Origin of the sequence: Bradyrhizobium sp. 22, from assembly GCF_000482425.1 — a bacterium.
Classification (GTDB): Bacteria; Pseudomonadota; Alphaproteobacteria; order Rhizobiales; family Xanthobacteraceae; genus Bradyrhizobium; species Bradyrhizobium japonicum_B.
On sequence record NZ_KI519399.1, the window covers coordinates 4909181 to 4949936 of the forward strand.

41 protein-coding genes (1 of these 41 only partly in view) are annotated in these 40756 nt (G+C 65.1%); 14 read left to right on the top strand and 27 right to left on the bottom strand.

All coding sequences use genetic code 11. The features are described from left to right. Window positions 1-467, bottom strand: the start of a protein-coding gene (locus tag K410_RS0125215; protein WP_028137443.1) for a fumarate hydratase. 1189 nt of this gene lie to the left of the window's left edge; only the first 467 of its 1656 coding nucleotides appear in the window; its start codon is at window positions 465-467; its stop codon lies off the left edge, out of view. 210 nt (window positions 468-677) lie between these two features. Between K410_RS0125215 and K410_RS0125220 the strand changes: the two genes are divergently transcribed. Next, complete coding sequence (locus K410_RS0125220) at window positions 678-1151, top strand: hypothetical protein (protein ID WP_028137444.1); 474 nt, start codon at window positions 678-680, stop codon at window positions 1149-1151. Between the two features lie 337 nt (window positions 1152-1488). Beyond that, window positions 1489-1662, top strand: coding sequence for a hypothetical protein (locus tag K410_RS40545; RefSeq protein WP_196236045.1), 174 nt, complete (start codon window positions 1489-1491; stop codon window positions 1660-1662). A 132-nt stretch (window positions 1663-1794) separates the two neighbouring features. Here the strand turns inward: K410_RS40545 and K410_RS0125230 are convergent, their stop codons facing one another. The 10 genes from K410_RS0125230 to flgB all read right to left on the bottom strand — a co-directional run bounded on the left by K410_RS0125230 (window position 1795) and on the right by flgB (window position 11056). Next, the gene (locus tag K410_RS0125230; protein ID WP_028137445.1) at window positions 1795-2502 is read right to left on the bottom strand and encodes a glutathione S-transferase; all 708 of its coding nucleotides are present in this window, start codon (window positions 2500-2502) and stop codon (window positions 1795-1797) included. A gap of 236 nt (window positions 2503-2738) precedes the next feature. Next, window positions 2739-3422 (bottom strand): hypothetical protein, encoded by a 684-nt coding sequence (locus tag K410_RS0125235; RefSeq protein ID WP_028137446.1) that lies wholly within the window; start codon window positions 3420-3422, stop codon window positions 2739-2741. 154 nt (window positions 3423-3576) lie between these two features. Next, window positions 3577-4608, bottom strand: a complete 1032-nt coding sequence (locus tag K410_RS0125240; RefSeq protein ID WP_028137447.1) for a Tim44 domain-containing protein — start codon at window positions 4606-4608, stop codon at window positions 3577-3579. Between the two features lie 245 nt (window positions 4609-4853). Then, a complete protein-coding gene (gene cckA, locus K410_RS0125245; RefSeq protein ID WP_028137448.1) occupies window positions 4854-7430 on the bottom strand; it encodes a cell cycle histidine kinase CckA in 2577 nt (858 codons plus the stop codon). Window positions 7431-7584: 154 nt separating this feature from the next. Further along, the gene (gene flhB, locus K410_RS0125250; protein ID WP_028137449.1) at window positions 7585-8664 is read right to left on the bottom strand and encodes a flagellar biosynthesis protein FlhB; all 1080 of its coding nucleotides are present in this window, start codon (window positions 8662-8664) and stop codon (window positions 7585-7587) included. 13 nt (window positions 8665-8677) lie between these two features. After that, window positions 8678-9448: a flagellar biosynthetic protein FliR gene (gene fliR, locus K410_RS0125255; protein WP_028137450.1), complete on the bottom strand. Its 771-nt coding sequence runs from the start codon at window positions 9446-9448 to the stop codon at window positions 8678-8680. Between the two features lie 17 nt (window positions 9449-9465). Next, window positions 9466-9729 carry a flagellar biosynthesis protein FliQ gene (gene fliQ, locus K410_RS0125260; RefSeq protein ID WP_007612284.1) on the bottom strand — a complete coding sequence of 88 codons (264 nt, stop codon included), beginning with the start codon at window positions 9727-9729 and terminating at the stop codon, window positions 9466-9468. 130 nt (window positions 9730-9859) lie between these two features. Then, window positions 9860-10168: a flagellar hook-basal body complex protein FliE gene (gene fliE / locus K410_RS0125265; protein WP_028137451.1), complete on the bottom strand. Its 309-nt coding sequence runs from the start codon at window positions 10166-10168 to the stop codon at window positions 9860-9862. A 16-nt stretch (window positions 10169-10184) separates the two neighbouring features. Next, window positions 10185-10610 carry a flagellar basal body rod protein FlgC gene (flgC, locus tag K410_RS0125270; RefSeq protein ID WP_028137452.1) on the bottom strand — a complete coding sequence of 142 codons (426 nt, stop codon included), beginning with the start codon at window positions 10608-10610 and terminating at the stop codon, window positions 10185-10187. A 41-nt stretch (window positions 10611-10651) separates the two neighbouring features. Next, window positions 10652-11056, bottom strand: coding sequence for a flagellar basal body rod protein FlgB (gene flgB, locus K410_RS0125275; protein ID WP_028137453.1), 405 nt, complete (start codon window positions 11054-11056; stop codon window positions 10652-10654). A gap of 347 nt (window positions 11057-11403) precedes the next feature. On the opposite strand from flgB, the gene K410_RS0125280 reads away from it, so the two are divergent. Continuing rightward, window positions 11404-12366 (top strand): flagellar biosynthetic protein FliO, encoded by a 963-nt coding sequence (locus K410_RS0125280; RefSeq protein WP_028137454.1) that lies wholly within the window; start codon window positions 11404-11406, stop codon window positions 12364-12366. Then, window positions 12363-13121 carry a flagellar type III secretion system pore protein FliP gene (fliP, locus tag K410_RS0125285; protein WP_028137455.1) on the top strand — a complete coding sequence of 253 codons (759 nt, stop codon included), beginning with the start codon at window positions 12363-12365 and terminating at the stop codon, window positions 13119-13121. Before K410_RS0125280 ends, fliP begins: the two co-directional genes overlap by 4 nt. Before the next feature lie 212 nt (window positions 13122-13333). On the opposite strand, the gene K410_RS0125290 is transcribed toward fliP, so the two are convergent. The 5 genes from K410_RS0125290 to fliL all read right to left on the bottom strand — a co-directional run bounded on the left by K410_RS0125290 (window position 13334) and on the right by fliL (window position 20118). Further along, entirely contained in the window at window positions 13334-17065 is a 3732-nt protein-coding gene (locus K410_RS0125290) for a hypothetical protein (RefSeq protein WP_049820203.1), read from the bottom strand. Window positions 17066-17167: 102 nt separating this feature from the next. Further along, window positions 17168-17932, bottom strand: coding sequence for a MotE family protein (locus tag K410_RS0125295; RefSeq protein WP_028137457.1), 765 nt, complete (start codon window positions 17930-17932; stop codon window positions 17168-17170). Between the two features lie 9 nt (window positions 17933-17941). Further along, window positions 17942-18388, bottom strand: coding sequence for a DUF6468 domain-containing protein (locus K410_RS0125300; protein ID WP_028137458.1), 447 nt, complete (start codon window positions 18386-18388; stop codon window positions 17942-17944). After that, on the bottom strand, window positions 18385-19587 hold the full coding sequence (gene fliM, locus K410_RS0125305) for a flagellar motor switch protein FliM (RefSeq protein ID WP_028137459.1): 1203 nt from the start codon (window positions 19585-19587) through the stop codon (window positions 18385-18387). The genes K410_RS0125300 and fliM overlap by 4 nt, the downstream gene beginning before the upstream one ends. A gap of 30 nt (window positions 19588-19617) precedes the next feature. Then, a complete protein-coding gene (gene fliL, locus K410_RS0125310; protein ID WP_028137460.1) occupies window positions 19618-20118 on the bottom strand; it encodes a flagellar basal body-associated protein FliL in 501 nt (166 codons plus the stop codon). A 377-nt stretch (window positions 20119-20495) separates the two neighbouring features. Here fliL and flgF point away from each other — a divergent pair, with 377 nt between their 5' ends. The 5 genes from flgF to K410_RS0125335 all read left to right on the top strand — a co-directional run bounded on the left by flgF (window position 20496) and on the right by K410_RS0125335 (window position 25546). Beyond that, complete coding sequence (gene flgF, locus K410_RS0125315) at window positions 20496-21257, top strand: flagellar basal-body rod protein FlgF (protein WP_028137461.1); 762 nt, start codon at window positions 20496-20498, stop codon at window positions 21255-21257. Between the two features lie 16 nt (window positions 21258-21273). Then, window positions 21274-22062 (top strand): flagellar basal-body rod protein FlgG, encoded by a 789-nt coding sequence (flgG, locus tag K410_RS0125320; RefSeq protein ID WP_028137462.1) that lies wholly within the window; start codon window positions 21274-21276, stop codon window positions 22060-22062. 20 nt (window positions 22063-22082) lie between these two features. Further along, the gene (gene flgA, locus K410_RS0125325; protein ID WP_028137463.1) at window positions 22083-23216 is read left to right on the top strand and encodes a flagellar basal body P-ring formation chaperone FlgA; all 1134 of its coding nucleotides are present in this window, start codon (window positions 22083-22085) and stop codon (window positions 23214-23216) included. 9 nt (window positions 23217-23225) lie between these two features. After that, the gene (flgH, locus tag K410_RS0125330; protein ID WP_028137464.1) at window positions 23226-23990 is read left to right on the top strand and encodes a flagellar basal body L-ring protein FlgH; all 765 of its coding nucleotides are present in this window, start codon (window positions 23226-23228) and stop codon (window positions 23988-23990) included. 503 nt (window positions 23991-24493) lie between these two features. After that, on the top strand, window positions 24494-25546 hold the full coding sequence (locus tag K410_RS0125335; protein ID WP_155253589.1) for a hypothetical protein: 1053 nt from the start codon (window positions 24494-24496) through the stop codon (window positions 25544-25546). Between the two features lie 137 nt (window positions 25547-25683). Here K410_RS0125335 and K410_RS0125340 read toward each other — a convergent pair whose 3' ends face one another. The 6 genes from K410_RS0125340 to K410_RS0125365 all read right to left on the bottom strand — a co-directional run bounded on the left by K410_RS0125340 (window position 25684) and on the right by K410_RS0125365 (window position 30651). After that, a complete protein-coding gene (locus tag K410_RS0125340) occupies window positions 25684-26010 on the bottom strand; it encodes a helix-turn-helix domain-containing transcriptional regulator (protein ID WP_028137466.1) in 327 nt (108 codons plus the stop codon). Window positions 26011-26014: 4 nt separating this feature from the next. Further along, entirely contained in the window at window positions 26015-26350 is a 336-nt protein-coding gene (locus K410_RS0125345) for a type II toxin-antitoxin system RelE/ParE family toxin (protein ID WP_028137467.1), read from the bottom strand. Window positions 26351-27126: 776 nt separating this feature from the next. Further along, a complete protein-coding gene (locus K410_RS0125350) occupies window positions 27127-27906 on the bottom strand; it encodes a 2-keto-4-pentenoate hydratase (protein ID WP_028137468.1) in 780 nt (259 codons plus the stop codon). 441 nt (window positions 27907-28347) lie between these two features. Continuing rightward, entirely contained in the window at window positions 28348-29148 is an 801-nt protein-coding gene (locus tag K410_RS0125355; protein WP_028137469.1) for a phytanoyl-CoA dioxygenase family protein, read from the bottom strand. Window positions 29149-29446: 298 nt separating this feature from the next. After that, window positions 29447-29812 carry an RNA polymerase-binding protein DksA gene (dksA, locus tag K410_RS0125360; RefSeq protein ID WP_085966600.1) on the bottom strand — a complete coding sequence of 122 codons (366 nt, stop codon included), beginning with the start codon at window positions 29810-29812 and terminating at the stop codon, window positions 29447-29449. A 227-nt stretch (window positions 29813-30039) separates the two neighbouring features. Next, window positions 30040-30651: an NAD(P)-dependent oxidoreductase gene (locus tag K410_RS0125365; protein WP_028137470.1), complete on the bottom strand. Its 612-nt coding sequence runs from the start codon at window positions 30649-30651 to the stop codon at window positions 30040-30042. 148 nt (window positions 30652-30799) lie between these two features. On the opposite strand from K410_RS0125365, the gene K410_RS0125370 reads away from it, so the two are divergent. Next, entirely contained in the window at window positions 30800-31171 is a 372-nt protein-coding gene (locus K410_RS0125370) for a winged helix-turn-helix transcriptional regulator (RefSeq protein WP_028137471.1), read from the top strand. A gap of 15 nt (window positions 31172-31186) precedes the next feature. Here the strand turns inward: K410_RS0125370 and K410_RS0125375 are convergent, their stop codons facing one another. Next, the gene (locus K410_RS0125375; protein WP_028137472.1) at window positions 31187-31600 is read right to left on the bottom strand and encodes a flagellar assembly protein FliX; all 414 of its coding nucleotides are present in this window, start codon (window positions 31598-31600) and stop codon (window positions 31187-31189) included. A gap of 285 nt (window positions 31601-31885) precedes the next feature. Between K410_RS0125375 and K410_RS0125380 the strand changes: the two genes are divergently transcribed. The 4 genes from K410_RS0125380 (at window position 31886) to K410_RS0125395 (ending at window position 34399) form a co-directional block, all read left to right on the top strand. After that, window positions 31886-33004 (top strand): flagellar basal body P-ring protein FlgI, encoded by a 1119-nt coding sequence (locus K410_RS0125380; RefSeq protein WP_028137473.1) that lies wholly within the window; start codon window positions 31886-31888, stop codon window positions 33002-33004. Beyond that, window positions 33004-33372: a flagellar assembly peptidoglycan hydrolase FlgJ gene (gene flgJ / locus K410_RS0125385; RefSeq protein ID WP_028137474.1), complete on the top strand. Its 369-nt coding sequence runs from the start codon at window positions 33004-33006 to the stop codon at window positions 33370-33372. Before K410_RS0125380 ends, flgJ begins: the two co-directional genes overlap by 1 nt. 11 nt (window positions 33373-33383) lie before the next feature. Beyond that, entirely contained in the window at window positions 33384-33881 is a 498-nt protein-coding gene (locus K410_RS0125390) for a hypothetical protein (protein ID WP_028137475.1), read from the top strand. A 158-nt stretch (window positions 33882-34039) separates the two neighbouring features. Then, window positions 34040-34399 carry a hypothetical protein gene (locus K410_RS0125395; RefSeq protein WP_028137476.1) on the top strand — a complete coding sequence of 120 codons (360 nt, stop codon included), beginning with the start codon at window positions 34040-34042 and terminating at the stop codon, window positions 34397-34399. Between the two features lie 233 nt (window positions 34400-34632). On the opposite strand, the gene flaF is transcribed toward K410_RS0125395, so the two are convergent. The 4 genes from flaF to K410_RS0125415 all read right to left on the bottom strand — a co-directional run. Further along, a complete protein-coding gene (flaF, locus tag K410_RS0125400) occupies window positions 34633-35001 on the bottom strand; it encodes a flagellar biosynthesis regulator FlaF (RefSeq protein ID WP_008554779.1) in 369 nt (122 codons plus the stop codon). Window positions 35002-35291: 290 nt separating this feature from the next. Further along, window positions 35292-37580, bottom strand: a complete 2289-nt coding sequence (locus K410_RS0125405; protein WP_028137477.1) for a DUF1522 domain-containing protein — start codon at window positions 37578-37580, stop codon at window positions 35292-35294. 221 nt (window positions 37581-37801) lie between these two features. Beyond that, window positions 37802-40081: a DUF1522 domain-containing protein gene (locus K410_RS0125410; RefSeq protein ID WP_028137478.1), complete on the bottom strand. Its 2280-nt coding sequence runs from the start codon at window positions 40079-40081 to the stop codon at window positions 37802-37804. A 327-nt stretch (window positions 40082-40408) separates the two neighbouring features. Then, window positions 40409-40756, bottom strand: a 348-nt coding sequence (locus tag K410_RS0125415; RefSeq protein WP_028137479.1) for a flagellin, incomplete at its 5' end; no start/stop codon positions are given.

The following is a 40756-nucleotide window of genomic DNA, read 5'->3' on the forward strand; positions in this document are numbered from 1 at the left end:
CGCAGATTGCGGCGCAGATACGCATCACGCGCGCCTTCCGACAGTGCCGCCTCGTCGTCGCCGTCGGTGATGACGTTGCAGCCCTTCTTGCCCATGATGATGGCGGTGCCGGTGTCCTGGCACATCGGCAGCACGCCGCCGGCCGCGATGTTGGCATTCTTCAGGAAGTCCAGCGCGACGAACTTGTCGTTGGGGCTGGCCTCATTGTCCTCCAGGATGGCACGGAGCTGCTTCAGATGGCCGGGGCGCAGGTAATGGTTGATGTCGCCGAAAGCCGCCTCCGACAGCGCCCGCAGCGCCTCGCGCGACACCACCAGCATGTCCTTGCCCAGGACCTTCTCGACCCTGACACCCTCGGACGAAATCTTCCTGTAGGGCGTTTCGTCCTTGCCCAGCGGGAACAGGGGGGTGTGCTTGTAGGGCGGAACGGGCTTGGACTGGTCGGGGAAGGCGGTCGGGGCGTTCATGGGCGAATCCAGGGTTTGGGGCCACGCGCGGGCCCTCGCATAGAAGCGTTCTAAGCCCATTTTGGACGGAAAAGGAAGGGACCGGGACGCATGGGAGCGGGCGGCGCCCGCTCTTGAGAAGGCGTGGCGCAGCACGTGGAAAGGCCAGACCTCACCCTTGCACTTGGCGTCCGCCGACGCTTGAATGCGCGCCGTAAGGGGCTTTTCATCATGACATTGAAACTGAACGTCCGCGGCGCGATCTTGGTCGCCGCCGCCATCACCGGCCTTGTGACCTTCACCTCGCCGGCCCGGGCCGACCGCTGCGATGACAGCGCCAAGGAGCTGGCAAACCAGGTCGACCGCCTGAAGGTGAATTTTCGTGCTGCAAACGTCGTCTACATGACGCATCCGGCGGCCAAGGAGCTGTCGGTCGCCTGCCGCGGCGACAAATATTCGATCGAGCTCTATGCCAAGGGTGATCGCAAGCCCAAGCCGGAGTTCTATACGCTGGTGGGATCGATGGCCGCGATCGTCTTCACCGTGACCAAGGACGACACCACGACGGGCGCGACACGTTGCCTGAAGCGCATGGGCCTGCTCCGCGGCGACAAGGTCAGCATGCGCTATCGCCGGCTCAACATGGAATGCATCCGCACCAAGACGGAGGCGTCGATCGCGATCACGCGCGGCAAGGACGAATAGGCGGCGGCTCTTCTTCGCGCTTGCTGCGAATATTGTGCAGGTGTAGCGCGACGCTGCTCACCACGGACCCCGTCATTGCGAGCGAAGCGACTTGTCCGCCAAAGCCTTGGCGAAGGCGGAAGCAATCCAGAAATTTCTCCGCGGAGACAGTCTGGATTGCTTCGTCGCGAGAGCTCCTCGCAATGACGGGGAGAGATTTTTCGTCGCCCTCATCCAGCGTCGATGAAGCGAGCAGCCCATTCCCCCGCGCAATCCCTCGCATTTTAACGATCGCCTTGAAGGAATCTTCGCTCCTCACAGCGCAGGCTGAATTGTTTCCATATGTGAGGATTTGCGGATGAAGGTTTCTACCGTAGCACCGCCGCCGATCGCGATCGTGGTTCCCAGCTACGACACGACCAAGCAGCAGGACGATCAGACCAAGACCAGGGACGCCGACCCGACCTACAAGCCGCAGCCGCCCGTGCCGCTGCCGCCGGGTCAGGGCACGCGGATCGATCAGCTGGCCTGATCAGGCTTGCCACCGCGCTGTTGCCCTCGGCGTTCGCTGCCCTGAGGCGGCCATATACCCTTCGCGCACCAGCGGCGCGGAAACCGCGCGTTTTCTTGACGCGAACCGGTATCCACTTCGCGTGAAAACGCTTTACCCGTCCAGCTCCTTGTAGCGGCGGAAGATGCCCTGCTCGTTGAAGGGAATGCGGCGCGGGCTTGCGAGATAGGCCTTGATGTTGGGCCGCGCGGCGATCCGATCGTGCAGGCCGGCGAGGCCCGGCACGTCCGTCTCGAACGCCTTCATGCGCTTGGGAAAGCCATAGCGCAGCCCCGCGACGATCTGGAACAGCGAGAGATCGACATAGGTGAGCCGGCGGCCCGTGACATAGATGCCGCCATTCGCGTCAAGCAGCTGCTCGAAATAGCCGAGATATTTCGGCACCCGCTCGTCCCAGAATGCGGCCGTGCGCTTCTTCGCCGGCGGCTTCTGGTCCTCGTAATAGAGCGAGGGCCCGAGCGGATGATGGGTGTCGTGAATCTCGACCACGAAGTCGGTGATGGTGAGCTGGAGCTGGTGCACCCAGAGCTTTCCCGCCTCCGTCTTCGGCGCAAGCCCGTGGCGGCTGCCGAGATAGAGCAGGATGTTGGCGGTCTGGCCGATGACGAGCTTGCCGGCCTTCAGGAACGGCGGCGCAAAGGGCGGCGTGCCCCTGCGCGCGTCCATCATCTTCATCATCGCCGCCGTCCCGCGCGCTCCGCGCGCGACATCGACGTAAGCCGCGCCTGCCTCCTCCAGCGCCAGCCGCACATATTCGCCGCGGCCCTGAATCTCGGGCCAGTAATAGAGTTCATATGTCATGGGAGGGGTCCGCGAACGTGAACACGTGCGGACTAATGTAACATGCCGTCGCAGGTTCCGTCAGGGTGAGACGGAGCACTCGCGCCACATGCGTTGTCATTACGGGGTGTAGCGACTTGGCCGCCGAAGCCTTGGCGAAGGCGGAAGCAATCCAGTCTGCCTCGGCGGAATAGTCTGGATTGCTTCGTCGCAAGAGCTCCTCGCAATGACGCGCGGAGAGAGTGTCGGGCCTCAGTTCAATTCGCAGCGAAACAATACAGCAGCCCGTCGCCGCCGGTGCTCCGCAGGTCGGCCTGCGAGCAGCCACCCTCGGAACCGCGCGAGGGATGCGAGCTGTTCCAGGACTTTGACGGTTCGTCGTCGCGCAGGCCCTGGCGATCGGCGTGGCCGACCACCGCCGCACCTTGCGTGCTCGACGTCCAGTTCTTGCACGTCTTGTCGTCACCGGCCGCGAACGCGGTGCCGTCGGGTTGGGTTCCCGTCAGGATATCGTGCCGGTTCGGCGTGTCGCCGCGGCCGTTGATGATTTCACCCTTCTCGCTGAGGGCCGTCTGCTTGGTCAGGTTGTTGGCGGGACCGTGCAGCTCGGCCACGTCCTTGGCAATCACCGCACCCTTGGCATTCTGCCACGGTCCCTTGCCGATGCGATCGCGCGCATTGACGGCCGGCTTGCCCTCGGCGGCCTGTGTCGAGAGATAGGCGCGCCAGGTCTTCGCGCCGGCGCCGGAGGCTTGAGCCAGCTTCTGGCACTGCGCATCGGCTCCCTCCAGGCCGCCGAGGTCGGCACCCTTGCCAGGGCCGCTGGAGGTCACGAAGAACGTCATGTCGGCCGACTGCGCCTGCGCCGACGGCGCCGCAAACCATGCAAGCGGAACCGCGGCCAGCGCGGAAATCGTCAGGGATCTCCTGATACGGATCATGTTGTCCTCCCGCTTTGTTTGTCGTCGGTTGTTTTTCGTTAGCCTTGATTTCAACCCGCTGCCCCCCGCTTATTCCGTTGCCGCGATGCAGGGGGCGCAAAAGAAAAGGCGCCGTGCGGGAAGCACGGCGCCCTTGTCTTCAATCGCTTTGCGATCAGTTGGTCTGCTGGATCGCCGACAATTCCCAGCCGCTGCCGGGCCGACGGGCGAACGTCCAGACCTCGGTGACTTCGCCCGGCTGCTCGCTACCGGCGACCAGCGTGCCGCTGTTGCGGTCCAGCGTCTTGTCGGTGAGCGCGAAGCGCAGCGCCACCGTGGCGTAGTCGGTTTCGCCTTCGCGCCAGGCTTCGGCGAGGTCACCCTGCAAGAGCTTGACGCCGGTCACCTTGTTGACGACGTTCCGCGCACGGTTCTGGGCGAGGTCCTGCTCGAAATAGGAGACCATCTCAGGCGTCGCGAGCGTGTGCAGCTTGGCCACGTCCTCGTTCGACCAGGCCGCCTGGACCTCGCCGAGCAGGCGCTCGAACGCCTCGTAATCGTCCGGCTTGATCTCGAGCGGCGCGTTGTTGGCATTGGCGCCGAAACCGAAGCCGCCAAGACCACCGCCAAGGCCACCGGCAAGACCGCCACCGAGACCGCTGCGCTGGTTCGCCTGCGGTCCGGGAGCTGCGCCCGCATCGGCATTGGCATAGGCCGCCTGCGGCGAGTGACGGCGCTGCCACCAGGACATCGCCAGCCGCACCACCAGCACCACGAGCACGATCTGGATGATCAGGCCCAGGATCGAGGACAGACCGCCGAGGCCGCCGAACAGGCCGCCGCCGAACAGCATGCCGAGCAGGCCGGCGCCGAGGAAGCCGGCCGCAAGGCCGCCCATGAAGCCGCCGGCGCGGCCGAACATGCCGCCGCGCGCAGGCGCGGCAGCAGCCGAGTTCATGCCTGCGCCCGGCTGGGTGTAGGTCCGGTTGAACTGCGAGGCCGAGCCCGGCGCCGTCGTGGTCGGGGGCGGAGCGGAATAGGTGCGCGAGCCGCGCGAACCGGACGAGCCGCCGCCGCCGACGCGCGCGTCGGCGGACGAGATGACGAGCGCTGTCGGCAGCGCAAGCGCCAGCATGACGGCGAGCGTCTTGAAGAGATTGCGGGAGCGTTGCGAGAAAGTCATGTGCGTTTCCCATATCCCCGGCATGGGGACGTGCCCCTAAGATGGGCAGACTTCCCGAAAAGTGAAGCCGGTTTCGGAACTTGTGGCTGCGGCCCTCAGTCGCGGGGCTGTGGCAAAAGCCCATATTTGACGGGGGTTTGTCCGGGGCGGGCGGGGAACCATGGTCGCGGGTTACCGGCCGTTTCGAGAACAGACTTCCGCTCTCTGCCCGTCATTGCGGCGGGGAAGCAGGTGAGCGCAATGACGGAGAATGGAGGCACGCCTGCCCCTCAGCCCTGCTTCGTCATCGTCTCCTTCACCGCCGCCACGAGCTGGCTGAGCGTGAACGGTTTTGGCAGGAAGTCGAACTGCTGCCCCTCGGGCAGGCTCTTCTCGAAGGCGTCCTCGGCATAGCCGGAGACGAAGATGAACTTGATGTCGGGGTTCTTCTCCCGCATCGCCTTCAGCAGCGTCGGGCCGTCCATCTCGGGCATGACCACGTCGGAGACGACGAGATCGATCGCCCCGCTCTGCTCCTCCAGCATCTCCATGGCTTCGACGCCGTTCTCGGCCTCCACCACGGTATAGCCGCGCGAGCGCAGGCCACGTGCGTTCAGCGCGCGCAGGCCCTCCTCGTCCTCGACCAGCAGGATGGTGCCCTGTCCCGTGAGATCGGTGCGCGGCTTGGCCTCGACGGCAGCGGCGTCCTTCGCGGCGCCATTGGTCGCGCTGGCGACAGCCGGCTGCTCGACCTGCACCTCCGGCTCGGCGTGATGGCGCGGCAGGAAGATGTGGAACGAGGTGCCCTGCCCCGGCTCGGAGTCCACGTAGATGAAGCCGCCGGTCTGCTTGACGATGCCGTAGACCGTGGAAAGGCCGAGGCCGGTGCCTTTGCCCACTTCCTTGGTCGAGAAGAACGGCTCGAAGATCTTGTCGCGGATGTCGGCGGGAATGCCGGTGCCGGTGTCGGCGACCTCGATCCGGACGTAATCCGCCGCCGGCATGCCCTTGTAGGCGAGCTTGCCGGCGTCCTCAGTGGAGACGTTGGCGGTGCGGATGATCAGCTTGCCGCCGTCGGGCATGGCGTCGCGCGCGTTCACCGCGAGGTTCACGATCACCTGCTCGAACTGGGAGACGTCGACCTTCACCGGCCAGAGATCGCGGCCGTGAACGAGGTCGAGCTTGACCTTCTCGCCGATCAGCCGGCGCAGCAGCATGGTGAGATCGGAAAGCGCGTCGCCGAGGTCGAGCACCTGCGGCCGCAGCGTCTGCCGCCGCGAGAACGCCAGCAGCTGACGCACCAGCGTCGCGGCGCGCGTGGCGTTCTGCTTGATCTGCATGATGTCCTGGAACGACGGATCGGTCGGCTTGTGCGCGTTCAGCAGGAAGTCGTTCGCCATCATGATGGCGGACAGCACGTTGTTGAAGTCGTGGGCGATGCCGCCGGCGAGCTGGCCGACCGTCTCCATCTTCTGCGACTGGTTGATCTGGTTCTCCAGCGCGCGCCGCTCGGTGGTCTCGAGCATGTGCACGATGGCGGCTTCCGCGTCGTTCTCGGCCGAATCGACCGGCGTGACGAAGAACTGGCCCCAGCGCTCCTTGGTTCCTTCCAGCGCCACCTCGACCGGCGCGATGTCGGCCTGGCCTTCGGCGGCCTGGTTGATGGCCGCGATCAGGAGGTGGCGGTCGCGCGCATTGACCGCGCGGAAGATCGACTTGGAGGCGCTGTCGAGCCCCAGCGCCTGGCCGAGCTTGGCATAGCGGGCATTGGCGCGCACGACGTTACCGGCGCGGTCGACGGTCGCGATCGCCATCGGCGTATGGTCGAAGAAGCGCATGAAGCGCACTTCGGCGGCACGATCAGGGTCGCTGCGCTCGTCGCGGGCGCGGCTGATGACGAGCGTGCGCGACGGCCCTGGCGCGCCATCGGCGCCGAAGGCGAGCTTGTGATAGAGCCGCACCGGCATGGTCTTGCCGGTGCGCATGCGCAGATCGATGTCGAAGACTTCCGTCTTCACCTCGCCCGGCACCGCCACGATCGACGTCAGCAGCGAGGCGCCGTCCCCGGAGACGATGTCGGTCAGCTTGAGGCCGCCCGAACCGATCTCGGCGAGGTCGTAGTCGAGCCAGTTCGCCAGCGTCGCGTTGACATAAGCGAGCTCGCCGGCCGGATTGACCGAGAAAAAGCCGCACGGCGCGTGATCGAGGTATTCGATGGCGTGCTGGAGCTCCTGGAACACGTCCTCCTGGCGCTCGCGGTCGCGGGTGATGTCGGCGATCGACCATACCGCGTATTTCGCCTCGCGCTTTTCAGTGCCGAGCGGGCGAACGCGCATGCGCAGCCAGCGGCCTTGGCTGCCGTCGTGGCCGGAGATGCGCACCTCCTCCTGCTGGCGCTTGCCCTCGCGCGCGGCCTTCAGCAGCCGAAACACGGCTTCGGAGACATCGGGGTTGCCGATGAAGACGCGTTCCACCGGGCGCACGTCCTGCGGACCGCTGGCGCCGGTCAGCGTCAGATAGGCGGCATTGGAATAGATCACGTGGCCGCGGGCATCGGTGACCGCGAGCCCGTCGAAGGCGTGATCGGAAATGCGGCGAATGATCGGATCGTCGAGATTGCGATCGGCAAAGCGGATGATGCCGGCGGCAAACGCGAACAGGTTGAACAGCCCCACCATCGCCAGCACGGCGAGGACACCGAGGATATAGGGCTGCGCCTGCACCCGCCCGAGCGTCATCAGTCCGACGGCGACGGCGACGAGGCCGGCGGCCACCAGCAGCACCAGCGCAATGCTGCCCGAGCGCGGCGACGGCTCGTGCGCCGCACCGGGCTCGCGTGTGAGGTCGTGGTCGGTCTCGGCGGTCATCTCAAGCTGGCGCGGCCTGTCGGCAGAGAATCAACGCGCCACGGGGCGCGGGGGGTCCTCCCTGCCTGAATCGGACCCTGAGGTGCAAGGGCAGCAGGGGCGAAAGGTACGCTGATTCCCAGATTACGGCCATTTCCGGTATTTTTCGGGTGCTTTATCCCCGCCCCGCGCCAAATCCGCGCTTCAGCCGCATGACGTAGCCGATCACCTCGGCGACCGCGTGGTAATGCTCTGTCGGGATTTCCTGGTCGATCTCGACGGTGGCATAGAGCGCGCGGGCCAGCGGCACGTTCTCCACGATCGGGATGTCGTGCTCGCGCGCGATCTCCCGGATCTTGAAAGCGAGGTTGTCGACGCCCTTGGCGACGCAAATCGGAGCCGTCATGCCGCGCTCGTAGGACAGCGCCACCGAATAGTGGGTCGGGTTGGTGATGATCACCGAAGCCTTGGGAACCGCCGCCATCATGCGCTTCTTGGCGCGCTGCTGCCGCAATTGCCGGATCTTGCCCTTGATGTGCGGATCGCCTTCGGACTGCTTGAACTCCTCCTTGATCTCCTGGAGCGACATCTTCTGCCGCTGGAACCAGCTGCGATACTGGAAGAAATAATCGGCGATGGCGACGATCGCGAGCGCTGCGACCACCGCGCCGAGCAGTTGGATGGTCATGCTGGTGCTGGCGCCCAGCATGGCGACCGGATCGAACCGGACCATCGCCTCCATGCGATGCCGCTCCGGCCACAGGATCATGGTCATGACCACGGCCAAAGCAACGAGCTTGCCGATGCCCTTGAGAAAATTGGCGGCCGCCTGCTTGCCGAAGATGCGCTTGAAGCCGGCGCCGGGCGAAATCTTGTTGAATTTGGGCTTGAGGGACTCGGCCGACCACACCAGACGGTGCTGGAGCATGTTGCCGGCGATGGCCGCCAGCACCAGCATCAACAGGGGCACGCCGAGCGCGGCGAGCACGGCGAGCTCGATCTGCTGCATCAGGGCGAGCAGAGCCTTGCCGTCGGTCTTGATCATCCAGGAGTTGGCGAGCAGGTTGCGCATCGGCGTCAGCAGCCCGCTGCCGACCGAGCCCGAGAAGGTTGCGACCACGAGCGTGCCGCCCGCCATCATGAACCAGGTGTTGATCTCCTGGCTCTTGGCGACGTCGCCGCGTTCGAGCGCATCGTCGAGGCGCTTTTGCGTCGGGTCTTCTGTTTGACTTTCGGGATCGTTGTCTTCCGCCATCGTTCGACCCCCGTCACTTGAGCGGCATCATCTGGTGCATGACACCGATGAAATAATCGAGAAAGGTGCCCATCATCGCGGTCAGCACCACGGCGAGCACCAGGAAGCCCGCGAAGATCGACAGCGGCACGCCGACGAAATAGACCTGCATCTGCGGCATCAGCCGCGCCAGTATCCCGAGCCCGATGTTGAAGACGAGGCCGAACACCAGGAACGGCCCGGATAGCTGCAAGCCGAGGCGGAACGCCGCCGCAAAGGCGCGCGTTGCCAGCGAGGCGACATCGCCGCTCGAGACGGTCTCGCCCGGCGAGAAGATCGTATAGCTGTCGTTCAGCGCCGCGATCACCAGATGATGGCTGTCGGTGGCAAACAGCAGCGTCACGCCGAGGATGGTCAGGAAGTTGCCGACCAGCACACCCTGCTGTCCCTGGGTCGGATCGACCGAGGTGACGAAACCGAGCCCCATCTGCTGCGCGATCACGGATCCGGCGACCTGGAGCGCCGACAGCGTCACGCGCGCGGTCGCGCCCAGCACGATGCCGATCGCAATCTCATGCAGCATCAGGACCAGGAGCGGCGCCAGCGACCCCATGTCGACCTGGTAGGCGTTGCGATGCAGCGGCAGGATGATCAGCGTGAGCAGCAGCGCGATCGACAGCTTGATCCGCGTCGGGATATTGGTCTCGCCCAGCCCCGGCAGCAGCATCACCATCGCGCCGACCCGGGCGAAGGCGAGCATGAAGGACGCGGCGAGCTCCGGCAGCAGCGAGACGTCGATGCGCATAATTGCTGCATCTTGCCTCAGCCGCCGATGATTCGCGACGAGATCCGCAGCATGTGGGAATGGAGCGCGTCGGCCATGAACGGCAGCGCCAGCAGCATCGTGGCAAAGATGGCCAGGATCTTCGGCACGTAGATCAGCGTCTGTTCCTGGATCTGCGTCAGCGCCTGGAACAGCGACACGACGACGCCGACCACCAGACCGACCACCATCAGCGGGGAGGACACGATCACGATCGTCCAGATGGCATCGCGCGCGACGTCGAGGGTCTCGGGGCCGGTCATTCGCAGAATTCCTACTGATTGTTTTTCGTCATTCCGGGGCTCGCGCAGCGAGAGCCCGGAATCCATACTCCCGATCGTGGTTATGGATTCCGGGCTCGCGACTTCGTCGCGCCCCGGAATGACAACCTCGTCAGATCGGCATCTTCATGATGTCTTCATAGGCCGCGATCACGCGGTCGCGGACCGACACCAGCGTGGACACCGCGACGTCGGTGTCGGCGACCGCGGTCACGACGTCCATCACATTGGCCTTGCCGGAGGCCATCGCGATCGTCTGCGCGTCCGCCTTGCGGCCGGATTCCATGACGCTGCCGACGGCGTCCTTCAGCATCGAGGCAAAGGATTGCCCGCTTGCCTCGGTGCTCTTGCCGGCACCGCCGGTCTCCAGCACCCGGGCAAGGCTCGCGTAAGCATTGGCTGCGATTGTCGGTGATGCCATGGCTCAATTGTCCTGTTCAGCTCTTGAGGATGTCGATCGTGCGCTGGATCATCCGGCGCGTCGCACTGATGATGTTGAGATTGGCCTCGTAGGACCGCTGCGCATCGCGCATGTCGGTCATCTCGACCACCGAGTTCACATTGGGGTATTTGACGTTGCCGCTGGCGTCCGCGACCGGATTGTTCGGCTCGTATTTGACGCGGAAGTTCGACTGGTCGGGCTTGATCCTGCCGAGGGTGACGACCTGCGCGTCCAGCGTGCGGTCGAGCGCGGAGGAGAAGGTCGGAACCTTGCGCCGGTAGGGGTCGCCGCCTGGGGTCTGCGCGGTCGAATCCGCGTTCGCGATGTTTTCCGAGATCACTCGCATGCGGCCGGCTTGCGCCCGCAGACCGGAGGTCGCGATCGCCATCGAGCGGGCGAAGTCGCTGCTGTCATTGGCCATGATGCGCCTCCTCTAGCTGTTCTGTTCCGAAGATCATGCGGCTAGGCCTTGCCGATCGCGGTCTTGAGCAGACGCAGGCTCTTCGAATAGAGCGAGGTCGCCGCCGCGTAGTCCATCTGGTTGCTGGCGGCCTTCATCATCTCCTCTTCGAGATTGACGGCGTTGCCGGCAGGCCGGGTTTCGAAGCCCGCGTTCTTGTTCTGGTCGAATACGGAAGCCGCGCCTGACGGCGTCATGTGCGAGCCGCTGGTGCGGGTCAGCGCCAGGGGGCCCATCGACCCCGTGACCGCCCCGCTCTTGTCGAGCTTCGGCTCGACCAGGTCGCGCGGCCGGAATTTGGGTGTGTCGGAATTGGAGACGTTCTCGGACAGGACGCGCTGGCGTTCCTGGTGCCACTGCATCTTGGTGCGAAGCGCCGACAGTTCCGGGATGTCGTTGATGGCCATCGTCGCGGCTCCTTCGTGTTACGCACCTCGAGGTCCGTAGCTAGGCAGAATTTGCCGCGTGTATGGTTAACAGCTGGTTAAGAAATCCCCGACGCATGTCCCCGAGCGGGACAGGATTTCCGCGCCCCGTGATTCTACGCCTCCGAAATCAGCATTAACCCAACCGTTTGGCGGCCGTGCACAGGCCAAGAAGTCGTTTTGGATCGAGCGATTCATGGGTTATTAAGAGTTGGGGACGGCAAAACTTGCCGTGGGACGTTAAGAAATCGCAGTTTGGGGCATCGTAGGCCGGTGGTTGGCGTATCCGACCATGGGCACGAGAGAAGCGCCATTTGTCGGGGACTAGTATGCAAGGCAGCCCTATCACCTTCATCGTCGCGTTCATCGTCGTTCTGGCGTTGATCGGCGTCGCTGCTTGGCTGGTTCGCCGATTCGCCACCAGCCGGCTCGGCGCCAACACCCAGCGCGGCAGGATGCCCCGCCTTGCCGTGATCGATGCCGCCGCGGTCGACGGCCGCCGCCGCCTGGTGCTGGTCCGGCGCGACAATGTCGAGCACCTCCTGATGATCGGCGGCCCCACCGACATCGTGGTCGAGCCCAACATCGTTCGCGCCGCGCATGGCCGCGATCAGCTTCCCCAGCGTCCCAACGCCGCCGAGCCGCCGCGCCTTGCTCCGATGCCGGACGCCGGCGGCTGGGCCGACGAGGCGCCGCGGCCCGAGATGCTCGATCATCCCGAGCCGCAGATGCCCGAGCCGCCGCCGCGGCCTTCGCGCCCGTCCTTCGCCGACGAGGTGCGCCGGCCCGCCCCCGCTCTGGCCGAACGCCGCAGCGATCCCCTGGCGGGCTTCACGGCCGATACGATCGCGCCGCGCCCCGAGCGCGAGCCGCGGCCAGAGCCGCTGCCGCCGCGCGTTCCGCGCAGCGAGCCGCCGCTGATGCCGAGGCCGCCGCGCCAGAGCGAGCCGATGAAGATGCCGCCCGTGCGGGCCGAGCGCGCCGCTGCCCCGCCGCCTCCTCCGCCGGCTCCGCCCGTTGCACCGCCGGCGCCCGCCGCGGGCCCGTCGAGCGCCGAGCAGAACCTCGCGGAAATGGCGCAGCGGCTGGAGGCAGCGCTTCGCCGCCCCGCCGGCGAAACGGTCGCCCCGCCCGTCGCGCCGGAGCCGCCGGTCGCTCCCCCGCGGGCGGCTCGCAGCGAGCCGACAGCGCCACCGGCCCCGCCGCAAAAGCCGGCCGCGGAAAAGACCAGCTTTGAAAATCTCGAAGACGAGATGGCCTCGCTGCTCGGCCGTCCGAAGCCGTCTTCGTGAGGCTGCCGTCCCTCCCGCGTAGAGTTCTTTTCCTTTCTGTCCTGTTGGTCGCGGCCTCGCTCGCAGGCCTTGCGCATGCGCAGGACATCAGCATCAACCTCGGCGGCGGCGCTGGCGGCGGCGGCGTCACCGAGCGCGCGATCCAGCTCATCGCGCTGCTCACTGTGCTGTCGATCGCACCGTCGATCCTGATCATGATGACGTCGTTCACGCGCATCGTGGTCGTGCTGTCGCTGCTGCGCACCGCGCTGGGCACGGCCACCGCGCCGCCGAACTCGGTGATCATCGCGCTGGCCATGTTCCTCACCTTCTTCGTGATGGGCCCGGTCCTGCAGAAATCCTACGACGACGGCATCCGGCCGCTCGTCGCCAACCAGATCGGCGTCGAGGATGCGCTGCAGCGCGCTTCCGTCCCGCTGCGCGGCTTCATGCAGAAGAACGTGCGCGAGAAGGACCTCAGGCTGTTTCTGGATCTGTCGGGCGAGCCGGCACCGGCCACCCCCGACGACCTCGCGCTGCGCATCCTCGTCCCCGCCTTCATGATCTCCGAGCTGAAGCGCGCCTTCGAGATCGGCTTCCTGTTGTTCCTGCCCTTCCTGATCATCGACCTCGTCGTCGCCTCGGTGCTGATGTCGATGGGCATGATGATGCTGCCGCCGGCGACGATCTCGTTGCCGTTCAAGCTGATCTTCTTCGTCCTGGTCGACGGCTGGTCGCTGGTGGCGGGCAGCCTGGTGCAGAGTTACGGGGGGTGACGGCGGGCTCCAGCTGCCGCGCCGCTGGCGCATCCTCTCCGCTCTCCCGCAATAGCCACCGCCCCCTCCCCGTCATTGCGAGGAGCCCTTGCGACGAAGCAATCCAGGACTGCCTCCGCAGAAAGATTCCTGGGTTGCTTCCGCCTTCGCCAAGGCTTCGGCGGACAAGTCGCTGCGCTCGCAATGACGGAGGATCGCGCGACTGATTGGCCCTACCGCGTCATCTTGATCTGCCGCACCACCGGGATCGTCGGCAGCGAGCCGGTGTGGTCGGCTTCTTCCTTGGCCTGCGGTGCACGGGCGGAGGCGTCGGGGAAGCGCTGCTTCATCTCGCGCAGGAAGCCGTCGAGCGTGTCGACGCTGGCGGCGAGCTTGGCGATCTCGGCGAATTCGGCGCTGGAGGCCGCGGCCGGCTTGCTGGCGATGTCGAAGGCGAGACGGTCGGCGCTCTCGCTCATCAGCGGCGCGTATTTCTCGCGGAAGCGCGACAGGCCGATGGAGTCGTCGGCGAGCGCATAGCCGACGGCGGCGCGGATGATGTCGCTCTTCTCCACCGCATTGAGCGGCTTGAAGTCGCGGAAGCGCTCGCCGTAATAGAGCTCGATCTGCTCGGCGGCCTCGCGCCAGCGCCGTGCCGCCCAGAAGATGTCGGAGCGCAGGCGGAGCACTTCGCGCCCGGCGACGTTGGAGACGATGTCGAGCGCGAGATCGTGACGGCCGACGTCGCTCTGCGCGCGCGCTTCCAGCAGCAGGCGCTGCTGCCTGAGCTCGCCGGAGAGATCGCTGATGCGGCTGGCACGCAGCGCGGTGATCGCCATGTCGGGCTTGCGGTTGGCGAGATAGATCATGGCGAGACGCGCGGCGACCTGGGCACGCGCGGCGCCTTCGAGGCGATGGTCGACCTGGTATTGCAGGAGCTCGGCGGCCTGGTCGAGCAGATCGATCGAGGCGAGACGGTCCGCGAGCCGGCGGATCAGCTCGTCGCCGCGGCGGCCGATTGGCGTCAGCTCGCGGAACTCGTAGAACATGCCGAGCGCTTCGACCGGCGGCAGGTCGTCACCTTTCGGTCCGAGGAAGATCTGCGTGAACAGCTCGGAGGCGAGGTCCTGCGCCTGACGGGAGGCTTCCGCGTTCGGCTGCAGCCTTGTCGCGGTGCGCGCCGCGGTGAGCGCGTCGCGGTAACGACCGCTCTCGGCATACATTTGCGACAGCATCTGCAGCGTCTTGACCTCGATCGAGTCGCCGCGCCAGGTCATGGAGAGGGTCTCGAGCTCGCGCAGCGCGTCGTCCTTGCCGATCTCGTCGCGCCTCTGCCGCAGCGCGATCTCGAGCTGCTTGGCCTCCGCCGCCGCCGGCCGGTCGGCCGAGGCGGCTGCGAACCTGTAGTCGTCGAGCGCGTCCTTGTCGTGGCCGAGCGCCTCGGCGAGCCGGCCGCGCAGCACGGCGAAGCCGGGCCCTGCCTCGGGCGAGACGCCGACCACTTCGAGCTCGCTGCGGCGCTTGGAGGCGCCGGCATAATCCTTCACCTCGAGCGAGGCGCGCATCGCATCCATCGTCACGATGCGCTGGATGTCGAGCGGCAGCGAGGCGATGGCGAATTCGACGTTCTTGAACTTCTCGCGCGCGTCCGCCCATTTGCCCTGCCGCGCAAAGGCGAGCGCCTTCCAGAGCTGGGAATCGTGGCTGTTGCCGATCACGGGATTGGCGAGGTCCTTCAGGCCCTGCGCCGGCCGGCCGATCAGGATGCTGGCGATCGCATGGATGATCAGCGCGCCGCTCTCCTCCTTGTTGAGGGGATCGGTCAGCATGACGTCGGTGACGGCCTTGGCCTCGTAATACATTGCGCGCGACATGTAGAACTGCGCGAGGTCGAGCCGCGGCAGCGAGCGCAGCGCCGGCTCGACCGCCGAGATCGCCGTCATCAGCTCGCTCTGGCGAGTCATGAAGTTTTCCGACTGGCCCTTGCGCCAGGCTTCAGGGCTGAACACCGGGCGCACCGCGGTCGGCGCCCGCTCGGCCGAGATGTCGACCGGCGACAGCGTCAATCCGCCCTTCTTGCCGAGGATCACCTTGTCGGCGCCGACCTCGACGCCGACCTCGTCGGAGTTCGGCCGGATCGCGATGCCGTGCGCGGATTCCAGCAGCGAGAGATCGACCAGGTCCTGCCGCTTGATGAAGCCGCGCACCGGCCGCTGCCCGGTGACGACATAGAGCGTGTCGCCGGCATCGGGGTCGGTGAGCTTGTGCAATTGGCCCGGGTTGGCGAAGGGGATCGCGATGTTGGCAAGCGCGGGGTCGGTGATGTTGCGCGACATCATCAGCGGCAGCGGCGTCGACTGGATCTTGTCGGCCAGCGTCAGGAGCCAGTTGGTTTCCTTGCCGACCTCCTCGCTCGCCAGCGAGTAGACCAGTGGGCGGGTGAGACGGATGCGCACCGCCTGCCCCTTGTCGAGGGGGATGCGGCCGACCTCGCCGATCATCGCGCCGCCCTTGGTGCGGATCGCCTCGACGTCGATCGGCTTCGGCGTATCGAACACCAGCCAGACGGTGTCGCCGCGGCGGAACGCGGCCGCGGCCGTTGCGACCTGAATCGGGAACGTCACGCGCAAGCCGTCGCTGTCGCGACGCGCATCGACGCCGGCGACCGTGGGCTGCGGCGCAGGCTTGACAATTTCCTTAGCCGTGTCCTTGGCGGCTTCCTTGACCGGCTCCTTCGCGGCCTCTTCGGCCGGCGCGGGCTTGGCCGGCACGGTCGCAGCTTCGGCAGCAGGGGGCGCCGGCTTCGCAACGTCCTTCGCGGCCTCCTTGGCCGCCTCCGGGGCGCGCGCCGCCTCAGTTGCTGGCGCCGGCACCGGTTTCGGCGCCTCGGCTGGCGGCATCGCCGCCGGCGCTTCCGGCTTCAGCTCGGGCTTGACGTCCGGCTTGACGTCGATCTTGGCTTCGCGCGCGATCGTCTCGGAGGTCGGCGGCACGATCTCGCGTTGGGCATCCTTCGGCTTCTCGGCCGCGGGCTTGTCGGGCGCAGGCCGAGGTCCGGAACCTCCGGGCTTCATCTGCGTGAGCGCCGCCTCTGGCGTCGCGGCAATCTTGCCCTTGTCGGGCTGGAAAGACACGTCGACGATGTAGTTCTTCTCGTCGCGGAACGAATGCACGTCGGAATCGCCGATCAGCGCGATCTCGACATTGGTCTGGTCGATGTCGGCCTTCTGCTTGATCGAGGCAACGTTTGGCGGCGCCGCGACGACCGCGTCCGCCAGGTCGAAGTTGAGGTTGGCATTGAAAGCCAGCGTGAGCTTCTGCTCGTTGAGCACGGAGGAGACGCCGACACCGTCGGGCATCTCGAACACGAAGCGCACGAAGGTCGGCTGCACCGACGCACGCACGCGGATCGGCGGACGCTTCCTGGTCTCGGCCGCGACGCGCTGGGCGCGCAGCGCGCGCTCGGCAATGCGCGCACGCTCGGCGAGCTCCTTGACGACGTCCATCGGCAGGCTCGGCGGCGGCCCCTTCCAGCCCTCGGGCAGAAGATCGATGAAGGTACGCTCGCCGGCGTTCATGGTGTTGACGGTGACGCGCCGCGCCAGCGACAGGCGGATGGCGCTGCCGTCGGGATCGCGGCGCGCGGAATTGATGTAATCGGGGGCGCCTTCCGGCACGCGGTCGACGGGAACGTCGACCGGCCGGTCGAAGCGGATGATGAGGATGGAGCCCGCGGTCGCCACCTCGGAGGGAACGTCCTCGCCGAGCTTGATGACGAGGCGGGCAAAGCCGCCGCCGGCCGAAAAAGTCGCCTCACCCCTGACGGGATCGGCTGCCCGGACCGGCGCACCGAAACCGATCAGCAGGCAGACCGCCAGCATGCCCGCCGCGCGGACATGACGCGACAGGCCCGGCGCGAAAGCGCGGGCTCGCGACACAAATCCAGCGGCAGCCTCTCGCGCCATTGGCGGCATTTCTTCCGTTTCGACGGTCGACGCCGGTCCTGATCCCGGCCCCAGCCTCGACTCTAAGGTTTTGCCAATTAAGGACTTCTTAAGTATGCGCCCTCAATTCGGCTTTTGCGTCGGCTTGCCGTCGATCTTGGGCAGCTCCGCGGCCGAGGCCGATTGGTCGCCGCCGCCATTGGCACGCCGCGCCATCTCGACCGTCAGCTTCTCGGCGGCCTCCGACGACATCAGCCCGAGGATGTCCGACATCTTCCGCGGCGCGATGGCCGAGGCGATCTCGATCAGCACGCCCATCTCCAGCCGGTCGAACACCCGTGCGGCGTCCTTCGGCTTCATGCCCTCGTACATGGTGACGAGGCCCTTCATGCGCTGGGCTTCGGCGGCCTTCTGCTCGGCCTGCGTCGCGGAGATGCGGGTTTCCACCGCCTTCATCTCCTCGACCTTGCCTTCGATGCGCTTCTCGGCCGACTTGAGCAGGCTTTCGCGGATGTCGATCTCGCGCTGGCGGGCCTCGATCTCCTGCCGGCGCGCCTGCAACCGCTCGAGGATCGCGCGCTCGGAGGCCGAGAGCTGCGGCTGGGTCTCGTCGATCTTGACCGGGGTGCCGCCCTCCATCTTGGTCTCGGGCGCGGCCGGCTTCGGCGGTTCCTTCGGCGCGCCATGGGTCGATCCCGTGATATCGGGATCGTCGCGGCCGGTCGGAAAATTCAGGTTCTCTTCCGCCCAGGACTTCTTGCCTTGGTTCGGCTTGTAGTCGAACACGTAGCCGCCGTTGATCGCGAGGCCCGCCACCTTCAGCGTGGCGAGACCCGCGACGGCGATCAGGACGACCGGGATGACGCGGATGTTACGAAAGGATTTCATGCCCTGACTTCATGCGGCAAGACCGTTGGAGCGTCGGCGCTCGGAGAAGGCTTCGGCCGCCGCCGCCACCGCCTTCGCGGTCGAGGGCTTGGGCGTGGGCGCGGAGACCGCTTCCGGATTGGTGACGGGGCGCGCGGCGATCGCGATCTTGGACAGGCGCCGCACCACGTTGTCGGCTTCGCCGAGCTGCTTGTAGAGCTGGTCCGACATCTGCGTCGCCGCGGCGAGCTGGCTGCCGAGATTCTCGTTGACGTCGCGCACCGCTAGCTTCAGCCCGCCGATCGCGCGCTCGGCGATCTCGGTCGCGGTGATCAGCTCGCCGATCACCGCCTTCAGCGAATGCTCGTCCGCCTTCAGCCGCGTCAGCCGCTTGTTGAGCATGACGCAGTAGACGATCGTCAGCATCAGCAGGATAGCCACCAGCGTCTCGATCGCCATTCCCAGGGAGTGGTTCATGGGGCCTCCATCATCTTGTTCTGCTCGTCCACCTTCTCGAACATCGCAAGTGTCGTGCTTGGCTTGCGCAAGGGTTTCGTCACGCGGATCGCGACGCGGTCGCCGACCCGGCCCATCCGCCCCTCGGTCAGCGTGACGTCGCCGCAGCGGACGGTGACGTTGGCATCGGCGCGCATGTCCAGCGGCAGCGTGTCGCCGACCTTGAGCCGCATCAGCTGCTTGAGCGGGATGTCGGCCTCGTAGAGCACGGCATCGACGGCGATCTCGGCCTGCACGATCTCGGTGGCGAAATGGCCTTCCCAGACCGGGTCGCGGCCGAATTTTTCGCCCATGAACATCTGGAGCAGGACGCCCCGGATCGGCTCGATGGTCGCATAGGGCAGCAGCAGCTCGATGTTGCCGCCGCGGTCTTCCATGTCGATGCGCAGGCGCACCAGGATCGCCGCATTGGCCGGACGGCTGATCGCGGCGAAACGCGGGTTGGTCTCGAGCCGGTCGATCGTGAAGGTCACCGGCGACAGCGGCCGGAACGCCTGCTCGGCGTCGGTCAGCACCACCTCGACCAGCCGCTTGACCAGCTCGGTCTCGATCGTGGTGTAGGGCCGGCCCTCGATGCGGAGCTGGCTGGTGCCGCGGCGCCCGCCCAGCAGCACGTCGATCATCGAATAGATCAGGTTGGAATCGACCGTCGCCATGCCGAAGTTTTCCCATTCCTCGGCCTTGAACACGGTGAGGACGGCAGGCAGCGGGATCGAGTTCATGTAGTCGCCGAAGCGCACCGAGGTGATGCGGTCGAGCGAGACTTCGACGTTGTCGGAGGTGAAATTGCGCAGGGACGTGGTCATCAACCGCACCAGGCGGTCGAAGACGATTTCGAGCATCGGCAGACGCTCGTAGGAGACCATCGCCGAATCGATGATGGCGCGAATGCCGGAATGGTCGTCGAGCGTGACGTCGCCGACGGTGAAGCCGAGGAGATTGTCGATCTCCTCCTGCGACAGCACCCGCTCGCCGGAGTTCTTGCCGCTGCCGAGATCGCGGCTGCCGTCCTCGACCATGGCGGCCCATTGCAGGGCCATGGTCTCCGACAGCTCGTTTTCGGCGGCAGCCTTCGCGGCCTCCGCGGGATCCTCGGAATCGAGCGACGCCTCCCATTGGGCGGCAATCGCATCCTGGTCCATTTGCTCGTTGCCGGCCATGGCGCTAGTCCGTTGCCTTCCGCAGCGCCATCACTGGACCACGACTTCCTTGAACAGCACCGCGCTGACCTGGATCGGGGCGACCGCGGCGTTGACGCGCTTGGTCAGCTCCTCCTTGAGGCGGAAGATGCCGGCGGACCCGTTGAGGTCGGAGGGGCGCAGCTCGCGCACATAGGTCTGGAAGATGTCGGTGACGCGCGGCATCGTCGGCTTGATCGCCTCGATCTGCTTCTCTTCCTTCAGCTCCAGCACGATCTTCAGCCGCAGATATTGCACGCGCTCGCCGGGCGAACCGGCGAGGTTGACCATCAGGTCGGGGACGTCGACGAAGGCCGGCGGCTTCGGCGGCGGCGCGGCCTCGGCATGGTGCTCGGCATCGCCGTGACGGAAGAAGAAGAACCAGGTCGCAGCACCGCCGCCGAGGATGGCGAGCACGCCGACGGCCATGATGATGAGCTTCAGCTTGTTCTTCGGCGGAGCGCCTTCGGTGCCCTCACCGGCTGCGCCGCCTTCCGCTTCGTTCTCTGCCATGGTCGCCGCGCCCGGATCTCTCAAAGGGGTCGAAAGAGCGAAGGCTCAAGACAGTGACGCGATACAAATGCCCCGGCGCAATGCGCTCCTTTTCATGGCAAACGCTACGGTAATAATGGTTAACGGAATCTTTCGATCGGGCTTGCGCTAGGAAAAATCTGCCGGGCAGACATGGCTAACAGAACCTTTCTGCCGCCCTCCCGCGCCCCTCGAAAATCGGCAAGACATTGAAATCGCGAATTTTTCCAGGTTGGCACGGCTTTCGCTGAGAAAGGGCCGAGACCCACCGGTTTGGGAGAACCTGAAGGTCTCGTTCACGGGGTCGGCCAAGGCGCTTGGGAGAGCGCGATGGCGGATCCACGCAGGGGAGATTTCCGATGCAGAACGCGCTTCTGATCGGCTTGTCACGGCAGATGACGTTGGAACGGCAGATGGATGTCATCGCCAACAACGTCGCCAATGCCAACACCAACGGCTTCAAGGCCGACCATTCGCTGTTCGAGGAGTACCTCAACTCGAACGCGCGTGAGGACAATTTCATCGGCGCCGACCGCCGCGTCTCCTACGTGCAGGACCGCGGCACCTTCCGCGACGTCGGCCCAGGGCCGATGGAAATGACCAAGAACCCGCTCGACCTGGCGATCACCGGCGACGCCTATTTCGCGGTGCAGGTCAATGGTGGCGAGCGCTACACACGCGACGGCAAGTTCTCGCTCAACTCGACCGGCCAGCTCGTCACCTCCGACGGCAACCTCGTGCTCGGCACCGGCGGCCCGATCACCTTCCAGCCGACCGACCACGACATCAACATCGCCCCCGACGGCACCATCACGGTGCTGGAAGGCACCGCCAGGACCGACTCGATCCGCGGCAAGATCAAGATGGTGGCGTTCGACGATCCGGCCAAGCTGACCAAGCTCGGCGCCAATCTCTACGACACCGGCCGAGCGACCCTGCAGCCGGCCACCAAGTCCACCGTGGAGCAGGGCTATGTCGAGAAGTCGAACGTGAATTCGGTCATCGAGATGACCCGCATGGTCGAGGTCATGCGCAGCTACACCGCCGTCGCCAACCTGCTCCAGCAGCAGAGCGACCTCCACAAATCGGCGATCGAAAAGCTCGCCGACGTTCCGGCCTGATTGAAGGAGAACTGAGATGCAGGCACTTCACACCGCAGCGACCGGAATGGCGGCACAGGAACTCAACGTTCAGGTGATCTCCAACAACATCGCCAACCTGCGCACCACCGGCTTCAAGAAGCAGACCGCGGCGTTCCAGGATCTGATCTACGAGCACGTGCGCCGCGTCGGCGCGCAGGCCTCGGACCAGGGCACCATCCTGCCCGTCGGCGTCGACATCGGCGGCGGCGTCAAGACCGTCGGCACACCGCGCAGCATGACCCAGGGCACGCTGTCGCAGACCGGCAACGATCTCGACCTCGCCGTGTCGGGCGAAGGCTTCTTCAAGATCCTGATGCCCGACGGCACCTACCAGTACACCCGCGATGGCACCTTCCAGATGGACAATCAGGGCCGCGTCGTCACCGCGCAGGGCAACCCGGTGCAGCCCACCATCACGATCCCGAACAACGCGTCCGGCATCAGCGTGAGCGAGCAGGGCCAGGTCTCGGTGACGCTGCCGGGCTCCTCGACCTCCTCGATCGTCGGCCAGATCGGCGTGACGCGCTTCATCAACAAGGCCGGCCTGCAGCCGGTCGGCAGCAACCAGTTCACCGAGACCCCCTCGTCGGGCCCGCCGCAGGACGGCACCGCGAATTCCGAGGGCTACGGCAAGATCACGCAAGGCAGCCTCGAGCAGGCCAATGTCGACGTGGTCTCCGAGATGAGCGACCTGATCGCCGCCCAGCGCGCCTACGAGATGAACGCCAAGGTGATCAGCGCCGCCGACCAGATGATGCAATCGACCACGGCGCTGTTCCGCTGAGGCCAACTGAAGCAATGACGATGATCCGCACCACTCTCGCCACCATCTCCGCCCTGCTCGCGCTGGCCCTGCCGGCCGCGGCCGCGGACGACTTCATCGCCGCACCTGCGCTGCGCGCGAGCGTCAGCGTGACCTCGGACGTGGTGCGGGTCGGCGATCTCATCGACAATGCCGGATCGGCCGCGACGATCCCGGTCTACCGCTCGCCCGATCTCGGCACCACCGGCACGCTGACGGTCGGCCAGGTGCTGTCGGTGCTCCGCGCCAAGCAGGTGATCGGCGTGATGACCGGCGACATCAAGGAAGTCCACGTCACCCGCCTCGCCCGCACGCTGGCGGGCAAGGAAATCGAAAGCGCGGTCGCCTCGGCGCTCGAGCGCCGCTTCGGCCTCGGCGATGCCGCCAACATCACCATCACCTTCGACCGCGCCGTCACCGAGATGCGCCTGGACGCCGCCTACAGCGGCGCGCTGCAGCCGGTCGCAACCCGCTACGATGCCCGCAGCGGCCGCTTCGACATCGCCTTCGAGATCGCCAACGACAGCAATCCGATCCCGACCAAGCTGCGCTTCGCCGGTACTGCGATCGAGACGGTCGAAGTGGCCGTGCTGACGCGCGACATCGACCGTGCCGACGTGCTGAAGTCCTCCGACATCGCGCTGGAGCGCCGGCCGAAGGCCGAGGTTACCGGCGAGCCGGCTTCGCGCGAGCGCAGCGTCGGCATGCAGCTGCGTCGGGCGATGCGGGCAGGCATGCCGCTTCGCGCCGCCGACATCGTCAAGCCCGACTTCGTGGTGCGCGACCAGAGCGTGACCATCATCTTTCAGGCGCCCGGCCTCTATCTCACCACGCGCGGCAAGGCGATCGAGAGCGGCGCCGAAGGCGACACCGTCAGCGTGCTCAATCTGCATTCCAAGCGCACGCTGACCGGGGTAGTCACCGGCCGCGGCCAGGTGACGATCCAGGGCGCGAGCCAGTCCGCGCCGATGGCGCCGGCGGTCGACCAGACCTCTTCGCTCCGGCGCGACGAGACGCCGGCCCCCGTCGACACCGCAGCTCTCCTCCGGAACCTGGTGCAGGCCCCCGCCTCGCCGGCCCAGATCGCAGAAGCCCAACCCCCGCAAGCTCGCGTCTCGCAAGCTCAAGCCAAGTAAGAGTTCATCATGTCCGCTTTCAGTTCGGCTTTCCGCCTTCGTCGCATCGCGATCTCTGCCCTGCTGCTCGCCTCCTGCGCGCTGGGCGGCTGCTCCTCGATCGACCGTCTGTCCCAGATCGGCGAGCAACCGAAGCTGTCGGCGATCGAGAATCCGACGGCACAGCCCGGTTACAAGCCGGTGCAGATGCCGATGCCGAAGCCGGAAGTCGCCTCCTACAATCCGAACTCGCTGTGGCGCAACGGCAGCCGCGCCTTCTTCAAGGACCAGCGCGCCCGCCAGGTCGGCGACCTCCTGACCGTGACCGTGAACATCACGGACAAGGCCAACATCGAGAACGACACCTCGCGCAGCCGCACCAACAAGGAAGATTCAGGCATCACCGACTTCATCGGCGCGAAGACGCTCGGCACGCAGGCGCAGAAGGTCCTGCCGGGCCGCATCCTGACCGCCGACTCGACCTCATCGAGCGAGGGCAAGGGCAGCGTCGACCGCAAGGAAGCCTTGCAGACCAACGTCGCCGCCGTGGTCACCCAGGTGCTGCCGAACGGCAACCTGGTCGTCGAAGGCAAGCAGGAGATCCGCGTCAACTTCGAAATTCGCGAGCTGATCGTGGCCGGCATCGTGCGCCCTGAGGACATCCAGAGCGACAACACCATCGATTCCACCAAGATTGCCCAGGCCCGCATCGCCTATGGCGGCCGCGGCCAGATCATGGACGTGCAGCAGCCACGCTACGGCCAGCAGGTGATGGACGTGCTGCTGCCCTTCTAAGCCTCTTCAAGAGCTCCCACATCGTGTTCGCGAAACCTAGGCGCGAACGACGATGTACGACGCGGCCCTCGCTAGCTCCCCTGGCGAGGGCCGCATGTATTTTGGCGGATGGCATATTGGCCGCGAGTGAGATGGTGCATCGGGCGACGCTCCATCCACGTCATTGCGAGGAGCTCGCGACAAAATTGCGAAGCAATTTTGCGCTGACGCGACGAAGCAATCTAGACTGTCACCACAGCGAACCCACTATGGATGATCAAAGCTCCCGGCCGCTTCGTGACACAAGTGCGAAGGTGGAACTCTACTTATCTTTGAAGCACCAAGAAAGAGTGTTATCTCGATCAGGTCGAATTACTTAGCAAGGGGCTCTGGGAGAATTGGCCTCTCCATCTGGGTTCATTATTTTCATGCCGTGGCTGACTCTCCCCGCCCAAATTCGGGTGGGCCGGTTTCGCTTTAGCCCCATTCGCTTGGACGATGTCGGAGCGGTGGTGGATCGATCCATGATCTCAACGGTTAAAAGCGCTCTGAAGTGTTACGTACGAAAGAATGGGCAACCGATCCAAAGCTGCACTATTCTCTTGCGGCTAAATGACCACAATCCGTGGAATATTCCACGGGCGCATTGGAATCACGCTACTGAAGCCGCCAAGACTCTCGCTATCGCCTGCCTTTCAGAGCAGCGCTTCCTTGAAGGACATTTTAGCCCTCATTTGAATTCGACGATGTTTCATATAATCGGCCAGGGCATCTCCGCCGGCTCCGACCAGATCGCTCCGTTCTTCTCACGTCGTGGCGGCGGCCTCCAAATTGGAGGGATGCGCTTCAAAGACATCGTATTTCAGCGCCCTCCTCAAATCGAGGGCACCGATTGCAAGTTGATCAATACAGCGCTGATCAAGGCCATCGGGAAGTCTCGCCGTCTCAAGCTTCCAGTGGCTGACGCTATCGACTCCTCTCTTGAACTGTTTCTTCTCGGACATTCGGAGACACCCGAGCTGGATTGGGACCGCTGCGTGATGCTTTCAGCGATGGCATTTGAAAGGCTCCTAATGCCACCACAGAGCACTGCCCAGGCAACGGCCGCTGCTTTTGCGTCGCATTGGACACCATTCGCCAGAGTAAGACTCTCTAGTGCGAAACGGGTGAAGCCCGACGCGAAATACAAAAACGAGCAGGCAGATTGGCCGCTGCATCGAAAGTGGGCCAAGGAGCTATACGAAGCACGAAGCGCGACCGCTCATAGAGGAATTCAGACCATCTTCAGTCGGAATTGGCTGCCTTGGCAACATCTGGTCGTGGCCGCCTTCGCATACCCGCTGACCATCAAGTTGATGCTATCCGAAAACAATCTTTATGCATTAAGCGATCGCGAGCTTGGCGCATGCGAGGCCCTGGATGATCTGCTCGACAGCAATTGGGGTAAGGGATGGAGAAAGCCTCCCGAATGGTCTGAAATACTGTCGAAATCAGAAGCTCATCGAGAAATCCGCGCGATTATTGACCGCGCGACCGCAGAACCTGGACGTTCCCAACGCAGGAAGAACCGCACGTAACGCGACAGGCGCATCACGTTCTTCAATCCACCACGAAAATCTCTCAGGGACAAAGCAATCCAACTGCCTGCGCGTAGATGCTCTGGATTGCTTCGTCGCAAGAGCTCCTCGCAATGACAGCGGAGGGACCGCGTTCCTCACGCCGCATTCGCGACGGCGCGGATCTCCAGATGCACGCCGGTCTCCTTCTGAAGCGCGTGGATCACCGCCATCAGGTTCTCAGCCGTCGGATTGCCGCGTGGCCCGAACATCCGCATCAGGCTTTTCGGCGGACGGTCCAGCACCTCGCTGAGCCGCTCGAAACCGATGGTGGCATTGATGTAGGTCCGCAGCGCGGTGCGACCGTAGTCGACGTCGCCCTGCAACAGGCCCTGCATTGCCTCCTGAAACAAGGCTTCGCGAAAGGCGGGATCGCGCGCGGCACGCGCGCGAATGGTCTCTTGAAAACTATGAGTCAATGGCATCCGCCTATCCCTCATTGCGCTTGCGCGCCTTGTAGTCGCGCCACCGGCGAAGCGCGACACTGATATCGGTCTGCTGCCTGTGCTTGGTGCCGCCCCCCAGCAGGATCACCAGCACGCTGCCATCCCATCCAAAATAGACCCGGTAGCCGGGGCCACGATTGATCTTCAATTCAGCAGCGCCCTCGCCGATCGGCTTCACGTTCGAGGTGTTTCCATCAGCTAGCCGCCCAATTGCAACGGAAACGGCAGCGGCCGCTTGCGCGTCGAGCCCGTCATGCCAATCCCGAAACGGGCTGCGGTCGCCGATACGATACTCCGCTATCTCAAGTCTTGGTGCCATACTCGTTACCAATTTTCAATTTCAGAATATTCGGATTTTTGAAATTCCGGTTGACAGGCCCCGATCACTTCATTATGTTCCCGCTTTGTTCCATTCCACAAGAGGGCGGATCGCGATCGTCACGGAACGCGGGATGGAATGCGGTGGCCGCGACGGCGTCGACGCGCATGGCAGCTGCAGGGCGGGAGACCGTGAGCAGCGACAGGCGCGATACGACACGGCGCTGACAGCGTCTTCACATGGGCTTCACGGTGAGCGCACGCCAGCCGTGGAGAACCCAGCGAGGACGTGCGCGGACGGAGAAGTCGTGTGGTCCCGACGCCCGGGGTTCTGGCGTCAAGTCTTGCGGCGATGTGGCGGCCGACCGGCGCGCGCATCGATCAGCCGCATGGCGACGGGGGCAATAGTGCAACGCTCCCCGAGGAGAGCACGAAGGACACCGTGAAAACCATCGCGCAGGGAAGGCCGGGCGACCGGCACCACCTGTCGTCCACCCCGTGCGCGCTTCTTAAGCACACGCGGGACTTCGGGTGTCAGCCGGCGCCCGGCCTTCCCTGCGCCTTCTTGATCTTCAGGAGGGCAAGACGATTGCAAAGCTCGGGCGAAGCTGCCGCGAGGATGCGCAGTCGTGTCTGCAGATGAACGCGGGTCGTTAGAACGATGTCATCCCTACACATGCCGTCATTGCGAGGAGCTCGCGACAAGATTGCGAAGCAATTTTGCGCTGACGCGACGAAGCAATGCGCTCGCAATGGTCGCGGAGGGTTCCTGCCCCCTCACGTAAACTCCGCCTCCACCGCGCCCAGCCCGTCCAGCTCCATCCGCACCTTGTCGCCGGCCTTGAGCCAGAGCGTCTTGACCAGGCTGCCCGTCAGCACGAGTTGCCCCGCGTGAAGACCCTTGCCTTCCGCGGCGAGATGGTTGGCGAGCCAGGCGAGCGCGTTGTGGGGGTGACCGAGCACGTCGGCGCCGGTGCCGTGGCTGACCTCCTCGCCGTTGACGATGGCGCGGCCCTTGACCGCTTTCAGATCCGGCACGGACGAGCGGGGCACCGACGGCCCCAGCACGCAGCCGGCCGCAAAGAAATCGTCCGCGATCAGCGTCGGGGCGCCCATGGTCTCCCACTTCACGTAGCGGTCGTCGACGATCTCGATGGCGGGATGATAGGCCTCGACCGCCTCGCCGACCCATTCGGCCGTGAACGGCGCCTCGCCGGCGGCGAGATTCCGCTTCAGCCGCACCGCGATCTCGCATTCGACGCCGACCCGGACATAGTCGGAGGCGGCCAGCCTGGCGCCGCTGTCATGCACGCCCTTCTGGAACACGCCGCCGCCGCAGGGATGCGGGATGCCGATGTAGTCCTGCATCACCTGGCTGGTGCAGCCGATCTTGTAGCCGACCTGCGGCCCGACATGCGCCAGCAGCAGATCGTGCAGCGCGCGCTGGACCTGATAGCCCTCGGCCTCATCCATGGGCGGACGCTCCAGCGCCGCGAGCGGCGCATGATTGCGGCGCGCCAGCGCGATCGCCTTGGCGGCTTCGAGAATCCTGTCCATCGGCGCCGCCTCCCACGCTACGCATTCAAGGGCGGCACTTCAGCATTCCCGCCCGGGCATGACAAGCGCAGGGCGGCGCTCGTCCGTGCGATGACGGGACGTTCGCCCCGCTTAAGGAAATATTGAGTTGGTCGGGTCTTTATGGAGCCACGCGCCGCCCTACGCGCGGCAGAGACCCTGATTGCAGCGATGCGTGAAGCCGCTGCGCCGCCGTCTCAAGATGCCGGTCGATCTCCTTGATGCGACTCGCAAAACATCCCGCACCTGACGTGAAGGCTTTTTCTCATGCGAATTCACGTGAGCACGGAGGATTTGACTCTAGCCCATTGATCGCGATTCATTTTTTCGCGATCTCTGCAATATCCCTGGGCAATCGGCCCCACGACGATCGCGTTGTGGCGCAGGAACGCGCCACAACCGAGTGCAACGGCACCGTCTCCGTCAATTGCGTCCAAGTGCGATGCGGATGGCGACCTCGACCGGCGAGTAATCGCCCTCCTTCCGCTCCAGCCGGTAGGGCTCGGCGAGATGCAGCGGCGGCTGCGCCAGGAAGCGCGGTCGCGTTCCCCGGTGCTTCTGCGCGGCATGAACCAGGAAGGGATGACAGAGATAGACCGTCCCCGCCGCCCCGGTCGCCATCGCAACCGGGCAATCGGCCCCCATCCGCTCCAGCATCATGTGCGCCCGCCCCGCATCGCCGGCGGGTGCCAGATAACGCGCCATCGGCAGATGCGAACCGACCCGGATCCGCGTCGGCGCATCGTCGTCGCCGACATCGGAGAACAGGAACAGCAGCAGCAGCGCCCGGCCCCGCGAGGTGACGTTGACGCGCCAGGCCGCGAAATCCTGCGCCTCGTCCGGGTTGCAGCCCTCGCCGGGAAAGCTGAGATCGACGTGCCAGCCATCGTCGCCCGGATCGTCCGGATGGGGAAAGCGCACCGGAAAGGTGCCGATATCGCCTCGCGGCCGCCATCGTCCCTGTCCGACGATCTGGTCGAACGCGGCATGCAGCACTGCGGTGTTGATGGCATCCCGGAACGGCGGGCCGCCATAATAGGGCAGCCGCACCACGGGCCGGGTCCAGCTTGCGGGGTCGTGCTCGCTGCATGGCAGATCGCGCCACATGATGGCACGCGCCGCCTCGGCCAGGTCGGGCGGAAAGGCGTTGTCGATCCGAATGAAGCCGTCGCGAACGAATTGGTCGATCTGCGCGTCGTCGAGCGCGCGGGGATTGGCCGTCATGATGATCTCTCGATATTTCGCCCAGCCCCCATCGTCCGCTCGCTGCGGAACCGGCTGGGGCGATCGGTGGGGATCCGCAAGTCGCACTTGCGGGACGCAATGCCTCCGCGGCGGAGGCGCCCTGCGCTCAACCCAGGAAGAAGACCGCTGCGATGTCGAGAGTGCAAATCATCATGGCGGCGCGAATCTACGCGGCGGGCAGGCGACATTCAAGCGGCAGACAAAAACGCCGGACGCGGCGCGAAACCGCGCACCATCCGCCACGAAACAAAAGAGCCGCATCTCTGCGGCTCCGCCTCTATTCGTCGCGATAGACCTTCTCGCGTTTCTCGTGGCGCTCCTGCGCTTCCACCGACAGCGTCGCGATGGGCCGGGCCTCGAGCCGCTTCAACGAGATCGGCTCGCCGGTTTCCTCGCAATAGCCGTAGGTGTTGTCCTCGATGCGCTGGAGCGCGGCGTCGATCTTGGCGATCAACTTGCGCTGGCGGTCGCGGGCACGGAGCTCGATGGCACGGTCGGTTTCGGACGATGCCCGATCGGCGAGATCGGGGTGGTTGACGTTCTCCTCCTGCAAAGCTTGCAGGGTCAGCTTGGACTCTTTGAGGATCTCATCCTTCCAGGCGAGGAGCTTCAAACGGAAGTACTCCTTCTGCCGGTCGTTCATGAAAGGCTCTTTTTCGGTCGGTCGGTAGTTTTTCAACTTTTCCAAGGGCGGCCTATCTGTCTAAGCAACGACTCGCAACGGAAACAGGGTCCGTTGAACCGGGCCTTATATAGTGGCCTCCTGTGACAGACAATATTTCCCTGAGAGTCTGGCCGGTGCCCCCAAGTCCTTGCACAGGAAGGTTTATCCTAAGGTTTATCCTGGAGGGCTCGGGGGCGGCCGAAAGCCTAGTAGCCGACTGTGAGGCGCTGCCTCGGATGGGCCGGGCGCTCGATCTCGTCGGCGAGCGCGATGGCGTAGTCGGCGAACGTGATCCAGCTCTTGCCGTTCGCATCTGCGAGAAGCTGATCGGTCCCGAGCCGGAACTTGCCTGTGCGTTCCCCCTCGATGAACAGCGCGGACGGCGAAAGGAAGGTCCAGTTCAGCTCCTTCTCCTGCCGCAACAGGTCGAGGAAGGCCCCGCCTGCCTCGGCTTCGGCCTTGTACTGGGCCGGAAAATTGGGAGTGGTGACCAGCTTCACGCCCGGCGCGACCTCGAGGCTGCCGGCACCGCCGACCACGAGATAACGGCCAACCTTGGCGTCCTTCGCCGCGCCGATCAGCTTGCGCGCGTCGCTGGCCAGAAAGTGCACGGAACTGACGGCAACGTCGTGGCCGGCCCACAGCTTGGCGAGGCCGGCCTGATCGAGCACATCCCCCTTGGTGGGCGTGACATTCGGCAGGGTCGCGATCTTCTCCGGGTTCCGGGCGATGGCGGTGACCGCGTGGCCGCGGCGGGACAGTTCCCGGGTGATCTCCGACCCGGCCCGGCCCGAGGCGCCGGCGACTGCGATTTTCATGGAAGGCTCCTTTGCTTCTATAGTAACCAATAGAAACTAGATATCGTAAAGAATGCTGGTGTTAAGAGAGCACTTTGTGCTTACCTGCTTACACGAGGGTAACCTCCGCCGGCATTGCAGCGACGAACACGGATTCCGAGGACCGACGATGAAACCCGACGTCTACGCGGCCAACTGCCCTACGCGCCAAATCCTCGACCGGGTCGGCGACAAATGGGCGGTGCTGATCCTCCTGCTGCTGCGCGAGCAGCCGATGCGCTTCAATCAGCTGCGGCGCACGATCGAAGGTATTTCGCAGAAGATGCTGAGCCAGGTCCTCAAATCGCTCGAACGCGACGGCCTGCTCAGGCGCCATGCCATCGCGACCGTACCCGTGACGGTCGAGTATTCGATCACGCAGCTCGGGCTGACGCTGGCCGGCGCGGTCGATCCGCTGCGCGATTGGGCCGAGCAAAATCTGAAAGACGTTCTCACCGCCCAGCGCCGCTACGACGCGCGGCAGAACGAGGAAGCGGCGTAGTTGATGGGATGAGTGTTACGCCTGCCCGGCTTTGGCCAGCTCGACCTCGACGCGCAGCTCGATCTCGGCCAGCACCGCATCGAGACCGGCATCGCCTGAGGACGATTTCAGGTTCGCTGCGGCATCCCGCAGCCGCATCACGGTCGAGGCGTCGAGATTGCCGGACAAGAGGCCCATCTTGAGGTCGTCGAGCACGTCGAGCGCAGTCCTGCCGCGAGCGACCGAGCGCTTGCGACGCTCGACCGGATCCTCCTCGACACCTTGCAGGGCCAGCAGCCCATCGATGTTGGCGGCGGCCTTCGGTGCAGTAGCACTCCGAGCCTCCTGCGCCGACGAGGTGTCCGGCAGCACGAAGGTGCCGGAGCCGGTCCGCCTGGCCTGGCTCGCCGGCGTTCCAAGCGTGGTGCCATTCGGTCCGTAGATGCGCATCGGAGGGAATCCGGGTGATCGATGCCGTCACCTTCGCCGTCTTATGGTTAACGGCGCGTAAACAGCCCGGCAAAATCTGCCGACGGGCGGCAGTTTCGCTCCTCAGGGACAACGCCGGCTGACACCGGTCGAAACAGATTTATTCAACCTATTCAGCCACCTAACCTTGCTGACGCAGATTGGCACAGCCCTCGCAAGGACAGCGCCGGACCAGCTCGTCATGGGAGTGTCGTGCAGGTCTTTCCGATTTGAGGGGCCCGCTTTAGGAGCCTTGGGGAGCAGAGGATGCCAGGCGTTCGTTGGGTAAGGATCGTCGGGGTGGCCTGCGCGGCGCTGGCGGCGCTGTCGGTCGCGCCGGCGGCGGCGACCTCGCGCATCAAGGATCTCGCCAACATCGAAGGCGTGCGGCAGAACCAGCTGATCGGCTATGGCCTCGTCGTCGGCCTCAACGGCACCGGCGACACGCTCAACAACATCCCCTTCACCAAGCAATCGCTGCAGGCGATGCTCGAACGGATGGGCGTCAACATTCGCGGTGCCACCATCCGCACCGGCAACGTCGCCGCCGTGATGGTGACAGGCAATCTGCCGGCCTTCGCCACCCAGGGCACGCGCATGGACGTCACGGTCTCCGCGCTCGGCGACGCCAAGAACCTGCAGGGCGGCACCCTGCTCGTCACCCCCCTGCTAGGTGCCGACGGCAATGTCTACGCGGTGGCGCAGGGCTCGCTCGCGATCTCCGGCTTCCAGGCCGAGGGCGAGGCGGCCAAGATCGTGCGCGGCGTTCCGACCGTCGGACGCATCGCCAACGGCGCCATCATCGAGCGCGAGATCGAATTCGCGCTCAATCGCCTGCCGAACGTGCGCCTGGCGCTGCGCAACGCCGACTTCACCACCGCCAAACGCATCGCGGCCGCCGTCAACGACTATCTCGGCGTCAAGACCGCCGAGCCGATCGATCCCTCGACGGTGCAGCTCTCGATCCCGCCCGAGTTCAAAGGCAACGTCGTCGCATTCCTCACCGAGATCGAGCAGCTGCAGGTCGACCCCGATCTGGCCGCCAAGATCATCATCGACGAGCGCAGCGGCATCATCGTGATGGGCCGCGACGTTCGCGTCGCCACCGTCGCGGTGGCGCAGGGCAACCTCACCGTCACCATCTCCGAGAGCCCGCAGGTGAGCCAGCCCAACCCGCTCTCGCGCGGCCGCACCGTGGTCGCACCGCGCAGCGCCGTCACCGTCACCGAGGACGGCAAGAAGCTGGCCGTGGTCAAGGACGGCGTCTCGCTCCAGCAACTCGTCGACGGCCTCAACGGGCTCGGCATCGGCCCGCGCGACATGATCAGCATCCTGCAGGCGATCAAGGCCGCCGGCGCGATCGAAGCCGACATCGAGGTGATGTGATGCAGACCAGCACGATCAACACGCCGCGCCTCGCCACCTCCTCGGCCTTTTCGGTCGAGAGCCGCAACGGGCGGCCCGATTTCGACCTCGCCAGCGCCCTGCAGAAGGTCTCGCCGAAGGAGCAGGCCAGGGCTCAGAAGACCGCCACCGATTTCGAGGCGATGTTCCTCAACAGCATGTTCTCGCAGATGACCTCGGGCCTGAAGGGCGAAGGCCCGTTCGGCGACACACCCGGCACCGGCGTGTGGCGCTCGATGCTGACCGAGCAATATTCCAAGAACTTCGCCAAGGCCGGCGGCGTCGGTGTCGCCAGTGAAGTCTACCGCACCCTCATCATGCAGCAGGCGAAAACGATCCGCACGGCATAAGGTCAAACGAGATGAACCACTTCAACGCCTCACGTCAGCCGATGCAGGCCCAACGCCCGAACATTGCGCCGGGCAACGCCGAGGCGCGCAAGCTCGCCGAAGACCTGATGGATGCGATGAGCGCCCTGCTCGGGCTGATCGAGCGCGAGACCGAGCTCGTTCGCGCCGGCAAGGTCCGCGAGGCGATGACGCTCGAGAGCAAGAAGCAGGAGCTCTCGCGAAACTATGTCGGCGCCGTCAGCCAGTTGAAGGCGAACCAGACGCAGCTTGCGAAATCCGCCCCGGAGCTGCTCTCGACGTTGCACCGCCATCACGACGCGTTCCGCGCCATGCTCCAGGTCAATCTCACCGTGCTCGCGACCGCGCACGCCGTTTCCGAAAGCGTCGTGCGCGGCGTCAATGCCGAGATCCAGAAGCGCAACGTGCCGAACACCTATACGGCCGCGGGCCGGCGCGCAGCTCCGGGCCCGCGCCACATCTCGCCGCTCGCGGTCAGCCGCTCGCTCTGAGCGGCACCAAAACAACCGACAATTTTACGAAAAACCGCGCGGCGATTTCGTCGCGCGGTTAGGCACGTTTCCTTACCGGGTCTTCAGTCCTGACGTTCCATGGTTGCGTTATTAGAGGGGTTGGGATTTGACTCAATCAAGGCAACCAGGAGGCTGCCATGAGTACAGATTTCAGCATCAGGCCGGTGGGGATCCCGGCCCCCGTGCAGATCGTAACGACGTCCAGCGTGGCGGCGAACGAGGCTGTGCAAACCGATCTCCCGGTGAGCCAGACGGTCGCCGCGGCAGATGCGCGCGCCCCCGTGCGCAACGATCTGCCGAACCACGAGAACATCTCGCGCCAGGTCGTGTTCGACCAGGCGGCCGCGTCCTTCGTCTTCCAGGTCGTCAACGACAAGACCGACGCGGTGGTCAACCAGTTCCCCGACGAAGCAATGCTGCGCCGGCGGGCCTACTTCCATGCGCTGGACATGAAGTCCGAGCCTGCGCGTCCACTCAGCACGGACGTCAGCGCCTGACCATCGCGTGACGAGATCGCGGGATCGGTGACGATGTTCTGCTTCGCGTCTGACCGGCACCGGTCAGCGCGACATTGGTACTGCCGAAGCAAAACTGTGGATCTTGTTCGTCACCTGCCCTGATGGCGAGGTGTCGCCCCGGCATGGCGCGACGAGCCAGAGACAGGCGACAAGACGTTCGATCCGGATGAGGGCGCTAGAATGCTCGTGATGTCGACCATCACGAGTTGCGGTCACGGCCGCCCGGACAGACCCGCGGCGATATTGCGGTTGATCTCGATCAGCGGACGGAAGTGATCGAATTGCGGGCTCATCTGCAGCGCGGCGGTCTGGCTCAGCACGAACACGCTGATGTTGGCGATCTTCTGCCGGACGTCGATCGGCTGCGGATTGTTGTCGCGCATCGCCTCGCTCAGGAAGATGGTCCAGAGCTTGCGGTTGAACATCAGGGCCTGCATGGTCTGCTCGCTGAGCGGATCGGCGTTGTTCACGGCGTCCTGGAGCTTGTTCGCGGCCTTGAGCAGGGTCTGCGCCTCGATGTCCCGAGGAGATGCGGTGGTCGTTGCAACACGCGCATAGGCCGAGGCAGCGGAATTCGACATCAATCACACCCTGGAGGTTACCTAGCGCGTTGTACGCGCTTAAGGATTTCTTTCCCAACCCTAGGCAGCACCGCTTAAGATTTGCTTACGTGTGTGCTTTGGAAGCACTCCGGACAATTACGGGGCACGGAGGTCTTCTCAGCGCAACGCTAGATCCACGCACGCACGATGTAAACTCGCTTGCCGTGATGCGTGGCGATCTCGGCTAATCTTGTCTTAGCGATCTCCCTCAAAAGAACGGCGGAGCGTTGGCTCCGCCGCGAAATTCGAATGGTGACGTTGCGCGCGAACTAGCGCAGCAGCTGCAGCACGCTCTGCTGCGACTGGTTGGCCAGCGACAGCGCGGAGACCGCGATCGACTGGCGGGTCGACAGCGCCTGGCTGTTGGCCGCCTCCACGTTGGTGTCGGCCAGCGTCAGGTTGGCCGAGCCGGTCTGCAGCACGTTGATCAGGTTCTTGGAGAAGTCCTGACGCACCTGCACGATCGACAGGTTCGAGCCGAGTGTCGAGCCTTCCGAGCGCAGCGTGCTCGAGGCGGCGTTCAGGCTGGCCAGCACCCTGTTGGTGGCGCCGTTGTCGATGAAGTCGACGCCGTTGACGAGATTGCTGAGACCGAGGCCGGCGGCATTGAACACCACGCCGTTGATGCTGAGCGTCGAGCTGCCGGTCTCGTTGAAGACCAGCTTCAGCGTGTCGCCGTTGAGCAGGTTGACGCCGTTGAACGAGGAGTCCTGCGAGGTGGTGTCGATCTGGGCCAGGATGTTGTTGAACTGGTTGACCAGGTTGGAGCGCGCAGTCTGCGCCACCGGGTCCTGGATCGGCGGCTGCGCCGTCGTGAAGGCCAGGACGCCGGTGATCGTGCCGCCGACGGCGCCGCCGGCGAGCGTCGAGCCGAGGGTCGAGGAGGCGTACTCGTTGACGGTGGTCACCGTGAGCACGCCGTTGGCGTCGATCGTCGCCGTCAGATGATTGGCCTGCAGCTGCGCGTTGAGCTGGTCCAGGGTCTTGACGGTGCCGTTGGTGCCGTCGCCGAAGGTGACGTTCACCGGCGTGCCGCCGTTGAAGGAGGTGAACGTCAGCGTCTTGCCGCTGATGCCGCCGACGCCGGAGGTGCGCGCCGCGGTGAAGGCGGTCGCCGTTCCCGTGTTGCCGCTGAGGCCGAAGGCGCTGAGGGCGTTGCCGGTGCCGGTGATCGAGAGATCGGCGTTGACGCCGGTAGAGATCGCCAGCTGGCCGCTGGAGTTCACCGACGACGGGATCTGCCCCGACGTGGTCGAGAGCGTAGCCGCGCCGTTGAAGATGCTCGCGGTCTTGACGCCGGTGGCAAGGTCGATCGAGTTGAGCAGGTCGGTCAGCGTCGCGCTCTGCAGATAGACGGTCGAATTGCCGTTGCCGTCGGTGACGACGTTGCCGCTGACGCCAAAGCCGTTGGCGACGCTCGCAGCCGATTGCGGCGTCTGCGCGTTCTTGAAGGTGATGGTCTTGCCGTCGATGTTCAGCGTCGAGCCGTCCTGAACGAGAGTGCCGAGCGAGCCGGCGGTCGTCGAGCGGTTCGCACTCACGCTCGCATTGCCTGCGCCGGTCGCCGAGGTCAGGCCAAGCTTGTTGAGGAAGTCTGCCTTGCCCGTCAGGCTTAGGTCGGCGCCGGTGGAGCTCTTCAGCGTGATCTGGCCGCCGCCCGAAATCGAGGATGGTGTCTGGATAGTACCAACCGTCGCGCCGCTCGTCGCGATGGTCGCCGCGCCCGCACTGATAGTTGCTGCCTTGACGCCGCTGGCGAGGTCGATCGCGGTGAGGACGTCATTGATGGTCGCCAAGGGCGCCGCCGCCGTTCCCTCGTAGACGATTGAATTGCCGTTGCCGTCGGTGGCGATGTGGCCGCTGGCGTCGAGGCCCCAGCCGGTCGGCTGCGTGCTCGGAGCAACCCCGGTGCGGAAGGTGATGGTCTTGCCGTTCACCGTGATGGTATCGCCGTCGGCGGGCGGAGCGCCGAAGGTGGTGGACGCGGTGGTGCCGACAAGCGTGGCGGTGCCGCTGAGCACGGTGGTGCCGTCAGCCGCAGTTGCCGCAAATCCGACCAATGTGCCGGCGTTTGAGCCCAGCGAGGCGCCGAGCGCGGCGGTTCCCGTCACCGGGGTCACGCCGCCGGCCGCGCCGGTATAGAGGACGTTGCTCTTGGCGGTCGCGCTCGCATAGGAGGTCGTGCCGCGCAGGTCGGCGGGCGTCGCGCCGGGAATCGTGGTGGAGACGTTCGACTTGGTGGAATAGCCGACCGTGGTCTGCAGCGCCTGGTTGGCGATCGATTTGGCGCTGTCGATCAGCTTCTGCAGCGAGGTGATGCCGGTATTGGCCGCCTGCAGCACCTGGACACCGTTGTTGATGCCGTCGAGCAGGTTGCTGATGTCGCTCGCCCGGTTGTCCAGCCCCTGCGCGGTGAAGAAGTTGGTGGGATTGTCGAGCGCCGTGTTGACCTTCTTGCCGGTCGCAAGCCGCTCCTGCGTCGTGGCCAGCAAGTCGGCCGTCGACTGCAGCGACAACAGGTTCTGGCGAACTGACGCCGAGAGAACGATGTTGGACATTGGCGAGTCTTCCTCTTGAACCGGATACGAATCGGCCGCTCGGGTCTGCAAAGCGGGCTTTCGTCCAGTTTTAGGGGGTGTCCTTTAAAGTATGGTTAACGCCGGTTTAAGGGATACGGTTAATGCGCGGTGAACGCCCCTGCCCGGCTCGGCACGCAAAAAAAGAGCGGCGGGGTAACTGGCCCCGCCGCTCGGTTTTAGTGAGTGATTTCAGTCGCTTGTTAGCGGAGCAGCTGGAGCACGCTCTGCTGCGACGTGTTGGCCAGCGACAGCGCGGAGACCGCGATCGACTGCCGGGTCGACAGCGCCTGGCTGTTGGCCGCCTCGACGTTGGTGTCGGCCAAGGTCAGGTTGGACGAGCCGGTCTGCAGCACGTTGATCAGGTTCTTGTTGAAGTCCTGACGGATCTGCACCACCGAGAGGTTCGAGCCGAGGCTCGAGGCCTGCGAGCGCAGCGTGCTCGAGGCGGCGTTCAGGTTGGTCAGCACCCGGTTGGCGGCGGCGTTGTCGATGAAGTCGACGCCGACCGTCAGCGACGCGAGGCCGAGACCCTTGGAATTATAGGTCACGCCCGTGATGTTCAGGCTCGACTTGGCGGTCTCGTCGAACACCAGCTTGAGCTGATCGCCGTTGAGCAGGTTGACACCGTTGAACGAGGAGTCCTGCGCGGTGGTGTCGATCTGGTTGAGGATGTTGTTGAACTGAGACACCAGATTGGCACGCGCGGTCTGGGCAACGCCATCCTGGACGGGGGTGGAGGCCGTCGAGAAGGTCAAGGCCGAGGTGAGCGTGCCGCCGATCGCACCGCCGGCAGCCGCCGAGCCCAGCGTCGAGGACGCGTAGTCGTTGGATGCCGTGATGGTCAGCAGGCCGTTGGCGTCGATCGTCGCAGCCAGGTTGTTGGCCTGAAGCTTAGTGTTGAGCTGATCGAGCGTCTTGACCGTGCCGTTGGTGCCGTCGCCGAAGGTGACGTTGACCGCCGTGCCGCCGTTGAAGGAGGTGAAGGTCAAGGTCTTGCCGGCAATGCCGCCGATGCCGGAGGTGCGCGCCGCGGTGAAGGCGGTGGCATTACCGGTGTTACCGGCGAGACCGAACACGTTCAGCGCATTGCCGGTGCCGGTGATCGACAGATCGGCGTTCACGCCGGTCGAGATCTTGAGCTGGCCCGAGGTGTTGATGGTCGAGTTCGACTGGCCGGTCGCCGTGGCCAGCGTCGCGGTGCCGTTGGCGCCGATCGTCGCGGTCTGCACGCCGGTGGCAAGGTCGATCGCCTTCAGCACGTCGTTGACAGTACCGGCCTGCAGATAGACCGTCGAGTTGCCGTTGCCGTCGGTGAGGACGTTGCCGCTGACGCCATAGCCGGTCGGAATGCTCGGCGCGCCGGTCGAACCCGGGATCGGCGCGTTCTTGAAGGTGATGATGTGGCCGTTGACGTTCAGCGTCGAGCCGTCGGTGACGGTCGCACCCAGCGAAGCCGAGCTCGTGGTCCGGTTGACGTTGACAGTGGCATTGCCTGCACCTGTTGACGTCGTCAGGGCAAGCGCCTTGAGCAGGTCGGCCTTGCCGGTGACGCTCAGATCCGCACCCGTCGAGCTCTTCAGCGTGACGGCGCCGGCCGCAGCGGTCGATGCGGTCTGGCCGTTGCTCGTGGCGATCGTCGCTGCACCCGAAGTGATCGACACCGTCTTGACGCCGCTGGCCAGATCGATCGCGGACAGCAGATCGTTGACGGTCGCGGCCGGGGTACCGGCAGTGCCGAGATAGACGGTCGAGTTGCCGTTGCCGTCGGTGACGATGTTGCCGCTGACGCCCGAGCCGGCGGGAACGCCGGTCGCGCCCGGAGCCGAGCCGCTGCGGAACGTGATGGTCTTGCCGTTCACGGTCAGCGTATCGCCGTCAGCGGGCTGGGCGTTGCCGGCAAGGCCGGTCGCGGTCGTGCCGTTGGTGGCGATCAGCGTGAAGGTGCCGGCCAGCGCCGTGGTGCCGTCACCAGCCGTCGCGCCCGTGCTGGCAAAGGAGCCGATGGTGGCGCCGAGCGTGGTCGTGCCGTTCGCCGCTGTGGTGCCGCCGGCGGTGCCACTATAGAGCACGTTGCTGGACGCGGTGGCGCTGGCGAACGACGTGGTGCCGCGCAAATCGGCCGCGGTCGCACCGGAGATCGTGGTCGAGACGTTCGACTTGGTGGAGTAACCGACCGTGGTCTGCAGCGCCTGGTTGGCGATCGATTTGGCGGAGTCGATCAGCTTCTGCAGCGAGGTCAGGCCGGTGTTGGCGGCCTGCAGCACCTGCACACCGTTGGCGATGCCGTCGAGCAGGTTGTTGATGTCGCTGGCGCGGTTGTCGAGCGACTGGGCCGTGAAGAAGTTGGTGGGATTGTCGAGAGCCGAGTTGACGCTCTTGCCGGTCGACAGACGGTTCTGTGTGGTGGCGAGGAGATCGGCGGTGGACTGGAGTGATAGCAGGTTCTGGCGAACCGACGCAGAGAGAACAATACCGGACATGACTCTTACCCTTCTGGCTTACGCGTCTTCGTTCGATCGCTTCTGGATCGAGTGACGGGGCCAGCGTGCCGTGACATGGCTAACAAAGGGTGAAACGGGAGAACGCGACATAAGCGCCGGTTCACCATAAGCCAGCGGAAGGTGCGGACGGAGCTCGCAATCCAGCTGAAATCATTGGGAATTCCGGGCGCTTACCCTCCATTAACCATAACCGCTGGTTACTTTTCGAGTGACGGCTGCTCCATCGAGATCTCCGACATTACGCAAAAAGAAAAACGGCGGGGCCGAAGCCCCGCCGCCGGATCTTACTTGCGATGTCGTCCGCTATTAGCGGAGCAGCTGCAGCACGCTCTGCTGCGACTGGTTGGCCAGCGACAGCGCCGAGACCGCGATCGACTGACGGGTCGACAGCGCCTGGCTGTTGGCCGCCTCGACGTTGGTGTCAGCCAGCGTCAGGTTGGACGAGCCGGTCTGCAGCACGTTGATCAGGTTCTTGTTGAAGTCCTGACGAACCTGCACGATGGTCAGGTTCGAGCCGAGGCTCGAGGCCTGCGAGCGCAGCGTGCTCGACGCGGCGTTCAGGTTGGTCAGCACCTTGTTGGTGGCAGCGTTGTCGATGAAGTCGACACCGCTGGTCAGCGAGGCGAGGCCCAGACCCTTGGAGTTGTAGGTCAC

What these genes read in the sequence shown, in the direction of transcription:
- K410_RS0125370 (WP_028137471.1), top strand. Translation starts at nt 30,800, where the DNA reads ATGAAACCCGACGTCTACGCGGCCAACTGCCCTACGCGCCAAATCCTC.
- flgA (WP_028137463.1), top strand. Translation starts at nt 22,083, where the DNA reads ATGATCCGCACCACTCTCGCCACCATCTCCGCCCTGCTCGCGCTGGCC.
- K410_RS0125390 (WP_028137475.1), top strand. Translation starts at nt 33,384, where the DNA reads ATGAACCACTTCAACGCCTCACGTCAGCCGATGCAGGCCCAACGCCCG.
- K410_RS0125355 (WP_028137469.1), bottom strand. Translation starts at nt 29,148, where the DNA reads ATGACGGCCAATCCCCGCGCGCTCGACGACGCGCAGATCGACCAATTC.
- flgC (WP_028137452.1), bottom strand. Translation starts at nt 10,610, where the DNA reads ATGGCCAATGACAGCAGCGACTTCGCCCGCTCGATGGCGATCGCGACC.
- flhB (WP_028137449.1), bottom strand. Translation starts at nt 8,664, where the DNA reads ATGGCGGAAGACAACGATCCCGAAAGTCAAACAGAAGACCCGACGCAA.
- K410_RS0125295 (WP_028137457.1), bottom strand. Translation starts at nt 17,932, where the DNA reads ATGAAATCCTTTCGTAACATCCGCGTCATCCCGGTCGTCCTGATCGCC.
- K410_RS0125230 (WP_028137445.1), bottom strand. Translation starts at nt 2,502, where the DNA reads ATGACATATGAACTCTATTACTGGCCCGAGATTCAGGGCCGCGGCGAA.
- K410_RS0125380 (WP_028137473.1), top strand. Translation starts at nt 31,886, where the DNA reads ATGCCAGGCGTTCGTTGGGTAAGGATCGTCGGGGTGGCCTGCGCGGCG.
- K410_RS0125350 (WP_028137468.1), bottom strand. Translation starts at nt 27,906, where the DNA reads ATGGACAGGATTCTCGAAGCCGCCAAGGCGATCGCGCTGGCGCGCCGC.
- K410_RS0125410 (WP_028137478.1), bottom strand. Translation starts at nt 40,081, where the DNA reads ATGTCCGGTATTGTTCTCTCTGCGTCGGTTCGCCAGAACCTGCTATCA.
- K410_RS0125340 (WP_028137466.1), bottom strand. Translation starts at nt 26,010, where the DNA reads ATGCCATTGACTCATAGTTTTCAAGAGACCATTCGCGCGCGTGCCGCG.
- K410_RS0125220 (WP_028137444.1), top strand. Translation starts at nt 678, where the DNA reads ATGACATTGAAACTGAACGTCCGCGGCGCGATCTTGGTCGCCGCCGCC.
- K410_RS0125395 (WP_028137476.1), top strand. Translation starts at nt 34,040, where the DNA reads ATGAGTACAGATTTCAGCATCAGGCCGGTGGGGATCCCGGCCCCCGTG.
- K410_RS0125335 (WP_155253589.1), top strand. Translation starts at nt 24,494, where the DNA reads ATGATCTCAACGGTTAAAAGCGCTCTGAAGTGTTACGTACGAAAGAAT.
- flgF (WP_028137461.1), top strand. Translation starts at nt 20,496, where the DNA reads ATGCAGAACGCGCTTCTGATCGGCTTGTCACGGCAGATGACGTTGGAA.
- fliR (WP_028137450.1), bottom strand. Translation starts at nt 9,448, where the DNA reads ATGCGCATCGACGTCTCGCTGCTGCCGGAGCTCGCCGCGTCCTTCATG.
- K410_RS0125290 (WP_049820203.1), bottom strand. Translation starts at nt 17,065, where the DNA reads ATGGCGCGAGAGGCTGCCGCTGGATTTGTGTCGCGAGCCCGCGCTTTC.
- K410_RS0125375 (WP_028137472.1), bottom strand. Translation starts at nt 31,600, where the DNA reads ATGCGCATCTACGGACCGAATGGCACCACGCTTGGAACGCCGGCGAGC.
- fliQ (WP_007612284.1), bottom strand. Translation starts at nt 9,729, where the DNA reads ATGACCGGCCCCGAGACCCTCGACGTCGCGCGCGATGCCATCTGGACG.
- fliE (WP_028137451.1), bottom strand. Translation starts at nt 10,168, where the DNA reads ATGGCATCACCGACAATCGCAGCCAATGCTTACGCGAGCCTTGCCCGG.
- K410_RS0125240 (WP_028137447.1), bottom strand. Translation starts at nt 4,608, where the DNA reads ATGCCGGGGATATGGGAAACGCACATGACTTTCTCGCAACGCTCCCGC.
- K410_RS40545 (WP_196236045.1), top strand. Translation starts at nt 1,489, where the DNA reads ATGAAGGTTTCTACCGTAGCACCGCCGCCGATCGCGATCGTGGTTCCC.
- flaF (WP_008554779.1), bottom strand. Translation starts at nt 35,001, where the DNA reads ATGTCGAATTCCGCTGCCTCGGCCTATGCGCGTGTTGCAACGACCACC.
- K410_RS0125235 (WP_028137446.1), bottom strand. Translation starts at nt 3,422, where the DNA reads ATGATCCGTATCAGGAGATCCCTGACGATTTCCGCGCTGGCCGCGGTT.
- flgG (WP_028137462.1), top strand. Translation starts at nt 21,274, where the DNA reads ATGCAGGCACTTCACACCGCAGCGACCGGAATGGCGGCACAGGAACTC.
- flgB (WP_028137453.1), bottom strand. Translation starts at nt 11,056, where the DNA reads ATGGCCATCAACGACATCCCGGAACTGTCGGCGCTTCGCACCAAGATG.
- K410_RS0125365 (WP_028137470.1), bottom strand. Translation starts at nt 30,651, where the DNA reads ATGAAAATCGCAGTCGCCGGCGCCTCGGGCCGGGCCGGGTCGGAGATC.
- K410_RS0125405 (WP_028137477.1), bottom strand. Translation starts at nt 37,580, where the DNA reads ATGTCCAACATCGTTCTCTCGGCGTCAGTTCGCCAGAACCTGTTGTCG.
- cckA (WP_028137448.1), bottom strand. Translation starts at nt 7,430, where the DNA reads ATGACCGCCGAGACCGACCACGACCTCACACGCGAGCCCGGTGCGGCG.
- fliL (WP_028137460.1), bottom strand. Translation starts at nt 20,118, where the DNA reads ATGGCAGAGAACGAAGCGGAAGGCGGCGCAGCCGGTGAGGGCACCGAA.
- fliM (WP_028137459.1), bottom strand. Translation starts at nt 19,587, where the DNA reads ATGGCCGGCAACGAGCAAATGGACCAGGATGCGATTGCCGCCCAATGG.
- flgH (WP_028137464.1), top strand. Translation starts at nt 23,226, where the DNA reads ATGTCCGCTTTCAGTTCGGCTTTCCGCCTTCGTCGCATCGCGATCTCT.
- dksA (WP_085966600.1), bottom strand. Translation starts at nt 29,812, where the DNA reads ATGAACGACCGGCAGAAGGAGTACTTCCGTTTGAAGCTCCTCGCCTGG.
- K410_RS0125345 (WP_028137467.1), bottom strand. Translation starts at nt 26,350, where the DNA reads ATGGCACCAAGACTTGAGATAGCGGAGTATCGTATCGGCGACCGCAGC.
- K410_RS0125300 (WP_028137458.1), bottom strand. Translation starts at nt 18,388, where the DNA reads ATGAACCACTCCCTGGGAATGGCGATCGAGACGCTGGTGGCTATCCTG.
- flgJ (WP_028137474.1), top strand. Translation starts at nt 33,004, where the DNA reads ATGCAGACCAGCACGATCAACACGCCGCGCCTCGCCACCTCCTCGGCC.
- K410_RS0125280 (WP_028137454.1), top strand. Translation starts at nt 11,404, where the DNA reads ATGCAAGGCAGCCCTATCACCTTCATCGTCGCGTTCATCGTCGTTCTG.